General features: G+C 70.3%; 50 protein-coding genes, 2 tRNA genes and 1 pseudogene (2 of these 53 only partly in view). 35 read left to right on the top strand and 18 right to left on the bottom strand.

Annotated features, from left to right (window positions below):
* Both ACFWQG_RS04975 and ACFWQG_RS04980 read right to left on the bottom strand, forming a co-directional pair.
* Positions 1–758 carry the 5' portion of a nitronate monooxygenase gene (locus tag ACFWQG_RS04975; protein WP_378506483.1) on the bottom strand. Its footprint begins 376 nt before the window's first position, so only the first 758 of its 1,134 coding nucleotides appear in the window; the start codon lies at positions 756–758; its stop codon lies beyond the left edge, outside the window.
* A gap of 128 nt (positions 759–886) precedes the next feature.
* Positions 887–960 (bottom strand) — tRNA-Gly (locus tag ACFWQG_RS04980).
* A gap of 154 nt (positions 961–1,114) precedes the next feature.
* On the opposite strand from ACFWQG_RS04980, the gene ACFWQG_RS04985 reads away from it, so the two are divergent.
* The 7 genes from ACFWQG_RS04985 to ACFWQG_RS05015 all read left to right on the top strand — a co-directional run bounded on the left by ACFWQG_RS04985 (position 1,115) and on the right by ACFWQG_RS05015 (position 7,522).
* A tRNA-Pro gene (locus ACFWQG_RS04985) sits at positions 1,115–1,191 on the top strand.
* A gap of 78 nt (positions 1,192–1,269) precedes the next feature.
* The gene (gene tig, locus ACFWQG_RS04990; protein WP_378506484.1) at positions 1,270–2,622 is read left to right on the top strand and encodes a trigger factor; all 1,353 of its coding nucleotides are present in this window, start codon (positions 1,270–1,272) and stop codon (positions 2,620–2,622) included.
* A 196-nt stretch (positions 2,623–2,818) separates the two neighbouring features.
* Positions 2,819–3,409 carry an ATP-dependent Clp protease proteolytic subunit gene (locus ACFWQG_RS04995; RefSeq protein ID WP_378506737.1) on the top strand — a complete coding sequence of 197 codons (591 nt, stop codon included), beginning with the start codon at positions 2,819–2,821 and terminating at the stop codon, positions 3,407–3,409.
* Positions 3,410–3,458: 49 nt separating this feature from the next.
* Positions 3,459–4,121 carry an ATP-dependent Clp protease proteolytic subunit gene (locus ACFWQG_RS05000; protein ID WP_378506485.1) on the top strand — a complete coding sequence of 221 codons (663 nt, stop codon included), beginning with the start codon at positions 3,459–3,461 and terminating at the stop codon, positions 4,119–4,121.
* A 245-nt stretch (positions 4,122–4,366) separates the two neighbouring features.
* Positions 4,367–5,644 (top strand): ATP-dependent Clp protease ATP-binding subunit ClpX, encoded by a 1,278-nt coding sequence (clpX, locus tag ACFWQG_RS05005; protein WP_378506486.1) that lies wholly within the window; start codon positions 4,367–4,369, stop codon positions 5,642–5,644.
* Between the two features lie 139 nt (positions 5,645–5,783).
* The gene (locus tag ACFWQG_RS05010) at positions 5,784–6,869 is read left to right on the top strand and encodes an S-(hydroxymethyl)mycothiol dehydrogenase (protein ID WP_378506487.1); all 1,086 of its coding nucleotides are present in this window, start codon (positions 5,784–5,786) and stop codon (positions 6,867–6,869) included.
* Between the two features lie 38 nt (positions 6,870–6,907).
* Positions 6,908–7,522 (top strand): MBL fold metallo-hydrolase, encoded by a 615-nt coding sequence (locus ACFWQG_RS05015; protein WP_378506488.1) that lies wholly within the window; start codon positions 6,908–6,910, stop codon positions 7,520–7,522.
* Between the two features lie 25 nt (positions 7,523–7,547).
* Here ACFWQG_RS05015 and ACFWQG_RS05020 read toward each other — a convergent pair whose 3' ends face one another.
* Positions 7,548–8,171: a class I SAM-dependent methyltransferase gene (locus ACFWQG_RS05020; protein WP_378506489.1), complete on the bottom strand. Its 624-nt coding sequence runs from the start codon at positions 8,169–8,171 to the stop codon at positions 7,548–7,550.
* A gap of 139 nt (positions 8,172–8,310) precedes the next feature.
* Between ACFWQG_RS05020 and ACFWQG_RS05025 the strand changes: the two genes are divergently transcribed.
* Positions 8,311–10,272: a hypothetical protein gene (locus ACFWQG_RS05025; protein ID WP_378506490.1), complete on the top strand. Its 1,962-nt coding sequence runs from the start codon at positions 8,311–8,313 to the stop codon at positions 10,270–10,272.
* Between the two features lie 80 nt (positions 10,273–10,352).
* Here ACFWQG_RS05025 and fdhD read toward each other — a convergent pair whose 3' ends face one another.
* Positions 10,353–11,177: a formate dehydrogenase accessory sulfurtransferase FdhD gene (gene fdhD / locus ACFWQG_RS05030; RefSeq protein WP_378506491.1), complete on the bottom strand. Its 825-nt coding sequence runs from the start codon at positions 11,175–11,177 to the stop codon at positions 10,353–10,355.
* On the bottom strand, positions 11,177–13,483 hold the full coding sequence (locus tag ACFWQG_RS05035) for an FdhF/YdeP family oxidoreductase (RefSeq protein WP_378506492.1): 2,307 nt from the start codon (positions 13,481–13,483) through the stop codon (positions 11,177–11,179). The genes fdhD and ACFWQG_RS05035 overlap by 1 nt, the downstream gene beginning before the upstream one ends.
* A 92-nt stretch (positions 13,484–13,575) precedes the next feature.
* On the opposite strand from ACFWQG_RS05035, the gene ACFWQG_RS05040 reads away from it, so the two are divergent.
* The 3 genes from ACFWQG_RS05040 to ACFWQG_RS05050 all read left to right on the top strand — a co-directional run bounded on the left by ACFWQG_RS05040 (position 13,576) and on the right by ACFWQG_RS05050 (position 16,351).
* Complete coding sequence (locus ACFWQG_RS05040) at positions 13,576–14,580, top strand: iron-siderophore ABC transporter substrate-binding protein (RefSeq protein ID WP_378506738.1); 1,005 nt, start codon at positions 13,576–13,578, stop codon at positions 14,578–14,580.
* Positions 14,581–14,602: 22 nt separating this feature from the next.
* On the top strand, positions 14,603–15,274 hold the full coding sequence (locus ACFWQG_RS05045) for an AIM24 family protein (protein ID WP_378506493.1): 672 nt from the start codon (positions 14,603–14,605) through the stop codon (positions 15,272–15,274).
* A gap of 270 nt (positions 15,275–15,544) precedes the next feature.
* Complete coding sequence (locus ACFWQG_RS05050) at positions 15,545–16,351, top strand: SDR family oxidoreductase (RefSeq protein WP_378506494.1); 807 nt, start codon at positions 15,545–15,547, stop codon at positions 16,349–16,351.
* Positions 16,352–16,354: 3 nt separating this feature from the next.
* On the opposite strand, the gene ACFWQG_RS05055 is transcribed toward ACFWQG_RS05050, so the two are convergent.
* From ACFWQG_RS05055 to ACFWQG_RS05065, 3 genes are read right to left on the bottom strand one after another with little or no spacing between them, the layout of a single operon-like run.
* The gene (locus ACFWQG_RS05055) at positions 16,355–17,794 is read right to left on the bottom strand and encodes an amidase (RefSeq protein ID WP_378506495.1); all 1,440 of its coding nucleotides are present in this window, start codon (positions 17,792–17,794) and stop codon (positions 16,355–16,357) included.
* Between the two features lie 7 nt (positions 17,795–17,801).
* Positions 17,802–18,320 carry a hypothetical protein gene (locus ACFWQG_RS05060; protein ID WP_378506496.1) on the bottom strand — a complete coding sequence of 173 codons (519 nt, stop codon included), beginning with the start codon at positions 18,318–18,320 and terminating at the stop codon, positions 17,802–17,804.
* A complete protein-coding gene (locus ACFWQG_RS05065) occupies positions 18,317–19,126 on the bottom strand; it encodes a class I SAM-dependent methyltransferase (protein ID WP_378506497.1) in 810 nt (269 codons plus the stop codon). Before ACFWQG_RS05065 ends, ACFWQG_RS05060 begins: the two co-directional genes overlap by 4 nt.
* Positions 19,127–19,222: 96 nt before the next feature.
* On the opposite strand from ACFWQG_RS05065, the gene ACFWQG_RS05070 reads away from it, so the two are divergent.
* The 10 genes from ACFWQG_RS05070 to proB all read left to right on the top strand — a co-directional run bounded on the left by ACFWQG_RS05070 (position 19,223) and on the right by proB (position 31,749).
* The gene (locus ACFWQG_RS05070) at positions 19,223–19,825 is read left to right on the top strand and encodes a GNAT family N-acetyltransferase (RefSeq protein WP_378506498.1); all 603 of its coding nucleotides are present in this window, start codon (positions 19,223–19,225) and stop codon (positions 19,823–19,825) included.
* A 24-nt stretch (positions 19,826–19,849) separates the two neighbouring features.
* A complete protein-coding gene (locus ACFWQG_RS05075) occupies positions 19,850–22,513 on the top strand; it encodes a valine--tRNA ligase (protein WP_378506499.1) in 2,664 nt (887 codons plus the stop codon).
* Positions 22,510–23,925 carry a bifunctional folylpolyglutamate synthase/dihydrofolate synthase gene (locus ACFWQG_RS05080; protein ID WP_378506500.1) on the top strand — a complete coding sequence of 472 codons (1,416 nt, stop codon included), beginning with the start codon at positions 22,510–22,512 and terminating at the stop codon, positions 23,923–23,925. Before ACFWQG_RS05075 ends, ACFWQG_RS05080 begins: the two co-directional genes overlap by 4 nt.
* Positions 23,922–24,323: a DUF4233 domain-containing protein gene (locus ACFWQG_RS05085; RefSeq protein ID WP_378506501.1), complete on the top strand. Its 402-nt coding sequence runs from the start codon at positions 23,922–23,924 to the stop codon at positions 24,321–24,323. The genes ACFWQG_RS05080 and ACFWQG_RS05085 overlap by 4 nt, the downstream gene beginning before the upstream one ends.
* A 19-nt stretch (positions 24,324–24,342) precedes the next feature.
* Complete coding sequence (ndk, locus tag ACFWQG_RS05090) at positions 24,343–24,762, top strand: nucleoside-diphosphate kinase (protein WP_378506502.1); 420 nt, start codon at positions 24,343–24,345, stop codon at positions 24,760–24,762.
* A 441-nt stretch (positions 24,763–25,203) separates the two neighbouring features.
* Complete coding sequence (locus ACFWQG_RS05095; protein WP_378506503.1) at positions 25,204–28,254, top strand: translation initiation factor IF-2 N-terminal domain-containing protein; 3,051 nt, start codon at positions 25,204–25,206, stop codon at positions 28,252–28,254.
* Positions 28,255–28,467: 213 nt separating this feature from the next.
* Positions 28,468–28,779, top strand: a complete 312-nt coding sequence (rplU, locus tag ACFWQG_RS05100; protein ID WP_378506504.1) for a 50S ribosomal protein L21 — start codon at positions 28,468–28,470, stop codon at positions 28,777–28,779.
* A gap of 40 nt (positions 28,780–28,819) precedes the next feature.
* Positions 28,820–29,083 (top strand): 50S ribosomal protein L27, encoded by a 264-nt coding sequence (gene rpmA, locus ACFWQG_RS05105; protein WP_378506505.1) that lies wholly within the window; start codon positions 28,820–28,822, stop codon positions 29,081–29,083.
* 102 nt (positions 29,084–29,185) lie between these two features.
* On the top strand, positions 29,186–30,643 hold the full coding sequence (gene obgE / locus ACFWQG_RS05110; protein WP_378506506.1) for a GTPase ObgE: 1,458 nt from the start codon (positions 29,186–29,188) through the stop codon (positions 30,641–30,643).
* A gap of 5 nt (positions 30,644–30,648) precedes the next feature.
* Positions 30,649–31,749, top strand: a complete 1,101-nt coding sequence (gene proB, locus ACFWQG_RS05115; RefSeq protein ID WP_378506739.1) for a glutamate 5-kinase — start codon at positions 30,649–30,651, stop codon at positions 31,747–31,749.
* 143 nt (positions 31,750–31,892) lie between these two features.
* On the opposite strand, the gene ACFWQG_RS05120 is transcribed toward proB, so the two are convergent.
* The 5 genes and pseudogenes from ACFWQG_RS05120 to ACFWQG_RS05140 form a co-directional block, all read right to left on the bottom strand.
* Positions 31,893–32,723, bottom strand: coding sequence for an NAD-dependent protein deacetylase (locus ACFWQG_RS05120; RefSeq protein WP_378506507.1), 831 nt, complete (start codon positions 32,721–32,723; stop codon positions 31,893–31,895).
* Between the two features lie 209 nt (positions 32,724–32,932).
* Positions 32,933–33,328, bottom strand: a pseudogene (locus ACFWQG_RS05125) (ectoine synthase); the annotation flags it as partial.
* Position 33,329: 1 nt separating this feature from the next.
* Positions 33,330–34,592 (bottom strand): diaminobutyrate--2-oxoglutarate transaminase, encoded by a 1,263-nt coding sequence (gene ectB / locus ACFWQG_RS05130; protein ID WP_378506508.1) that lies wholly within the window; start codon positions 34,590–34,592, stop codon positions 33,330–33,332.
* Positions 34,593–35,162 carry a diaminobutyrate acetyltransferase gene (gene ectA, locus ACFWQG_RS05135; protein WP_378506509.1) on the bottom strand — a complete coding sequence of 190 codons (570 nt, stop codon included), beginning with the start codon at positions 35,160–35,162 and terminating at the stop codon, positions 34,593–34,595.
* 167 nt (positions 35,163–35,329) lie between these two features.
* The gene (locus tag ACFWQG_RS05140) at positions 35,330–37,426 is read right to left on the bottom strand and encodes a RecQ family ATP-dependent DNA helicase (protein ID WP_378506510.1); all 2,097 of its coding nucleotides are present in this window, start codon (positions 37,424–37,426) and stop codon (positions 35,330–35,332) included.
* 107 nt (positions 37,427–37,533) lie between these two features.
* Between ACFWQG_RS05140 and ACFWQG_RS05145 the strand changes: the two genes are divergently transcribed.
* Positions 37,534–38,760 (top strand): amidohydrolase, encoded by a 1,227-nt coding sequence (locus ACFWQG_RS05145; RefSeq protein WP_378506511.1) that lies wholly within the window; start codon positions 37,534–37,536, stop codon positions 38,758–38,760.
* Positions 38,761–38,769: 9 nt separating this feature from the next.
* Here the strand turns inward: ACFWQG_RS05145 and ACFWQG_RS05150 are convergent, their stop codons facing one another.
* The 3 genes from ACFWQG_RS05150 to ACFWQG_RS05160 all read right to left on the bottom strand — a co-directional run bounded on the left by ACFWQG_RS05150 (position 38,770) and on the right by ACFWQG_RS05160 (position 43,047).
* Positions 38,770–40,560: an AMP-dependent synthetase/ligase gene (locus ACFWQG_RS05150; protein WP_378506512.1), complete on the bottom strand. Its 1,791-nt coding sequence runs from the start codon at positions 40,558–40,560 to the stop codon at positions 38,770–38,772.
* A 75-nt stretch (positions 40,561–40,635) separates the two neighbouring features.
* Positions 40,636–41,526, bottom strand: coding sequence for a ribokinase (locus ACFWQG_RS05155; protein WP_378506513.1), 891 nt, complete (start codon positions 41,524–41,526; stop codon positions 40,636–40,638).
* A gap of 45 nt (positions 41,527–41,571) precedes the next feature.
* Entirely contained in the window at positions 41,572–43,047 is a 1,476-nt protein-coding gene (locus ACFWQG_RS05160) for an MFS transporter (protein WP_378506514.1), read from the bottom strand.
* 326 nt (positions 43,048–43,373) lie between these two features.
* Between ACFWQG_RS05160 and ACFWQG_RS05165 the strand changes: the two genes are divergently transcribed.
* The 11 genes from ACFWQG_RS05165 to ACFWQG_RS05215 all read left to right on the top strand — a co-directional run bounded on the left by ACFWQG_RS05165 (position 43,374) and on the right by ACFWQG_RS05215 (position 54,538).
* On the top strand, positions 43,374–44,648 hold the full coding sequence (locus tag ACFWQG_RS05165) for a glutamate-5-semialdehyde dehydrogenase (protein WP_378506515.1): 1,275 nt from the start codon (positions 43,374–43,376) through the stop codon (positions 44,646–44,648).
* 23 nt (positions 44,649–44,671) lie between these two features.
* Positions 44,672–45,553: an AAA family ATPase gene (locus ACFWQG_RS05170; protein ID WP_378506516.1), complete on the top strand. Its 882-nt coding sequence runs from the start codon at positions 44,672–44,674 to the stop codon at positions 45,551–45,553.
* A 9-nt stretch (positions 45,554–45,562) separates the two neighbouring features.
* Entirely contained in the window at positions 45,563–46,996 is a 1,434-nt protein-coding gene (locus tag ACFWQG_RS05175) for a VWA domain-containing protein (RefSeq protein ID WP_378506517.1), read from the top strand.
* Positions 46,997–47,027: 31 nt separating this feature from the next.
* Positions 47,028–47,747 carry a nicotinate-nucleotide adenylyltransferase gene (nadD, locus tag ACFWQG_RS05180; RefSeq protein WP_378506518.1) on the top strand — a complete coding sequence of 240 codons (720 nt, stop codon included), beginning with the start codon at positions 47,028–47,030 and terminating at the stop codon, positions 47,745–47,747.
* Positions 47,748–48,197: a ribosome silencing factor gene (gene rsfS / locus ACFWQG_RS05185; RefSeq protein ID WP_378506519.1), complete on the top strand. Its 450-nt coding sequence runs from the start codon at positions 47,748–47,750 to the stop codon at positions 48,195–48,197. It abuts the gene before it with no gap.
* An 89-nt stretch (positions 48,198–48,286) separates the two neighbouring features.
* Positions 48,287–48,877 carry a histidine phosphatase family protein gene (locus tag ACFWQG_RS05190; protein WP_378506740.1) on the top strand — a complete coding sequence of 197 codons (591 nt, stop codon included), beginning with the start codon at positions 48,287–48,289 and terminating at the stop codon, positions 48,875–48,877.
* Positions 48,867–49,622 carry a diglucosylglycerate octanoyltransferase gene (octT, locus tag ACFWQG_RS05195; RefSeq protein WP_378506520.1) on the top strand — a complete coding sequence of 252 codons (756 nt, stop codon included), beginning with the start codon at positions 48,867–48,869 and terminating at the stop codon, positions 49,620–49,622. Before ACFWQG_RS05190 ends, octT begins: the two co-directional genes overlap by 11 nt.
* A 4-nt stretch (positions 49,623–49,626) precedes the next feature.
* Positions 49,627–50,502, top strand: a complete 876-nt coding sequence (locus ACFWQG_RS05200; protein WP_378506521.1) for a DegV family protein — start codon at positions 49,627–49,629, stop codon at positions 50,500–50,502.
* 87 nt (positions 50,503–50,589) lie between these two features.
* A complete protein-coding gene (locus ACFWQG_RS05205; protein ID WP_378506522.1) occupies positions 50,590–51,423 on the top strand; it encodes a helix-hairpin-helix domain-containing protein in 834 nt (277 codons plus the stop codon).
* Complete coding sequence (locus ACFWQG_RS05210) at positions 51,420–53,738, top strand: ComEC/Rec2 family competence protein (RefSeq protein ID WP_378506523.1); 2,319 nt, start codon at positions 51,420–51,422, stop codon at positions 53,736–53,738. The genes ACFWQG_RS05205 and ACFWQG_RS05210 overlap by 4 nt, the downstream gene beginning before the upstream one ends.
* Before the next feature lie 50 nt (positions 53,739–53,788).
* On the top strand, positions 53,789–54,538 hold the full coding sequence (locus tag ACFWQG_RS05215; RefSeq protein WP_378506524.1) for a TetR/AcrR family transcriptional regulator: 750 nt from the start codon (positions 53,789–53,791) through the stop codon (positions 54,536–54,538).
* Positions 54,539–54,542: 4 nt separating this feature from the next.
* On the opposite strand, the gene ACFWQG_RS05220 is transcribed toward ACFWQG_RS05215, so the two are convergent.
* Positions 54,543–55,541: a diiron oxygenase gene (locus ACFWQG_RS05220; protein WP_378506525.1), complete on the bottom strand. Its 999-nt coding sequence runs from the start codon at positions 55,539–55,541 to the stop codon at positions 54,543–54,545.
* Positions 55,542–55,716: 175 nt separating this feature from the next.
* On the opposite strand from ACFWQG_RS05220, the gene holA reads away from it, so the two are divergent.
* Positions 55,717–56,691, top strand: coding sequence for a DNA polymerase III subunit delta (gene holA / locus ACFWQG_RS05225; protein WP_378506526.1), 975 nt, complete (start codon positions 55,717–55,719; stop codon positions 56,689–56,691).
* Between the two features lie 104 nt (positions 56,692–56,795).
* On the opposite strand, the gene rpsT is transcribed toward holA, so the two are convergent.
* A complete protein-coding gene (rpsT, locus tag ACFWQG_RS05230; protein WP_378506527.1) occupies positions 56,796–57,056 on the bottom strand; it encodes a 30S ribosomal protein S20 in 261 nt (86 codons plus the stop codon).
* A gap of 263 nt (positions 57,057–57,319) precedes the next feature.
* Between rpsT and ACFWQG_RS05235 the strand changes: the two genes are divergently transcribed.
* Positions 57,320–57,399, top strand: partial view of an aquaporin gene (locus ACFWQG_RS05235; RefSeq protein ID WP_378506528.1) — the 5' portion only. The gene runs 688 nt beyond the window's last position; only the first 80 of its 768 coding nucleotides appear in the window; its start codon is at positions 57,320–57,322; its stop codon lies beyond the right edge, outside the window.

Here is a 57,399-nt window from a genome sequence, read left to right on the forward strand (position 1 = left end):
ATCAGCCACTGCGAGCCCGACCAGGCGCCCTGCGCGCCGAGCGCGAGTGCCGCCGCGATCTGCTGGCCGCTGCCGATACCGCCCGCCGCGAGCACCGGCACCGGCGCGACCTCCCTGACGACCTGCGGCCACAGCACGATCGAGCCGACCTCGCCGCAGTGGCCGCCGCCCTCGCCGCCCTGCGCAATGATGATGTCGACGCCTGCGTCAGCGTGCTTGCGGGCCTGATAGGGCGAGCCGCACAGCGCGGCAACCTTGCGGCCCGCGTCGTGGATGTGCTTGATCATCTCGACCGGCGGGGTCCCGAGCGCGTTGGCGATCAGGGTGACCTTCGGGTGCTGCAGCGCGACCTCGACCTGCGGGGTGGCGGTGGCCTCCGTCCAGCCGAGAAGCTGCAACGCGTTATCGCTGCCATCATCGGGCAGGGGGACGCCGTGGTCGGTGAGGATCTTGCGCCCGAACTCGAGCGTCTCCTTCGGCACCATGTTCTGCAGCATGGTGGTGAGCTCGTCCGCGGACAGGTTCGAGTCCATGCCCTCGTACTTGTTCGGGATGACGATGTCGACACCGTAGGGGTGGTCGCCGATGTGCTCGTCGATCCAGTTCAGCTCGATCTCGAGCTCCTCGGGGGTGAACCCGACCGCGCCGAGCACTCCGAAGCCGCCCGCCTTGCTGACCGCGACGACGACGTCGCGGCAGTGGGTGAACGCGAAGATGGGGAACTCGATGCCGAGGTCATCGCAGAGCGGGGTGTGCATGCGCGGTTCCTTCACTGATTCGGTGGCAAACCTGTAACAGGTTGCACCTTAGATCGGTGCGCGGCGCTGCGGGGCGGTCCAGGGAAACGAAAAAGCCCGCCACCGAATGGTGGCGGGCTTTGCCCTGCTGGAGGGGATGACGGGAATCGAACCCGCGTAGCTAGTTTGGAAGACTAGGGCTCTACCATTGAGCTACATCCCCGACGCATACGACAACTTGGGATCGCCATGACTGCCGTCTGCGTTGGAGACTGTACATAACCTCGCTTTGGATTCGCCAATCGGGTGGTCGTAGGATTCCCACTCGGTGCGGGCGCCGCGGTTTCGATTCGCGGGGTCGGTACTTCGCGAACGGACGGGGTGTGGCGCAGCTTGGTAGCGCATCCGCTTTGGGAGCGGAGGGTCGCAGGTTCGAATCCTGTCACCCCGACCAGGGACAACACGAAACAGACGCGGGCATCCGAAGATCGGGTGCCCGCACACCGGATAGACCACACGAAGGAGCATGTCCGTGAAGAGCACCGTCGAGCAGCTGAGCCCGACGCGGGTCCGTATCAACGTCGAGGTGCCCTTCGAGGAGCTCAAGCCCGACTTCGACAAGGCGTACAAGGCCCTCGCGCAGCAGATCCGTCTCCCCGGCTTCCGCCCGGGCAAGGCCCCGGCGAAGCTGCTCGAGGCGCGTGTCGGTCGCGGCGCGGTGCTTGAGCAGGTCGTCAACGACGCGCTGCCGGGCCGCTACCAGGAGGCGGTCGTCGCCGGCGAGGTCAAGGTGATCGGCCAGCCCGAGATCGAGATCACCAAGATCGAGGACGGCCAGGAGCTCGCGTTCACCGCCGAGGTCGACGTGCGCCCCGAGATCACCCTGCCCGACTTTGCGGCGCTGGCCGTCGAGGTCGACCCGATCGAGATCACCGACGAGGCCGTCGACGAGCAGCTGCTGTCGCTGCGTCAGCGCTTCGGCACCCTGGTCGGCGTCGACCGGGCCGCCGAGGAAGGCGACTTCGTCTCCATCGACCTGTCCGCGACCGTCGACGGCGAGGACGTCCCGGAGGCCTCCACCACCGGCCTGTCCCACGAGGTCGGGTCCGGCCAGCTGATCGAGGGCCTCGACGAGGCGATCATCGGTCTGAAGGCCGGTGAGTCGAAGGAGTTCACCACCAAGCTGGTCGCGGGCGAGCACGCCGACAAGGAGTCGGTTGTCACCGTCAAGGTCGACACCGTCAAGAAGCGTGAGCTGCCCGAGGCCGACGACGAGTTCGCCCAGATGGCCAGCGAGTTCGACACCCTCGACGAGCTGAACGCCGACCTGCGTGAGCGCGTTGCGCGCGTCAAGAAGGTCGAGCAGGCGGGCCAGATCCGGGACAAGGTCCTCGCGACCCTGCTCGAGACCGTCGAGGTCCCGCTGCCCGAGGCCGTCGTCAAGGCCGAGGTCGACGCCGCCATCCACGACGCGGTCCACGGCCTCGACCACGACGAGGCGAAGCTCGCCGAGCTGCTCGAGTCGCAGGGCTCCTCGCGTGAGGAGTTCGAGGCCGACGCCAAGACGTCCGCCGAGAAGTCGGTCAAGACGCAGCTGCTGCTCGACGCGATCGCCGAGGCCGAGGGCACCAATGTCGGCCAGCAGGAGCTGACCGAGCGGATCCTGTTCCAGGCGCAGCAGTACGGCATGGCGCCGGACCAGTTCATCCAGCAGATCCAGCAGGCGGGCCAGCTCGGTGCGGTCTTCGCCGACGTGCGTCGCGGCAAGGCGCTCGCCGGAGTGGTCGAGAAGTTCACGGTCACCGACACCACCGGTGCCACCGTCGACACCAAGGAACTGTTCGGCAGCCCGGACGACGAGGCCGAGGCGGCGGACGAGAGCTAGTTTTCACGCCATCAGCGAACAGGGGCGGCACCGGGACTCCGGGGCCGCCCCTGTTCGTTAGTGTCTGTGTCAGGACACAACGTTCCCCGCTCGCGACTCGTGCGTGGTCGGGCAACCCAGTGATCGAGAACATTCAGCGATCGAGAAGGCAGGTACCGTGACTTCACAGAACCCGGCGGCGTCGCAGGGCACCGTCATGACTTCGGCCACGTCAGGTCTGAACCTCAGCGACTCGGTGTACGAGCGACTGCTGCGCGAGCGCATCATCTTCCTCGGTACCCAGGTCGACGACGACATCGCCAACAAGCTGTGCGCGCAGATTCTGCTGCTGTCGGCGGAGGATCCGACCCGCGACATCTCGCTGTACATCAACTCGCCCGGCGGTTCGGTGACGGCGGGCATGGCCATCTTCGACACCATGCAGTTCGCCGAGTGCGACATCGCGACCTTCGGCATGGGCCTTGCCGCGTCGATGGGTCAGTTCCTGCTCTCCGCGGGCACCCGGGGCAAGCGGTACGCGCTGCCGCACGCGCGGATCATGATGCACCAGCCGTCCGCCGGCATCGGTGGCACCGCCGCCGACATCGCGATCATGGCCGAGCAGTTCGCGCAGACCAAGCGTGAGATGGCCGAGCTGATCGCCGAGCACACCGGTCAGACCGTCGAGCAGATCACGATCGACTCGGATCGCGACCGCTGGTTCACCGCGACCCAGGCCCTCGAGTACGGCTTCGTCGACCACGTCATCTCCCGCGCGCGGCAGGCCGGCGGCACCGGAAACAACTAGGCAGCACGGCACGTCCGCCCCGACGCCCCCTACCTTCCTGGAGAAGCAGATGACCAACCTCTACACCCCGCGCGCGCTCTCGGGCACCGCCCCGGCCGGACCGTCGGCCCGCTACATCCTGCCGCAGTTCACCGAGCAGACCAGCTACGGCGTCAAGACCTCCGACCCGTACAACAAGCTGTTCGAGGAGCGAATCATCTTCCTGGGCAACCAGGTCGACGACGTCTCCGCGAACGACCTGATGGCGCAGCTGCTGGTGCTGGAGTCGCAGGACCCCGACCGCGACATCACGATGTACATCAACTCGCCCGGCGGCTCGTTCACCGCGCTGATGGCGATCTACGACACCATGCAGTACGTGCGTGCCGACATCACGACCGTGTGCCTCGGGCAGGCGGCGTCGGCGGCCGCCGTGCTGCTCGCGGCGGGCACCCCGGGCAAGCGTCTCGCGCTGCCGAACGCGCGGGTGCTGATCCATCAGCCCGCGACCGGCGGCATCCAGGGGCAGGTCTCCGACCTGGAGATCCAGGCCGCCGAGATCGAGCGGATGCGCAGGCTGATGGAAGAGACCCTCGGTCGGCACACCGGCAAGGATCCGCAGGTGATCCGCAAGGACACCGACCGGGACAAGATCCTGACGGCCGAGGAGGCCAAGGACTACGGGATCATCGACAACGTCCTCGAGTACCGGAAGCTCTCCGCGCAGAAGTGACGCGCCCCGTGCGCTTGTGACGTCTGGGTGTCGACCCGCCCGACCTGTAACGGTCCGGGCGGGTCGGCGCGAAACACGGTCAACAAGTCGACCCCGTTCCGGCTGGGCGGGTACGGTCACAGTCAGGGGTTACGCCCGTCGGGCGCGGCCCATGCGACATCGGCCCAACAGCAACCCAACCGGCCGGACCGGAACGGTCAGCACCCGTAGCGAGTGCAGCTGAGAAGGAAGTAGGACCTGACGAGATGGCACGCATCGGTGACGGCGGAGACCTGCTGAAATGCTCGTTCTGCGGTAAGAGTCAGAAGCAGGTGAAGAAGCTCATCGCGGGCCCCGGCGTCTACATCTGCGACGAGTGCATCGACCTGTGCAACGAGATCATCGAGGAAGAGCTCGCCGAGTCCAGCGACGTCAAGCTCGACGAGCTGCCGAAGCCGGCCGAGATCCGCGACTTCCTCGAGAACTACGTGATCGGCCAGGACGCGGCCAAGCGGACCCTCGCGGTCGCGGTCTACAACCACTACAAGCGCATCCAGGCCGGCGACAAGGGCCGGGACGTGCGCGGTGAGACCGTCGAACTGGCGAAGTCGAACATCCTGATGCTCGGCCCGACGGGCTGCGGCAAGACCTACCTGGCGCAGACCCTCGCGAAGATGCTCAACGTGCCGTTCGCGATCGCCGACGCGACGGCGCTCACCGAGGCCGGGTACGTCGGCGAGGATGTCGAGAACATCCTGCTCAAGCTGATCCAGGCCGCCGACTACGACGTCAAGCGCGCCGAGACCGGCATCATCTACATCGACGAGGTCGACAAGATCGCCCGCAAGTCGGAGAACCCGTCGATCACCCGCGACGTGTCCGGTGAGGGCGTGCAGCAGGCGCTGCTGAAGATCCTGGAGGGCACGCAGGCGAGCGTGCCGCCGCAGGGCGGGCGCAAGCATCCGCACCAGGAGTTCATCCAGATCGACACCACCAACGTGCTGTTCATCGTCGCCGGTGCGTTCGCCGGCCTGGAGAAGATCGTCGCCGACCGGGTCGGCAAGCGCGGGCTCGGGTTCGGTGCGGAGGTCCGGTCGAAGGCGGAAATCGACACCCAGGACCACTTCGCCGAGGTCATGCCGGAGGATCTGATCAAGTTCGGGCTGATCCCCGAGTTCATCGGGCGCCTCCCGATGGTTGCGTCGGTGACGAACCTGGACAAGGAGTCCCTGGTCCAGATTCTCTCGGAGCCGAAGAACGCCCTAGTCAAGCAGTACACCCGGTTGTTCGAGATGGACGGGGTGGAACTCGAGTTCACCACGGACGCGCTCGAGGCGGTCGCCGACCAGGCGATCCTGCGCGGCACCGGCGCCCGCGGCCTGCGCGCCATCATGGAAGAGGTTCTGCTGCCGGTGATGTACGACATCCCGAGCCGCGACGACGTCGCCAAGGTGGTCGTGACGGGGGAGACCGTCAACGACAACGTGCTGCCGACGATCGTGCCGCGCAAGCCGGACCGCGAGCGCCGCGACAAGTCGGCGTAGCAGCTTCAGCGGACCACGGCGCCCCCACCGACCGGTGGGGGCGCCGTGCTCTGCTCGTCCATCCCGCGCGTCGGGGTTACGGTCGACAGCGCGGGTATCGCAACGGTGCGCCCGCCGGACATGTGAGGAGATCAGGCAAATGCCGCAGCAGGTACGAGGTGTGATCGCGCGCTCGAAGGGCGCCCCGGTGGAGATCGTCCCGATCACCGTCCCCGACCCCGGCCCCGGCGAGGTCGTCGTCGCCGTCGCCGCATGCGGCGTCTGCCACACCGACCTCACCTACCGGGACGGCGGCATCAACGACGAGTACCCGTTCCTGCTCGGCCACGAGGCGGCGGGTGTCGTCGAAAGCGTGGGCGAGGGTGTCGATTCCGTCGCCGTCGGCGACTTCGTCGTGCTGAACTGGCGGGCCGTGTGCGGGCAGTGCCGTGCCTGCAAGCGGGGCCGCCCGCAGTATTGCTTCGACACGTTCAACGCGACGCAGAAGATGACCCTCGAGGACGGCACCGAGCTGACCCCGGCGTTGGGGATCGGTGCCTTCGCCGACAAGACGCTCGTGCACGCAGGCCAGTGCACCAAGGTGGATCCCGCCGCCGACCCCGCCGTCGTTGGCCTCCTCGGCTGCGGCGTCATGGCGGGCATGGGCGCGGCGATGAACACCGGCAATGTCGGCCGCGGCGACTCGGTCGCCGTCATCGGCTGCGGCGGCGTCGGTGACGCCGCGATCATGGGCGCGCGGCTCGCGGGCGCGAACACGATCATCGCGATCGACCGCGACGCCAAGAAGCTGGAGTGGGCGCGGGACCTCGGCGCCACCCACACGCTGAACGCGACCGAGTTCGACGTCGTCGAGGCCGTGCAGGACCTCACCGGCGGATTCGGTGCGGACGTGGTCATCGACGCCGTCGGCCGCCCGGAGACGTGGAAGCAGGCGTTCTACGCGCGGGACCTGGCAGGCACCGTGGTTCTCGTCGGGGTCCCGACCCCGGACATGACCCTGGAGATGCCGCTGGTGGACTTCTTCTCCCGCGGCGGCGCGCTGAAGTCGTCGTGGTACGGCGACTGCCTGCCCGAGCGGGACTTCCCGATGCTCGTCGACCTGTACCGGCAGGGACGACTGCCGCTGGAGAAGTTCGTCACCGAACGGATCGCGCTCGACGAGGTCGAGGCGGCGTTCGAGTCGATGCACCGCGGTGAGGTGCTGCGTTCGGTGGTCGTGCTGTGACGCGCGAGGCCAGCGTAGCGACGGGGAACGGGTTCCGGGTGGACCGCGTCGTCACGTCGGGGACGTTCGAACTCGACGGCGGCAGCTGGGATGTGGACAACAACATCTGGCTGATCGGGGACGACTCCGAGGTCGTGATCGTGGACGCCGCGCACACCGCCCAGCCGATCGTCGATGCGGTCGCGGGCCGGAAGGTCGTCGCGATCGTGTGTACACACGGGCACAACGATCACATCACCGTCGCCCCCGAACTGTCCGAGCGGCTGGACGCACCGATCCTCCTGAGCCCCGCCGACAACATGCTGTGGGAGATGACGCACCCCGGCGTCGCGCACGGGACGCTGGAGGGCAGCCAGCGGATCACGGTGGCGGGCACCGACATCCAGGCCATCGCGACGCCCGGTCACTCGCCGGGGTCGACGTGCCTGTACCTGCCGGAGGCGGGGGAGTTGTTCACCGGCGACACCCTGTTCGCGGGCGGTCCCGGTGCGACGGGGCGCTCGTACTCGGATTTCCCGACGATCATCGGGTCGATCCGCGACAGGCTGTTCGCGCTGCCGCCGGAGACGCGGGTGCACACCGGGCACGGGGACGGCACGACCCTCGGCGCCGAGTCGCCGCACCTGGAGGAGTGGATCCGGCGCGGCAACTGACCCGGTCCGCCGCCGTCCGGGGTGGTTACGGGCGGCGGCGGGCGACGAGGTGGACGTCCGGGAACCGGTGCAGCACATCCGGTCGGCTCGTCATCCGCCACTCCTCGTCGAAGCCCGCGTCGGCCAGTGCCCGGGCCAGCGCATCCGGGTGCCACCGCCAGGCCCGGCGGACGACGTGATCGAACTCGACGATCTCGCCCGGAGTATCGGTGCTCTGACCGGCGACCGCGACGAGTGCGCCGGGACCCGTCAGTGCGGCCCATCGAGCCAGCACCGCCGGAATGTCCGCCGGTGGGACGTGAATCAGGCTGTACCGTGCGAGAATCGCGCGGACCGGCCTGCCGCCGAAGTCCACCGATCCGAGTAACGCGTCGTCGCAGGCGAACTCGAGGTGCGGGTGGTCGCGGCGGGCAATGTCGAGCATGCCGCGGCTCGGGTCGACGCCGATCACCTCGAGACCGCGTGCGGTGAGGTCGGCGGTGATGCCACCGAGTCCGCACCCCACATCCACCACGACACCCTCCGCGGGCCCGTCGCCGACGAGTTCGGCGAAGGCCGCGATCGTGTGCCGCTCGAGGGCCGTCTGATAGGCGGACGGAAACGTTTCGGAGTACAGATCGGCGAGCGCGTCGTAGCCCGGTTGAGTCACGCCCCGAGTGTCGCAGATCGTCAGGTGGGGTGCGCACACGGGTAATCGACCGTGCACACCCGTCTTCTGTGTCGATTGGCCCTGTGCGTGCAGGGCAACCCCTGTGCACCTGAGTTTTGGCGGGCCGGGTCTGTGTGGGGTGGACCGTTCGAACGACAGCGCTGCGTTACCTGGCCGGAGGGGGGCGCTCCTGTGTCAGAATCCGCGTGCAGCAGCGGCTCTGGATCAGCTCGAAGGGAACACGATGTCCACACCGAAGGTTGTTTTTCTCCACGGCGTCGGTGACGGTGACCCGGACCGGGCATGGCTGACGGCACTGAACACCGGGCTGTACCACCGTGGATTCGGCTCGCTCGACCACGGCGATGTGGTGGCGCCGAGGTACGACGACCTGCTGATGGACAAGGGCAGCAACGAGTCGCTGCCCGGGGTCACCTATAAGTCGAAGGACGACAGTCAGTGTCGCCGTCGCTACGAGCAGCGTCAGGCCTGGATTCAGCGGCAGCTGCAGAAGGATCCGACGATGGGTACATACGGGTTCGGCAAGGTGGCCGACCCGGTGGCGAAGGGCGGAGCCGCTGGCGTTGTCAAGGTCGCCCCGGGTCCATTGAAGGCCGTTCAGAACTACGTGGAGCGCGACGGTGTCCGCGGCGCCGTTATGACGCGGATCCTCAAGGACCTCGACGGACTGCATGGTGACGTGGTGCTCGTCGCGCACAGCCTCGGCAGTGTGATCGCGCTCGACCTTCTCGATCATTTGCCGGATCGTGTTCACGTGCGGCGCTTCGTCACGATCGGTAGTCCCGCGCATTCCAGGGCATTGCACAAGGGTGCCGAGCGGCTCCTCAAGAAGTTCCCGTACTCGCGCGTCGATGACTGGTCAAACTTCTTCTGCCCCTGGGATCCGGTCACGATGGGGCGCGGCCTCGCCTGGCTCTTCCCCGCCGCGCAGGACTTCCTGGTCCGTCTCGACGATCTCGGCCCGGCCAAGGTCGTCGCGGCGGGCGCCCATGACAGTGTGAGATACCTTCGGCACGAATCGATCGCAGGATTGATCGGCCAGGCCGTGTGGCCAACGCCCGACCCGACCTACCGTGGCGATTCGGCGGTAGCCGCTCATCTCGGTGACGGCGACGCGCTACGACTGCTGGTAATGCAGTTCAACCGTCAGGTGGCGCTGAAGATCGCCGACCCAGAGGTCAAGCAGCGATTCGGCGATGCGGCCCAGCTTCTTCGCGATGCTGACGTCGCGGTGGCCCGCCAGATGATCGAGGACCGCCGTCCGGTGCCCGCGGAATGGCTGACCCTGGCCGAGGGGCGGATGCCGTCCATTCCGCTGCGGTGGTCCGAGGCCGAGTCCGTGCGGCACATGGCCGTGCTTGCAACGGCGAACAGCACGGCACCGTACGAAATTGATTGCGGTGACGCGCCGCTCGATGCGCTGCCGAACATTGCCATGGACCTCGGACTGAACAGTCACTTCGGTGTCGTCGTGCGGAAAGCGATTGTCGAGGTTCGGCGCAGTGCACTGGAACCGAAGAGCCTCCGAAACAAGTTCGCCGATGCGACCAAGAGTCGGTGGCTTATCGCGGCGGCGGGACTCGCACTCGTGGCCGCCGCCCCGATCGGCCTGATGGTGGCCGCTCCGGTCGGAGTCGCGGGCGGTGCGGCGATCGTTGGAGCGCTCGCCGGTTTCGGCCCGGGCGGCATGGTGGGCGGGATTGCGGCAGTCGGGGGGTTGGCATCCACCGGTGCCATGATGGCGACGGTGGCGGCGACGGTTGGCTCGACGAACCAGGCGGAGGACGATCCGCGGACCCTGGTCGCGCAGGTCGCAGCCGAGTACGCGCTGACGCAGCTGAATCTCCCGCACGACGAGGCGCTGTGGGTCCGCATCACGGACCGGGACAACCAGATCAACGCCGAGATCCGCAGGCTGGAGCCCTTCTCGGACGAGAAGTCGTCGCGGCTGACGCAGTTGCGGAATGGTCACGAGCTGCTTGAGCGGCTGATCGCCTTTATGTCCGCGAACGGACTCGGGCCGAAGGCGATCCCGTCGTCCGACGACGACCTGGACGCCCAGCTGGAATTGACCATGTGATCGCGTCGAACGGGCGGTTACTGGACACGCCTCTTGGGCGATGGTCCGGCAACCGCCCGTTCGGTGACCGGCGGGGCGCCCTACGGCACGGCGATCCGCTGCGCCCCGGCGTAGACGTTCATTGTCTCGCCGCGGAGGAACCCCACCAGCGTGAGACCGGACTCGGCGGCGAGGTCGACCGCCAGGGACGACGGCGCGGAGACCGCGGCGAGCATCGGTACCCCGGCCACCACGGCCTTCTGCACCAGCTCGAACGAGGCGCGGCCGCTGACCGCGAGGATCGTCCCCGACAGCGGCACCCGACCCTCGGTGACTGCCCAGCCGAGGACCTTGTCGACGGCATTGTGTCGGCCAACATCCTCCCGCAGCGCGAGCAGGGCGCCGTCGGCGGTGAACAGCCCGGCCGCGTGCAGGCCGCCGGTGGAGTCGAACACCCGCTGCCGGGCGCGCATCGTGTCCGGGAGGGTGGCGAGCACCGTCGCGGGCACCGTCAGCGTCGACGCGGTGAGGTCGTACGGCGCCCGCACCCGGACCGCATCGAGCGACGCCTTCCCGCACACCCCGCAGGCCGAGGTGCTCAGGAAGTTTCGCTGGGCAACAACAGGTTCCGGCGCTCCGGCGGCCAGTGCGACGTCGAGGACGTTGTACGTATTCGCGCCGTCGGAGTCGACCCCGTCGCAGTACCGGATCACCGTGACGTCGTCGGCGGACCGAATGATCCCCTCGCCGAGCAGGAATCCATGCACCAGGTCGACGTCGTGTCCGGGGGTGCGCATGGTGACGGTCAGCGATCGGCCGCCCATCCGGATCTCCAGGGGCTCCTCGACGGCGAGGCTGTCCGGGCGCCGGACGGTGCCGGACGGTCCGATCCGCAGCACCGGCCGCCTCGCGGTGACCCGACCCATCAGCCGACCGGCTCCAACCGCACCACCACGGCCTTCGAGACCGGCGTGTTCGACTTGGCGGCAACGTGATCGAGCGGGATCAGCGGATTGGTCTCCGGGTAGTAGGCGGCGGCGTTGCCCTTCGGTGTGGAGTACTCGACCACCCGGAAGTCCGACACCCGCCGCTCCTCGACGGTGCCGTCGGCTGCCGTCCACTCCGAGACGATGTCCACCCGGGATCCGTCGATCAGCCCCAACTCGACCAGGTCCGCGGCGGACACGAAGATCACCCGGCGCCCACCCTTGACGCCGCGATACCGGTCGTCGAGGCCGTAGATCGTGGTGTTGTACTGGTCGTGGCTGCGCAGCGTCTGCAGGATCAGCCGGCCGGGGGGTGTCGGCACCCACTGCAGCTCGCCGGTGACGAAGTTCGCCTTCCCGGTGGTGGTGGGGAACTCGCGCCGATCCCGCGGCGGATGCGGCAGCTGGAAGCCGTCCGGGCGGCGGACCCGCTCGTTGTAGTTCTCGCACCCGGGCACCACCCGGGAGATGGCGTCCCGGATCCGGTCGTAGTCGGCGGACAGCGCCAGCCAGGGCACGCTGTGTTCGGCGCCGAGCAGTTCGCGTGCCAGGTCGCAGATGATCGCCACCTCGCTGCGCAGGTGCTCGCTGACCGGCGTCAGGCTGCCGCGGGACAGATGCACCATCGACATCGAATCCTCTACGGACACCAGCTGTTTGCCGCCTGCCTGGATGTCCTTGTCGGTGCGGCCCAGGGTCGGCAGGATCAGCGCGGTGGCGCCGGTGACCACGTGCGAGCGGTTCAGCTTCGTGGACACCTGCACCGTCAATCGGCAGCGGCGCAGCGCATCCTCGGTGGCGGCCGTGTCCGGGGTGGCGCGAAGGAAGTTGCCGCCCATCGCCATGAACACCCGGGCGTGGTCGTCCCGCATCGCGCGGATCGCGTCGACGGTGTCGAGGCCGTGCTTGCGGGGGCTGGTGATGCCGAACTCGCGGTCGAGCGCGTCGAGGAAGCTGTCGGGCATCCGCTCCCAGATGCCCATCGTCCGGTCGCCCTGCACGTTCGAGTGCCCGCGGACCGGGCAGACACCGGCGCCCGGCTTGCCCATCATGCCGCGCATCAGCAGCAGGTTCGTGATCTCCTGGATCGTTGCGACGCCGTGCGTCTGCTGGGTCAGCCCCATCGCCCAGCACGCGATCGTCCGCCGGGACCGGATCAACGCGTCCGCCGTGTTCCGCAGCTGGGTGCTGGTCAGTCCGGTCGCGTCGAGGACGGTGTCGAGATCGACGGTGCGGGCCGCTCGCTCGTACTCCTCGAATCCCGCGCAGTGCTCGGCTATGAAGTCCCGATCCAGGACCGTGCCCGGCGCGGCGTCGTCCGCCTCGAACAGCAGCCGCGCCAATCCGCGGAATAGCGCCATGTCGCCACCGAGTCGGATCTGCAGGAACTCGTCCGCGATCTCGACGCCCTTGCCGATCACGCCGCCGACCTTCTGCGGATCCTTGAACCCCAGCAGTCCGGCCTCGGGCAGTGGGTTGATCGCGATGATCTTCGCGCCGTTGCCCTTTGCCGCTTCCAGCGTCGACAGCATGCGCGGATGATTGGTGCCCGGGTTCTGGCCCGCGATCAGGATCAGGTCCGCGTACTCGAGGTCGGGGACGGTCACCGAGCCCTTGCCGATGCCGATCGACTCGGTCAGCGCACTGCCCGACGACTCGTGGCACATGTTCGAGCAGTCCGGCATGTTGTTGGTGCCGAAGCTGCGGATCATCAACTGGTACAGGAACGCGGCCTCGTTGCTGGTGCGGCCCGAGGTGTAGAAGACGGCCTCATCCGGCGTGGCGAGCGAGGTCAACGTGTCGGCGATCAGCCGGTAGGCCTCGTCCCAGTCGATCGGGGTGTAGTGGCTCGCCCCCTCCCGCAGCACCATCGGATGGGTGATCCGGCCCTGTTGACCCAGCCAGTAGTCGGTCTTCTCCGCTAGTTCGGCCAGCGGGTGCGCGGCGAAGAACTCCGGGGTGACGGTCCGCAGCGTCGCCTCCTCCGCGACCGCCTTCGCACCGTTCTCGCAGAACTCGGCTGGCTTGCGGTGCCCGGGCGTCTCCGGCCACGCGCAGCCGGGGCAGTCGAAGCCGTGCCGCTGGTTCAGCCGGGTCAACGTCTGGGCGGTGCGCGCCACCCCCATCTGCTCGACGGCTCGCTCCATGGACACCACGACGGCCTTGACCCCCGCGGCGTGGTCCTTCGGGGGGCTGACCGCGACCTGGGATTCGTCGATGTCCTGTGCCGGGGCTTTGCGAGTCATGTGTCCATAGTGGCGCGATCGGGAGCGGACCGATAGGCAACACCGCACACGGGTGTCGCAAATTGGGATAGCCTCACCTTCTTTCCGTGAGCATGAGGGTGGAGAACATGGATCGTCTGACCCGTCGCGGGTTCCTGATCGGGGCCTCCGGCGTCGCGCTGGCCGTCGCCACCGGATGCGGCAGCGGAGACGCCCAGCCGAGTGGCTCGACGGGCGCCACCCTCGGCGACAAGTATGGCCGGGTGGTCGTCGGCGATGACCCGCGGCGGGTGGTCAGCGTCGGCTACAACGACCACGACGCGATCCTTGCGCTCGGGGTCGTCCCGGTCGGGGTGTTCGACTGGTACGGCAACCAGCCCGACGCCACCTGGCCGTGGGCGCATGACCGCCTCGGCGGCGCGCACCCGGCCGTGATCGGCACCGCGGGCACCGGGCTGGACATCGAGGCGGTGGCGGCCACCGACCCGGACCTGGTCCTCGGCACCTATTCCGGGCTGACACAGAACGAGCACGACACGCTGTCCGCCCTCGCACCGACCGTCGGGCAGCCTGCGGAGTTCGCCGACTTCGGGGTGCCTTGGCAGATCCAAACCCGGACCATCGGCAAGGCCCTCGGCAGGTCGGCGCAGGCCGACGACCTCGTCAACGCCGTGCAGCAGCAGTTCACCGACGTCGCGGCCGCGCACCCGGAGTTTGCGGGCAGGACGGTGATCGTCGGTGCGCTGAAGGGGCCCGGCCAGTTCGGGGTCTACGGCCCCGAGGACCCGAAGGTGCGGTTCTTCACCGAACTCGGTTTCGTGAATCCTCCTGTCACCCAGCAGATCACCGGCACCAACTTCGCCCCGATCAGTACCGAACAGTTGACCCTCGCCGACACGGACCTGCTCGTCTGGTATGCCGGCGGCGGCTTCGGCGACAAGCTCCGCGCCGAGCTCGCGGCGACACCCGTCTACGCGGGCCTGCCCGTCGTCGAGGGGGGCCGCGTCATCATCCTCGACGACGCGGCCGCCGAGGCGATGACGTGGAGCACGGTGCTGTCGCTGCCCTACGCTCTGAACGACATTCCGCCGCGCATCGCTCCGCTGCTCGGCGGCTGACCACCCGAACGGAAGGACCCTTGTGCGCAGCGATCTGTTCACCAACACCGAACGCAGCGGGACGCCAGGCACATTCATGCTGCAGAACAAGCGGATGCTCAAGGTGGACCTGCGGGGCACCGGCGGGCACTTCCTGGCCAGGCAGGGGTCGATGGTGGCCTACCAGGGTGAGGTGGACTTCGCGTACCAGGGCAGCGGCGGCATCGGGAAGTTCTTCAAGAAGGCACTCACCGGCGAGGGCATGTCGCTGATGCAGGTGTCCGGCAGCGGCGACGTGTTTCTCGCGGCCGACGCCGACGAGATCTTCCTGTTCGAACTCGAGGGCGAGTCGGTGACCGTCAACGGCGGCAACGTCCTCGCGTTCGAGTCCACCCTCGGCTGGGACATCAACCGTGTCGAGGGCGCGTCGATGCTCAGCGGCGGACTGTTCAACACCACGTTCAGCGGTCACGGGGTCCTCGCGATCACCGCCTACGGCACCCCGGTGGTGCTGAACGTCGACGTGCCGACCCACGTCGACATGCAGAGCGCGGTGATGTGGTCGACCGGGCTGCAGTCCACCATCCGCAAGACCGCGAAGCTCGGCGCCGTCGTGGGACGCGGGTCGGGGGAGGCGTACCAGCTCGGGCTCACCGGCAGCGGGTTCGTCGTGGTGCAGGCGTCCGAGGGACATCCGGCGATCCCGAAGCAGTAGTCACCGGCGGGGGCACTCGCCGGGGTGCAGCACCTGCTGCAGCCCGGCGAGCCCGGCCTCGTCGTTGCGCTGCTGCAGGACCCCGGATCGACAACCCGGACGACACCGTGCACCGGTGCGGTCGGACCCTCGGCCATTGCCACCAGCACCTGTATCCACGATGTCACGGACACATGCTCCCGCGTCCGTGGCGTCGGCGGCGTGACTCGCCCGCGGTGCGCGTGTCGTGCACTACGGTCGTCGAGGAATTACGTCGAGGGAGGGTGCGGCATGGGCGGGTCGGGTGCACGGACGGCACTGGTGACGGGCGCGTCGTCGGGGATCGGGGCGGCGGTCGCGCGGGCCCTCGCCGGACGCGGGTGGACGGTGTACGGCACCAGCCGCAACCCGGATGCGATCACGAACCCAGTCCCCGGCGTCCGGTACCTGCCGCTCGACCTCACCGACGAGGCGTCCATCGCCGCCTGCGCCGCCGCGGCGGGCGCCGTCGACGTTCTCGTCAACAATGCGGGGGAGAGCCAGAGCGGCCCGCTCGAGGAACTGCCGATGGACGCGATCGAACGGCTGTTCCGCACCAACGTGTTTGGCGCGGTGCGGCTGACCCAGCTGCTGCTGCCCGGCATGCGGGCCCGCCGCTCCGGCCGGGTCGTGATGGTCGGGTCGATGCTCGCGAGTTTCCCACTCGCACACCGATCCTCGTACGTCGCGACGAAGGCCGCGATCAAGGGCTTCGCGACCGCCGCACGCCGCGAGGTGTCCCCGTTCGGGGTCGCGATCACCACCGTCGAGCCCGGCTCGATCGCCACCGGCATCGGCGAACGGCGCACCCACTATCTCGCCGACGACTCGCCGTACACCGCCGACTACCGCACGATGATCGAGCATCTCGACGCCAACGAACGGTCCGGGATCAGCGCGGACACGGTCGCGCGGACCGTGCTGACGGCGATCGACGCCAAGCGGCCGCGACCGCTGTATGCCGTCGGCTCCAACGCCCCGATGGTGTTCGCGCTGCGCCGGATCGCGCCGCGCGGGCTGGTCGAGCGGATCGTCGCCCGCAGGCACGGCCTGCGCTGACCTCTAGCGGTCCGCGGACAGCGGCGGGACCCGGTCACGCCACGGCACCGCCTGCTCAAGCTGGGCGGCGACGGCAAGTAGCAGGTCCTCGCGGCCGGGTGCGGCGACGAGCTGCACCCCGATCGGCAGCCCCTCCCGGCTCTGCGCCAGCGGCAGGCTGATCGCCGGATTGCCGGACACGTTGTAGGCGGCCGTGAACGGGCCGAACTCGAGGATCCGCCGAATCCACGACCGGACGGTGTGCCCCGCGGCGTCGTAGTCGAGGGTGCCGTGCGGCGGCGGCAACTGTGCCACCGTTGGCGTCACCAGCAGATCGTGGCGAGCGAAGAAGTCCCCGACCGCGCGGGTGACGCGGCCCTGGGCGTCGATCGCGGCGGCGACGTCCGGCATCCGCGCGGCCGCGGCCTCCTGCAGAACCACCCGCGACACCGACTCCAGCAGATCGGGATTCGGTCGGATCGGGGCCCGCAGCATCGCCGCACCCGTCGAGTACGCGGTGAGCAGGCACGCCTCCACGACGTCGTCCTCGCATACCGCGGGCGCTGCCTCGGTGATGTCGTGCCCGATCCACTCGAGGACGCGCGCCGCGGTGATTGCGGCGTCCGCGACCTGCGCGTCGACCGGCACGCCGGCCAGGGTGGACACCGCGACCCGCAGCCGACCGGGATCGGTCGACAGCGACGTCGGATACGGCACGGCCGGGGGAGCGGCGGCGTACTTCTCCCCGATGATCGGCCCGCTGACCGCGTCCAGTAGGGCCGCGCAGTCCCGGACCGTGCGGGTCAGGCCGAACTCGTACACCTGGCCGAACCCCACCTCCCCGGTCACCCCACCACCCGAGGATCCGCTCGAACCGGACGGCCCGACCGGCACCCGGCCCCGGCTCGGTTTGAGCCCGACCAGCCCGCAGCACGACGCGGGGACCCGCAGCGACCCGGCGCCGTCGTTGCCGTGCCCGATCGGCACCGCGCCCGCCGCGACCAACGCCGCGGACCCGCCGCTCGACCCGCCGACCCCGCGATCGAGGTTCCACGGGTTGCGGGTCGCCCCGTAGCGTCGGGATTCCGTCGCGAAGTTCAGTCCCAGCTCCGGTGCCGTGCTCTGACCGAGCGCGACCAACCCGGCGGCCCGGAACCGGCGCATCACCTCCAGATCGCAGCCAGCGACGGCGCCGCGGAGGGCGCGGCTGCCAAGGGTGAACGGGATCCCCCGGACGACGGGGCCGCTGTCCTTGACGACCATCGGCACCCCGGCCAGCGGCCCCGACGGGTCGGCGTCGGGTGCCGGGTCGAACACCGGCAGGGTCAGCGCGTTCAGGTCCGGGTTCACCGCGTCCAGCGCGCGCCGCGCCGCGGCCTCGACCTCGGCCGCCGTCACGTCCCATTGCCGGATCAGTGTGGCCAGGCCGACCGCATCGTGGGCGGCGTACTCGTACACGTGCATGCCGCCATCACACCCCGACCGTGCCCCTGCCGGCCACCGGGTTTTTGGTGTACCAGAGGTGTCCCACCGCAGGTTCCACCAGTAGCTGTGCACCCCCGGCCACGCCAGTCGCGGCGGTGGCGGTCGGATCGCCGGTCCCGATCCACACGGCAACGGCGCCGGCCACGCAGATCGCCGGGCGCAGCAACGTCATCGGCCCCAACACGACCGCCATCGCCAGATACCTGGTCCGCCACGGCAGGACGCACCAGGTCGCGATGGCGACGAGTGTGACCAGGGCGAACGGTGTCAGGGCCGCCGCCAGCGCCTCGGCCGCGGTCCGGCGGACCTCCCGCGGGACAACGAGCAGACCGATCGCCAGGGGGCCAGCCGCCAGGGCCGCCCATACCGCGACACCCCTCGCCTGCGCCAGGGTGTCGCGCCGCAGGGTGGCGAGTCGACCCGTCCGGCCCTGCGCCGCCCGATAGCCCGCGAACGCGCCGTCGAGCAGGGCGATCGTCAGGACCGTCAGCGCCGCGACGTTCACCCGTCCGCCCCGCGCACCCCGATCAGCGGGCGCCACACTCCGTGCAGGCTCTGCCCACCGCGGCAGGAGACGTCGAACGACGGCGCGGCCGCCGTGGCAGCGCCCAGCAGGAAGTCGGTCGGGTGCGCCCGCCGCATCGACAGATTGCCGTCGTGCCGGGAGATGGGTTCGCGCATCCGGCTGCGGTGGAAGACCCAGGAACCCAGGTTGGTCAGCCACCCTGGCTCCGGGTCGTAGTGGAGGAAGCCGACGATTGTGGGGGTCTCGTGACGGGCCAGGAACTCGCGGACCTGCGCGCGGTCGAGGTGGTGCAGGAAGCCGGTCGAGATCACCACGGTCGGCACGCCGTCCGTCGCCAGGTCGAGTGCGTCGGCTACCTCGAAGCGGACGGCGCAGTCGTCGAGGCGGGCGAGCGTGCGTCCCCTGTCGACGAGGTCGGCATTGAAGTCGGTGGCGACCAGTTCCACACCGGGGAGGGCGCCGGAACGGGCGAGGCCGCGCAGGATGTACCCGGTGCCGCAGCCGACGTCGACGATCCGCCGCACCGTGTGCCGCGGGGTGATGAGCCTGATCTCGTCGGCCACCCGGCGCGGCACCTGCAACTCCTCGCCCAACCGTTGGAGTTCGGCATGGATCCGGAGCAGCACTCGTCGGCAGTGGTCGGCATCGAGCACGCCGTCCACCGCGGGAAGCGCCTCGACCAGGCGGGCCGCCCGCTCCTGACCCGACGCCCGCAACCGGGTCGCGGCGTCGTCCCGTCGCACCGGTGCAACCGCGATCAGGTCGGTGATCTCCAGCGGCTCCATGGCGACATGGTGGCAGTCGGTGCAGGCAGAGGCAATGACATTGCGATCGGCGGAGTAGGGGCAACCGAATGATCCGGTTCCGGGATAGCCTCGGGCATGGCCACCGTGCACCCCGCCACCCGGTCCGACGTTCCCGAACTCGCCCGCGTCCTCGGTCGGGCGTTCGATGACGACCCGGTGATGCAGTGGATGTGGCCCGACCCGCTGGACCGGCGGCGCGGGCTGCCGCGGATGTTCGCCGCCTTCACCCGGCACCACCATCTGGCCCACGGCGGCGTTGAGGTGGCCGCGGCCGACGGCCGCGCCGTCGGGGCGGCGCTGTGGGATCCGCCCGATCGGTGGCGGCAGTCGCGGTGGACCCAACTGGTGATGGCCCCGTCCATCCTGCGGGCCTTCGGGCGCCGGGCCGGGGTCGCCGCCGCGGTCGGCGCGACGATGGAGGCCGCACACCCGGACGGGCCGCACTGGTATCTCGGCACCATCGGCACCGACCCGACCGCCCGCGGTGGCGGGCACGGGCAGGCCCTGATGCGGTCCCGTCTCGACCGGTGCGACCTCGACCGCGCGCCCGCGTACCTGGAGTCGAGCAAGGAGTCGAACGTCCCGTACTACCAGCGGTTCGGCTTCGAGGTGACCCGGGAAATCGTGATCCCCGACGGCGGACCCACGCTGTGGGCCATGTGGCGGGAACCACGGTAGGGGACGTTCTCTAGAATTGCGCAGGTGACCAGTGCCGCGCCGCAGAACCCCGAGAACCCCGCAGACGCCCTCCCGAAGAGCTGGGACCCCAGCGCCGTCGAGGAGCAGTTGTACGAGGGCTGGGTGGCGGCCGGCTACTTCCAGGCCGACGCCGCCAGCGACAAGCCCGGCTACTCCATCGTGCTGCCGCCGCCGAACGTCACCGGCAGCCTGCACATGGGGCACGCGCTCGACCACACCCTGATGGATGCGCTGACCCGCCGCAAGCGGATGCAGGGCTTCGAGGTGCTGTGGCTGCCCGGCATGGACCACGCGGGCATCGCGACGCAGACCATCGTCGAGAAGCAGCTCGCCGCCGCGGGCACCAAGAAGGAGGACCTCGGCCGCGAGGCCTTCATCGAGAAGGTGTGGGACTGGAAGGGTGAATCCGGGGGCACCATCCAGGGCCAGATGCGTCGCATCGGGGACGGCGTCGACTGGTCCCGCGACCGCTTCACGATGGACGAGGGCCTGTCCCGCGCCGTGCAGACCATCTTCAAGCGGATGTACGACGACGGCCTGATCTACCGCGCCGAGCGGCTCGTCAACTGGTCGCCGGTGCTGCAGACCGCGATCTCCGACATCGAGGTCAAGTTCGAGGAGGTCGAGGGCGAACTCGTCTCGCTGCGCTACGGCTCCCTCGACGACACCGAGCCGCACGTCATCGTCGCCACCACCCGCGTCGAGACGATGCTCGGCGACACCGCCGTCGCCGTGCACCCCGACGACGAGCGCTACCGGCACCTCGTCGGCACCACCCTTGAGCACCCGTTCACCGGCCGCGCGATCCCGATCATCGCCGACGACTACGTCGACCCCGAGTTCGGCACCGGCGCCGTCAAGATCACCCCCGCACACGATCCCAACGACTTCGAGATGGGTCTGCGGCACAACCTGCCGATGCCGACCATCATGGACAAGGCGGGTCGGATCGCGGACACCGGAACGCAATTCGACGGCATGGACCGGTTCGAGGCGCGCGTCAAGGTGCGCGAGGCCCTCGCCGAGCAGGGCCGCGTCGTCGCCGAGAAGCGTCCGTACCTGCACAGCGTCGGGCACTCCGAGCGCTCCGGCGAGACCATCGAACCCCGCCTGTCGATGCAGTGGTGGGTCAAGGTGGACGCGCTCGCGAAGGCCGCAGGCGATGCCGTCCGCGACGGCGCGACCACCATCCACCCGGCCAGTCAGGAGCCGCGCTGGTTCGCGTGGGTCGACAACATGCACGACTGGTGCATCTCCCGGCAGTTGTGGTGGGGCCACCGGATCCCGATCTGGTACGGCCCGGACGGCGAGGTGGCGTGCTTCGGCCCCGACGAGACCGCCCCCGCCGGGTGGGAGCAGGATCCGGACGTCCTCGACACCTGGTTCTCGTCCGGGCTGTGGCCGTTCTCCACGATGGGCTGGCCGGAGCAGACCCCCGAGCTCGAGAAGTTCTATCCCACCAGCGTTCTCGTCACCGGCTACGACATCCTGTTCTTCTGGGTGGCCCGGATGATGATGTTCGGCACCTACGTCTCCGGTGACGATGCAGTCCAAGGCGGCAAGGTTCCGTTCACCGACCTGTTCCTGCACGGCCTGGTGCGTGACCAGTTCGGCAAGAAGATGTCGAAGTCCCGCGGCAACGGCATCGACCCGCTGGACTGGGTGGACCGGTTCGGCGCGGACGCGCTGCGTTTCACGCTGGCCCGCGGCGCCAACCCGGGCAGCGACCTCGCGGTCGGTGAGGACCATGCGCAGTCGTCCCGCAACTTCGCGAACAAGCTGTTCAACGCCACCAAGTTCGCGCTGATGAACGGCGCGGTCGTCGCCGACTTGCCCGCCCGCGAGCAGCTCACCGACGCCGACCGCTGGATCCTGGACCGGCTCGAGCAGGTCCGCGCCGAGGTCGACGAGGCGTTCGACAAGTTCGAGTTCTCCAAGGCCTGCGAGGCGCTGTACCACTTCGCGTGGGACGAGGTGTGCGACTGGTACCTCGAACTCGCGAAGGTGCAGGTCGCGGACGGTTCTGCGCACGCAGACGGCACCAAGGCCGTGCTCGGCAACGTCCTCGACACGCTGCTGCGGATGCTGCACCCGGTGATTCCGTTCGTCACCGAGACGCTGTGGAAGGTGCTCACCGGCGGCGAGTCGGTCGTCGTCGCGTCCTGGCCCGCCGCGACCGGCACCCCGACCGACGCGGATTCCGCCCGCCGGATCGCCGACCTGCAGAAGCTCGTCACCGAGATCCGCCGGTTCCGCAGCGACCAGGGACTCAAGCCGTCGCAGAAGGTCGCGGCCCGGCTGTCCGGAGCCGCGGACGCCGACATCGAGGACCAGCTCGCGTCGGTGTCGTCGCTCGCGAAGCTCACCGAGCCGTCGGACGGCTTCGCCGCGACCGCGTCGGTCGAGGTGCGGCTGAGCCGCGCCACCGTCACCGTCGAACTCGATACCTCCGGTGCCGTCGACCTCGGCGCCGAACGCAAGCGGCTCGAGAAGGACCTCGCGGCGGCCGAGAAGGAGCTCGCCGGGACCGCGGCGAAGCTCGGCAACGAGGCCTTCCTCGCGAAGGCCCCGGACGCGGTCGTCGACAAGATCAAGGGACGTCAGCAGGTGGCGCAGGAGGAGATCACCCGCATCACCGCGCGGCTCGAGGAGTTGGGTCGGGCGTGAGCGACGAGCAGGGGACCCCGTCCCCGGTGGATCTCGCGGAACTGGCGCTGGTCGAGGCCGAGCTCGACCAGCGTTGGCCCGAAACGAAGATCGAGCCGTCGCTGACCCGGATCGCCGCGCTGATGGATCTGCTCGGGTCCCCGCAGCAGGCGTACCCGGCGATCCACGTCGCGGGCACCAACGGCAAGACGTCGGTGACCCGGATGATCGACGCCCTGCTCACTCGGCTGCACCGCCGTGTCGGCCGCACCACCAGCCCGCACCTGCAGCTGGCGACCGAGCGGATCAGCATCGACGGCGCGCCGGTCTCGCCGCGCACCTACGTCGACACCTACCGCGAGCTCGCGCCGTACATCGAGATGGTCGACACCCAGTCGCGGGCAGCCGGGGGTCCGGCGATGAGCAAGTTCGAGGTGCTCACCGCGATGGCGTTCGCCGCGTTCGCGGAGGCGCCCGTCGACGTCGGGGTCATCGAGGTGGGGCTCGGGGGCCGCTGGGACGCAACGAATGTCGTCGACGGCCAGGTCGCGGTGATCACCCCGATCAGCCTCGACCACGCCGACTATCTGGGCACCGACCTGGCCGGCATCGCCGCCGAGAAGGCCGGGATCATCAAGAAGGCGCCGGACTCGCTGGTGCCGCGGGACACCGTCGCGATCCTCGCGCAGCAGGAACCCGAGGTGATGGACGTGCTGCTGCGCCGCGCGGTGGAGGCGGACGCCGCCGTCGCCCGCGAGGGATCGGAGTTCACCGTCCTTGCGCGGCAGATCGCGGTCGGCGGGCAGCAACTCGAACTGCAGGGGCTTGGCGGGGTGTACACCGACATCTTCCTGCCGATGCACGGCGAACATCAGGCCCGCAACGCCGCGCTCGCCCTCGCCGCGGTCGAGGCGTTCTTCGGGGCGGGTCCCGACCGGCAGCTCGACGCCGACGCGATCCGGGAAGCCTTTGCGTCGCTGACGAACCCGGGCAGGCTTGAGCGGGTCCGCAACGCGCCGACCGTCTTTCTCGATGCCGCGCACAATCCGGACGGGGCCCGCGCCCTCGCGTCGGCGCTGTCGGCCGAGTTCGACTTCCGCAAACTCGTCGGCGTCGTCGCGGTATTGGGGGATAAGGACGCCGACGGCATCCTCACCGCGCTGGAACCGGTCTTCGACGAGATTGTGGTCACCCGCAACGGTTCCCCTCGTGCGATGGACGTCGAGCACCTCGCCGACCTGGCGGTCGCCCGGTTCGGGGACGAGCGGGTGGTCGTTGCCCCGACCCTGCCGGATGCGATCGAAACGGCGATCGGGCTTGCCGAGGAGGTCGCCGAACCCGGCGAGGCCATCTCCGGCGCCGGTGTCGTCGTCACCGGATCCGTCGTCACCGCGGGCGAGGCCCGCACCCTGTTCGGAAAGGACCCGGCGTGAGCACCCCCGATCAACCTGCCCAGTTCAATCCCCCGACCACCGACCCGTGGAAGGGATTCCGCGGGGTCTGCTCCGGCACCCTGATCCTCGAGGCAATCGTGGTCTTCCTCGGGATCCCCGCGGTCGCGAAGCTCGGCACCGGCATCAGCACCGGAGCGGTCGTGTACCTCACCGTGCTCGGCGTCCTGATGATCCTCGCGTGCGGGGTGCAGTCCCGGCGCTGGGGTTTGCGTCTGGACCTCGGCCTGCAGGTCGGCCTGATCGCGGGCTGGTTCATTCACCCGGCGATCGGCGTGATGGGTCTGATCTTCGCCGCGGTGTGGGCGTACCTGCTGTACCTGCGCAAGGACATCGAGGCGCGGATCGAGCGGGGACTGCTGGCAGGGCAGCGGGACTGACCCACTATTCTGTCCTTTCGTGACTGAGCGCACCCTGGTACTGATCAAGCCCGATGGCGTTGCCCGCAACCTGATCGGCGACATTCTCGCGCGCGTCGAACGCAAGGGTCTGTCCGTCGCCGCGCTGGAGATGCGCACCGCAGACGCGGATGTGGCGGGCAAGCACTACGCCGAGCATGTCGAGCGGCCGTTCTACCCGGGTCTGCTCGAGTTCATCACCTCCGGCCCGCTGGTCGCGGCCGTCGTCGAGGGACACCGGGCGATCGCCGCGTTCCGCCAGATCGCGGGTGGCACCGATCCCGTCGAGAAGGCCGCTCCCGGCACGATCCGCGGCGACCACGCCCTCGACGGTCAGCAGAATCTCGTGCACGGATCCGATTCGGTCGAGTCCGCCGAGCGGGAGATCGCGCTCTGGTTCCCGCGGCTCGCTCGAGCCTGACCGCCCCATTTCCGCAGCCCCGGCTCAGGTTGCCCGATCCGATCGGGGACCTGAGCCGGTTTCGTTCGCCCGCACGGTGCGGCGTCGGTCGGGGCACCGTGGACGTGTGGGATACTGACAGCGGTTGACCCGCACACGTTTCGTCACCGTCGAGAGCTGCGTGCGGTCCAACCGGTGACACCACGGCTCGATGCCCGCATCGCTGCCGCCATGGACGAGGAAATCCCTCCCCGGCGGCACGCTGGATGATCAGGCGCACGGGACGCGGAGTTCAGCCCGCCAGGCTCCGCGCGAATTGGACGTGACCGTTTCGATCACCGACAAGCCGCGCGGAGCGAGACCAGACGAACTCACACCCCGGTGTGAGGACCAGACAGCGCCCCCGAGTGGCCGCGCACATCCGACAGGGATGGACGCGCCCGGGGGCTCGAGGAGACTTACGTGGCCGACCAAGCGCCGCCCGAGAATTCACAGCCCACCGATCCGGTGTTCCCGGAGAAGATGCGCGTTCACGCCCTCGCCAAGATGCTCGGCGTGACCAGCAAGCAGGTGCTCGCCCAGGTCGCGGAGTTCGGGACGGAACTGCGCAGCGCCCAGTCCAGCATCGACCGCGCGCTCGCCGAGCGCGTGCACGCGGCGATGGCCGCACCGACGGCACCGGCCGCCGAGCAGGCCGCCGAACCCACTCCGGCCGCCGACCCGGTGCTGCGCGCCGCCCCCGACCTGATCGCCGACGCGCACATCCCGCAGCAGCCCGGCCTGTTCACCGACACCGACACCGAGGCGGCGCCCGCCGCGGCCACCGAGCCGCCGCTGTTCCAGGCCCCGCTGTTCCTGCAGCCGGAGACGGCCCCCGAACCCGCACCGCGTCGTCGCCGGGCGCGCCGGGAAGCGGCCGCCCCCGACGAGGCTGCCCCGATCGAGGTCACCACCGGAACCTCCGCGGCCGCGGAGGTTGAGGAGCCGACGGCGGGCGGACAGCAGGCGGATGGTTCTGCCGCGGAGGCCACGACCTCCGAGGAGGCCGGAGCGGCCGGCGCGGAGCACGCCGACGACGAGTCCGCGGAGGGCCAGGGCCGGCGCCGCCGCCGCGGGCGCCGAGGCCGCGGCCGGGGTCGCGGTGAGCAGGGCGCGGAGACTGACACCGCCGACGAGACCGAGACCGCTCCCGCGGAGGACGGGACAGCGGCCGACGCATCGGCGGACGCGGATACCGAGGCGGCGGAGGCCGAGACGGTCGACACCGAGTCGGGTGCGGAGGAGTCCGAGGACGGCACGAGCAGGCGTCGTCGGCGTCGTCGCCGTCGCAAGGGCAGCGGCGACGGCGACGCCACCGAGGACGACGGTGTCACGACGGTCGTGCACGAGCGTGAACCCCGCACCAAGGCCCGCGCCAAGGACGAGGTGCAGGGCATCTCCGGATCCACCCGGCTCGAGGCCAAGCGTCAGCGCCGCCGCGACGGTCGGGACGCGGGCAGGCGCAGGCCGCCGATCCTCACCGAGTCCGAGTTCCTGGCCCGTCGTGAGGCCGTCGACCGGGTGATGGTGGTCCGGGAGAAGAGCGGTGCCGCGCACCCCGACGGCCTGACCCAGGTCGCGGTCCTCGAGGACGACGTCCTCGTCGAGCACTTCGTCACCACGTCGGCGTCCGCGTCGATGGTCGGCAACGTCTACCTCGGACGGGTGCAGAACGTGTTGCCGTCGATGGAGGCGGCCTTCATCGACATCGGTCGCGGACGCAACGGCGTCCTCTACGCCGGTGAGGTCAACTGGGAGGCCGCCGGTCTCGGCGGCAACAGCCGCAAGATCGAGCAGGCGCTCAGGCCGGGCGACCAGGTGCTCGTTCAGGTCTCCAAGGACCCGGTCGGGCACAAGGGTGCCCGCCTGACCACCCAGATTTCGCTGGCGGGACGGTTCCTCGTTTACGTGCCCGGCGGCACGTCCACCGGGATCAGCCGCAAGCTGCCCGACACCGAACGCAAGCGGCTCAAGGAGGTCCTGCGGGAGGTGGTTCCGCCGGAGGCGGGCGTCATCATCCGCACCGCCGCGGAGGGCGTCAGCGAGGAGGAACTCGCCCGCGACGTGCAGCGGCTGCAGTCGCAGTGGTCGGACATCGAGAAGGAGGCCGAGGCCGCGGACAAGGGTAAGTCGGGTAACCCGAAGGCCCTGTACGAGGAGCCGGACCTGCTGGTCAAGGTCGTGCGCGACCTGTTCAACGAGGACTTCTCCAAGATCGTCATCGAGGGCGAGAAGTCCTGGTCGACGGTGGAGAACTACATCCGGACCGTCGCACCCGACCTGTTGCCGCGGGTGGAGCGGTACGAGCCTGCGGCGGGCGGACCGGACATCTTCGCGGTCCGGCGCATCGACGAGCAGCTGGCGAAGGCGCTCGACCGGAAGGTGTGGCTGCCGTCGGGCGGCACCCTGGTGATCGACCGCACCGAGGCGATGACCGTGGTCGACGTCAACACCGGCAAGTTCACCGGCGCCGGCGGCAACCTCGAAGAGACCGTCACCCGGAACAACCTGGAGGCCGCCGAGGAGATCGTGCGGCAGATGCGGCTGCGGGACATCGGCGGCATGATCGTCGTCGACTTCATCGACATGGTGCTCGAGTCGAACCGGGATCTCGTGCTGCGTCGGCTCACCGAGTCGCTCGGACGCGACCGGACCCGGCACCAGGTGTCCGAGGTCACCTCGCTCGGCCTGGTTCAGATGACCCGTAAGAAGCTGGGCACCGGCCTGGTCGAGGCGTTCTCGACCACCTGCGAGCACTGCCACGGCCGCGGCATCGTCGTGCACGCCGATCCGGTCGAGGTCCGCTCCGGTGACGACTCCGGCTCCCGCAACCAGGGCAAGGGCGAATCGGGCGGCGGACGCCGCAAGCGGGGCCGGGACAAGGCGCAGGCCGCCGAGCCAGCACCGGAGAAGGACGGGCACGGCGCGGAGGCCGACGCGTCCGTCAAGCGGGCGCACCCGGTGGCGTTGGCGATGGCCGCACACCTGCACCCCGAGGACGAGCATCCGGACACGGCGGACGCTGCAGCCGCGGCGGCCGAGGTCGTCGTCACGGAGACGGCGGACGTCGTCGCGGACCCTGCCGTCGAGACGCCGGTCGTCGAGGCGGATGCCGCGCCCGAACCCGCCGCCGAGCCTGCACCCGAACCCGTCTCCGAGCCTGCACCGGAACCCGCCAGCGAGCCCACGGCAGCGGCGCGCCCGCGCCGCCGGTCGCGCCGGGCCTCCCGCGCGGCCGCGGCACCCGTGGCTGGCGTCGACGAGGGGACCGTGCTGACGCTTCCCGCGCACCCGGACCCGGTGCCTGCGGAACCCGCGGTCGTGGTCGAGCCGGTCGTCGAGCCGGCCGCCGCCGTCGAGGCCACGCCGGTGTCCGGCGCGGCGGAGGCGGCGGCAGCTGAGCCCGCCGCACCGAAGCGGCGTGCGCGTCGGCGCGCCGCCGGGCGTCCCGCCGGACCACCGACGGAATCGTGATCGGCCGACCGCTCGAGGTCACGGGCAACGGCGGCGGGTGGGGCGGTTTGACCCTGCCGATCGCCATCCCGTAACCTTGAGCGGTCGCTACTCGGTGACACCGCTCTGCTGCGCCCGTCCGGGTGCCGGGGTGTCCGGGGAAGCAAGTACACAGACCAGTCGCGCGGCGGTAGTCGCGTGAGCACGTTCGAATTAGCAAGGGGTAGCCGTCCGATGGCAACGTACGCGATCGTCAAGACCGGCGGAAAGCAGTACAAGGTCGCTGTTGGTGACCTCGTCAAGGTCGAGAAGATCGAGGGTGAGCCCGGCGCTGCTGTCTCGCTGACCCCGGTCCTCCTCGTCGACGGAGCCGAGCTGACCACCGACGCCGACAAGCTGGCGAAGGTCACGGTCACCGGTGAGGTCGTCGAGCAGACCAAGGGCCCGAAGATCCGGATCCACAAGTTCAAGAACAAGACCGGCTACCACAAGCGTCAGGGCCACCGGCAGAAGCTGACGGTCCTCAAGGTCACCGGCATCAAGTAACTCGGGCTCCGAGTCTTCTTCCAACCCAGGAGGGTCTGTCATGGCACATAAGAAGGGTGCATCCAGCTCGCGCAACGGTCGCGATTCGAATGCCCAGCGACTCGGCGTGAAGCGGTTCGGCGGCCAGTCCGTCAGCGCAGGCGAGATCCTGGTGCGTCAGCGTGGCACGCACTTCCACCCCGGCGTCAACGTCGCTCGTGGCGGCGACGACACCCTGTTCGCCCTTGCCGCCGGTGCCGTCGAGTTCGGCACCAAGCGTGGACGCAAGACCGTGAACATCGTTCCGGCCGAGGCACAGGCCTGAGTCTGCTGCTTCGAGCAACGCTTCCAGGAGGGGCGGGCCAGGGTCACACACCCGGCCCGCCCCTCCTGCTTTTCACCGACTGAAGGGAAGGATCCGGCAGTCATGTCCCGATTCATCGACCGCGTGACGCTGCACGTCAGCGCAGGCAAGGGCGGCAACGGGTGTGCCTCGGTGCACCGCGAGAAGTTCAAGCCGCTCGGCGGACCGGACGGCGGCAATGGCGGTCGGGGCGGTGACGTGATCCTCGTCGTCGACTCGAACGTACACACGCTGCTGGATTTCCACTTCCATCCCCGCGCCAAGGCAACCAACGGCCGCCAGGGTGAGGGCGGAAACCGAGAGGGCGGCAACGGCTCCGACCTCGTCCTCAAGGTCCCCGACGGCACGGTCGTGCTGGACCGGGACGGCCGCATCCTCGCCGACCTGATCGGCACCGGAACCCGGTTCGTCGCCGCGCAGGGTGGGCGCGGCGGGCTCGGCAACGCTGCGCTGTCGTCGAAGGCGCGCAAGGCGCCCGGCTTCGCGCTCCTCGGCGAGGAGGGCGTCGAACGCGACCTGGTGCTCGAACTGAAGTCGGTCGCCGACGTCGGCCTCGTCGGATTCCCGTCGGCGGGCAAGTCGTCGCTGGTGTCGGTGCTGTCCGCGGCCAAGCCGAAGATCGCCGACTACCCGTTCACCACGCTGCAGCCGAACCTGGGCGTCGTGTCCAGCGGTGACACCACGTTCACCGTCGCGGACGTGCCCGGCCTGATTCCGGGCGCCAGCGACGGCCGCGGACTCGGCCTCGACTTCCTGCGGCACCTCGAACGGTGCGCGGTGCTCGCGCACGTCGTCGACTGCGCGACCCTCGAACCCGGTCGCGACCCGGTGTCCGACGTCGACGCACTCGAAGCGGAGCTGGCCGCGTACACCCCGGCGCTGTCCGGCGACGCGGGACTCGGTGACCTCGCCGACCGGCCCCGCATCGTGATCCTGAACAAGGCCGACGTGCCGGATGCGGCGGAGCTCGCCGAGATGGTGACCCCCGAGTTCGAGGCACGCGGTTGGCCCGTGTTCACCATCTCCGCGGTGAGCAGGGACGGCCTGCGCCCGCTGACCTTCGCGCTGGCGAAGATGGTCGAGGACTACCGCATCGCGCACCCGCCCGCCGCACCCAAGCGGCAGGTGATCCGCCCGATCGCCGTCGATGAGACCGGGTTCAGCATCATCGCCGACCCCGAGACGCCCGGCGGTTTCATCGTCCGCGGTACCCGACCCGAGCGGTGGATCCGGCAGACCGCATTCGACAACGACGAGGCCGTCGGTTACCTCGCGGACCGGCTTGCCCGTCTCGGTGTCGAGGACCGGTTGATCAAGATGGGTGCCGAGCCCGGCTGTTCGGTGACGATCGGCGACGTCAGCTTCGACTGGGAGCCGCAGACCGCGGCCGGTGTCGACATCACCCGCACCGGTCGCGGCACCGACGCCCGCCTCGACCAGGATGAGCGGATCGGTGCCGCCGAACGCAAGCACGCGCGTCGCATCCGCCGCGGACTGGACTCCGACGGCGACGGCAAGTGACCGGGGTGTCCGACACCCGCACCCAGATCGCCACCGCCCGGAGTGTCGTGGTCAAGATCGGCTCGTCGGCGTTGACCAGTCTCGAATCCGGGTTGGACAGAAGGAAACTCGACGCGCTCGCCGACGCCGTCGAGGCCCGCATGCGCGCGGGCTCCGACGTGGTCGTGGTGTCGTCGGGCGCGGTCGGTGCGGGCATCGCGCCGCTGGGCCTGTCGAAACGCCCCCGGGACCTCGCGACCAAGCAGGCGGCGGCGAGTGTCGGTCAACTCGCGCTCGCCCATGCGTGGGGCACCTCGTTCCACCGGTACGGCCGGACGGTCGGGCAGGTGCTGCTCACCGCCGACGACATCGCCCGTCGCACCCAGCACCGCAACGCGCAGCGGACGCTGGACCGGTTGCGGGCGCTGCACGCGGTCGCGGTGGTCAACGAGAACGACACCGTCGCGACCACCGAACTGCGGTTCGGCGACAATGATCGGCTCGCGGCGATGGTCGCGCACCTGGTCAGCGCCGACGCGCTGGTGCTGCTGTCGGACGTCGACGGTCTCTACGACGGGGACCCCCGTAAGGGCGGAGCCATCCTGATCCCCGAGGTGACGAGCCCCGAGGACCTGGACGGTGTGGTCGCCGGCTCCGGGGGGGCGCTGGGCACCGGCGGGATGGCCTCGAAGCTGTCCGCGGCACGCCTGGCCGCCGACTCCGGTGTCCCGGTGCTGCTGGCCGCCGCCACCGACGCGGCGGAGGCTTTGTCGACGGCGAGCGTCGGTACCGCGTTCGCGGCCCGTCCGGCGCGCATGTCGGCGCGCAAGTTCTGGGTCCGGCACGCCGCCGACACCCAGGGTGAGCTGCACCTCGACGCGGGCGCCGTCCGTGCGGTCGTCGACAAGCGGCGCTCCCTGCTCCCGGCGGGCATCACCGCGACCGGCGGCCGATTCCACGGCGGCGACGTGGTCTCGCTGCTCGGCCCCGACGGCCTGCCGGTGGCGCGGGGTGTGGTGGCGTACGACGCCGCGGAACTCGAGGAGATGCTCGGCCGGTCCACGATGGAGTTGCCGTCCGACATGCAGCGGCCCGTCGTCCACGCCGACGACCTCGTCCGACTCTGACCGTCCGCTCAGGCTGACCGAATGTGGGATTTGGTCAGTCAGGCTGACCGAATCCCACATTCGGTCAACCCGGGGGTGGCAGCCGGGGGGTGGCAGCCGGGGGGAAGGTCGACGCGGGGTCGGGTGGCGTGTCGGGGGAGGGTTCAGGTGACGAGAGTGGTGAGGGTCTCCGCGCAGCCTGCGTCGAGTTTCAGGGTGGCGAGGTCGTCGCCGCGGGTGGCGCCGCGGTTGACGATCGCGATCGGCATGCCGAGCTTCGCGGCCCGGCGGACGAAGCGCAGCCCTGACATCACCGTCAGCGACGAACCCAGCACCAGCAGCAGATCGGCGGACTCGACCATCGCGAACGCGGCGTCGACGCGGTCGCGGGGGACAGACTCGCCGAAGTAGACGATGTCCGGCTTGAGGACGCCGCAGCAGCGCGCGCAGTCCACGACGCGGAAGTGCGCGGTCTCCTCGAGTACGGCGTCGGCGTCCGGCGCGATCTCCACACCGGACGCGGCGGCAACGGATTCGGCGAAGCCGGGGTTGGCGGCGTCCAGTCGTTCGGCCAGCGACATGCGGGAGATCCGGTGCCCGCACCGCGTGCATCGCACCTGCGCGTAGCTGCCGTGCAGGTCGATCACCGACCGGCTACCCGCCTTCGTGTGCAGCAGGTCCACATTCTGGGTGATCACCCCGCGCACCGTGCCGGTCCGTTCCAGTGCGGCCAGCGCACGGTGACCCGAGTTGGGTCGGGCCCCGTCCATGTACCGCCAGCCCAAGTGGTTGCGGGCCCAGTAGTGCCGCCGGAACGCCGCGTCGCCCATGAACTGCTGATAGGTCATCGGGGTCCGGGGAGGCGCGTCGGGTCCGCGGTAGTCGGGGATGCCGGAGTCGGTGGACATGCCCGCACCGGTCAACGCGACGACGCTGCGGCCCCGGATGAGCTCCAACAGATCCACCGTCGTCCGAGGCGCGGTGGATGCGGTCATGGAGTCCAGGCTAGCGCGACCCGTCCCGGCGCGACCCCGGTCCGTCCTCGTCGTCGACCACCGGCGGGCCGTCGGGGTGCGGCGCGCCACCCTCGTTGACCCAGTCGGCGATCTCGGCGGCATCCTCCCGCGTGACGGGACGGCGCCGATGGAACAGGGATCTGACCTTGGTGCCGATCTTCGACATGGCTCGATGCTACCCACCGGCGGGCGGGTGTCTCGATCAGTGGGTAGACGCCGTTCTCGTCGTGCACCTCCCGCCCGGTGACCGGGGGATTGAACACGCACAGCATCCGCATCCGGGTGACCGGTTCGACCCGGTGCCGCTCGTTGCCGTCGAGCAGGTACATGGTGCCCGGCCGTAGTTCGTACACCTCGTTGGTGTCGAGGTCGGTGAGGATGCCGTCGCCCTCGATCAGCCAGACCGCCTCGATGTGGTTGGCGTAGTGGAACTCGTTGACCGATCCGGCGGCGATGGTGGTCTCGTGGAAGGAGAATCCGACGCCGTCGCCGGCGAGGACGATCCGCTTCGAGCGCCAGTTGCCGTCCGCGCTGGTGATGTCGCGGTCGGTGTCGGTGATCTCGTCGGTGGTACGCACGATCATGTCAGGCACACACCTTCGCGGTCGCCTCGGCGAGAATGCTCAGGCCGTGATTGAGTTCCTCGCTCGTGATCGTCAGCGGCGGAAGGAGTTTCACGACCTCGTCCGACGGACCGGAGGTCTCGGCGAGCAGTCCCTCGTCGTAGGCGAGACCACAGACCTTGACCGCCTTGCCGGGATCGTCGAATACCAGGCCCTGCACCATGCCGCGCCCGCGGGTGCTGACCCCGTCGAACGAATCCGCGAGGTTGGCGAAGATCTCACCGATCCGCTTGCCCTTCGACGCGGTCGACAGGCTGAGCAGGTCGTCGGCCCAGTACTGCTCGAGGGCGGCGGTGGCGGTGACGAAGGCGGGGTTGTTGCCGCGGAAGGTGCCGTTGTGTTCGCCGGGGGACCAGACGTCGAGTTCGGGTTTGAAGAGGGTGAGGGCCATCGGGAGGCCGTAGCCGCCGATGGACTTGGAGAGGGTGACGATGTCGGGGGTGATGCCCGCGACCTCGAAGGAGAAGAAGGGTCCGGTGCGGCCGCAGCCCATTTGGACATCGTCGACGATGAGGAGGATGCCGCGGGTGGAGCAGAGGTCGGCGAGGGCGCGGAGCCATTCGGGGCGGGCGATGTTGACGCCGCCTTCGCCCTGGACGGTTTCGACGATGACGGCGGCGGGGCGGTTGAGTCCGCTGCCGCTGTCGTCGAGGACGCGTTCGAACCAGTGGAAGTCGGGGGTTTCGCCGTCGAAGTAGTTGTCGAAGGGCATGGGGGTGGAGTGGACGAGGGGGATGCCGGCGCCTGCGCGTTTCATGGAGTTGCCGGTGACGGAGAGTGATCCGAGGGTCATGCCGTGGAAGGCGTTGGTGAAGTTGACGATCGATTCTCGGCCGGTGACCTTGCGGGCGAGTTTGAGGGCGGCTTCGACGGCGTTGGTGCCGGTGGGTCCGGGGAATTGGACTTTGTAGTCGAGTCGGCGGGGGGTGAGGATGAGGTCGTCGAAGGTTTCGAGGAAGCGTCGCTTTGCGGTGGTGTGCATGTCGAGTCCGTGGGTGATGCCGTCGGATTCGAGGTAGTCGATGAGGGCGCGTTTGAGGACGGGGTTGTTGTGTCCGTAGTTGAGTGCGCCTGCGCCTGCGAAGAAATCGAGGTACTCGCGGCCGTCCTCGGCCCGCAGCCATGCTCCGCGGGCGGACTCGAACACGGTCGGCCAGGACCGGCTGTAGCTGCGGACCTCGGACTCGAGGGTGGTGAAAATGCTGGTGTTGATTGCGGTGGTCATCTATCGCGCTCCTTCGGTGCTCTCGTCCCCGACGACGTAGAGCTCTTCGGAATCATGCGTATCGGGAAAGTGACTGGGGGTGAACAGTTCTCGCTTCGTGATCGAGGTGTAGCGGTTGCGGGCCAACGCCGTGAACAACGCGATGGACGCGAAATTGTCCGGACTGATGGTCGTTTCGAGGCGGGTGACGCCCTGGTGGGCGAGGTGATCGAGGAGATTGCCGAGCATCGCGGCGGCGACCCCTCGTCCGCGGGCGTTCTCGTCGACGGCGACCTGCCACACGTACACGGTCTGCGGGTCGTCCGGTCGGACGAATCCGGTGACGAATCCGGCGACGTCACCGTCGACTTCGGCGATGGTGGAAGTGTCGTGGAAGTCCCGACACCACATGAGGTACGCATAGCTGGAGTTGAGGTCGAGCACGCGCGAGTCGCGGGCGATCTCCCACATCCTGGTTCCGTCCGCGATCGTCGGCCTGCGGCAGGCGACCGTCTCGTGCCTCGGGACGTCCATCGGTGTCGGCGGCTGAGGTGACAGGGTTGGGGTACTGCTCTCCGTTGCTGGGCTCATATGCAATCCGAACGTAACAACGGGAGCGTGACGGTTTCACCTCCTTCGTTCGAGACCGGTTGCGACACGACTGTTTCGATGCAGGTGAGACAGTGGTTGTGAGGTGTGTCACATTGCTGTATCGCCGGGGCGGTTTCCGGCGATATCCATTGCCCGCGAACGCGGATTCAGCTCACGCTCGCGAGTGCGAACGGGAGGACCCCGTCGGCCCCGGCGGACCGCAGTTCCCGTGCCGCAACCGTCAGGGTCCACCCCGTGTCGGTGACATCAGAGACCAGGAGGATCGGCCCCTCCACCGCGGCCAGGTCCGGCGCGGTCCATCCGCCCACCAGCCCGGCGACCCGATACGCCGAGTTCGCCGCCGACACCGGCGGGTGGCCGGGGGTGCGGTGCAGGACGCCCAGGTCGGTCAACCGGCCGACCTCGGCGAGCCGGGACGTGAGCGACGCCACCAGCTGCGGCCGGGTCTCGGACTCGAGCGCGACCACCGACGCCGGACGCACCTCCCAGTCCCAGGCGGCGAGGACCCGGATCGCGGCGTCGACGACGGCGTCCGGGATCGGGCCGTCGGGCGCGTCGAGCAGCGAACGCAACCGCGGGCCCCAGCCGAGGTCGGAGAGCCTGCCAATCACCCGCCCGGTCTCCGGTCCGTCGGTGATCTTCCCGGACAACGAGATTCCCAGTTTCGACAGACCGGTGGGCCACTGCTTGCGGGGCGCGAGGTCGACTCCGGGTCGGTCGAGACGGGCCCGCGTCCGGGTGACCGCGTCGTCATCCACGCTGGTGTCGACGGTGGCCCCGGTGCACGTGTCGCAGCGTCCGCACGGCGCGGGTGCGTCGGTGAGCAGCGGGTCGTCGAGTTGGCGGCGCAGAAACTCCATCCGACACATCGAGGTGCTCTGGTAGTCGATCATCGCCTGCTGCTCGGCCGTCCTGGCCTGCTCGAGCCGCTCGTAGCGCGGGGCGTCGTACTCCCACGGCTGGCCGGTGCCGATCCAGCCGCCGCGCACCCGGCGTACCGCCCCGTCGACGTCGAGGACCTTGAGCACCATCTCCAGCCGGGACCGGTTCAGCTCGACCAATGGCTCGAGCGCCTGCGTCGACTGCGGACGTTCCGGGTCGAGGACCGCAAGCACCCGGCGCACCACCGGCTCGCGAGGGAAGGCCACGGACGCAAAGTAGCTCCAGATCTGCCGGTCCTCATGTCCGGGCAACAGCACGACCTCGGCTCGGTCGGTGGACCGGCCTGCGCGGCCGACCTGCTGGTAGTACGAGATCGGCGACGAGGGAGCGCCGAGATGCACGACGAACCCGAGGTCCGGCTTGTCGAAGCCCATCCCGAGTGCCGACGTCGCGACCAGTGCCTTGACCCGGTTGCCGAGCAGGTCCGATTCGAGCTGCTCGCGTTCCGCGGTTTCGGTTTGCCCGGTGTATGCCGCGACCGCGTGCCCCTGCTCGGTAAGCAGCTCGGCGAGCTCCCGCGCCGCCGACACCGTGAGGGTGTAGATGATCCCGGAGCCGGGCAGCGAACTCAGGCGCTGCCCCAGCCATGCCGCACGCTTCGTCGCCTCGTCGATGCGAACCACCGACAGCGACAGCGACTCCCGCTCAAGGCCGCCGCGCAGCACCAGTGTCTCGGTGCCGCCGACACCGAGCTGCGCCGACACATCCGCGACCACCCGGTCGTTCGCGGTCGCGGTGGTGGCGAGCACCGGAATCCCGTCACCGAGTTCGGCGATCAGGGTGCGGATGCGGCGATAGTCCGGCCGGAAGTCGTGGCCCCAGTCGGAGACGCAGTGGGCCTCGTCGACGACCACCAGGCCCGCGTCCGCGGCGAGCGAGGGCAGCACCTGATCCCGGAAATCCGGGTTGTTCAGCCGCTCCGGGCTGACCAGCAGCACGTCCACCTCGCGGTCCGCGATGCGCTGGTGGATTTCGTCCCACTCGGTCATGTTCCCGGAGTTGATGGTCGCCGCGCGCACCCCGGCGCGCTGCGCCGAGTCGACCTGGTTGCGCATCAGCGCGAGCAGCGGCGACACGATCACCGTCGGGCCGTGACCCCTGGCCCGGAGCAGTTTCGCGGAGATGAAGTACACCGCGGACTTGCCCCAGCCGGTGCGCTGCACGACGAGGGCGCGCCGCCGGTGCACGACCAGCGCCTCGATGGCCAGCCACTGGTCGTCCCGCAGCCGGGCGGCGGGGCCCGCGAGTTCCCGCAGCAGGGCTTCGGCGTCGGCACGGAGATCGGTGGTCGCTGAGGTCATGCCGTCCATCGTGCCGGACGGGACCGACACGCTCGACCGGGCGAACCGGCTGGGGAATCGGCGGCGAGATCCGCGCGAACGCGGAACCGGCATGGTACGCCTGGACGATGAACCTGACCGCGCATCCCGTCCTCGCCGGATTCGACGCCATCGCCGACGATCTCGCCGACCTGTATCGGCACCTGCACGCGCACCCCGAACTGTCGCACGCCGAGCACCGCACCGCGGCCCTCGTCGCGGAGCGTCTCGCGGCGTCGGGCTATCAGGTGACCGGCGGCATCGGCGGAACCGGCGTGGTCGGGGTCCTGCGGCGCGGGGACGGCCCGGTGGTGCTGCTGCGTGCGGACATGGACGCCCTGCCCGTTCGGGAGGACACCGGCCTGGACTATGCGTCCACGGCGTCCGCGGTGACCGCGGCGGGGGAGACGGTGCCGGTGATGCACGCCTGCGGGCACGACATGCACGTCGCCTGCCTGCTCGGTGCCGCCGACCTCCTCGCCCGCGGGGGCGAACACTGGTCGGGGACGCTGATCGCGCTGTTCCAGCCTGCGGAGGAGCTCGGCGACGGTGCCCGCGCGATGATCGACGGCGGGCTGTACTCGGTGATCCCGGCGCCGTCGGTGGTGCTCGGACAGCACGTGATGCCCGGCCCGGTCGGCACCGTATTCGCCAGCCCGGGCACCGCGATGGCGGCCGCCAGCAGCGTGCAGATCAGGATGTTCGGACGCGGTGGGCACGGGTCGATGCCCGACCAGGCCATTGATCCGGTGGTGATGGGTGCGTCGACGGTGCTGCGGCTGCAAACCCTGGTCTCGCGGGAGGTGTCGCCCACCGACCCCGCCGTGGTCACCGTCGGGTCGTTCCAGTCCGGCACCAAGGAAAACGTCATCCCGGACGAGGCGGTGCTCAAGGTCAACACCCGCGCGTTCGAGACCCGTGTCGCCGAGCAGCTCACCGCCGGGATCACCCGGATCGCGAACGCCGAGGCGGACGCGTCCGGCGCACCGAAGCGGCCGGAGATCACCGAGTTGAACAGCTTTCCGCTCACCGTGAACGACCCCGACGCGACCGGCCGAACGCTCGGGGCGCTGCGCGGGCTGCTCGGCGACGACAAGGTGTTCGAGATCGGCCCGGTCGCGGGCAGCGAGGATGTCGGCGACCTGGCCACCGAACTCGGGATTCCGCTCGCCTACTGGTTCATCGGCGGATTCGAGACAACCGATGGAACGCCGCTGCCGTCCAACCACTCCCCGCGGTTCGCCCCGGTGATCCGCCCCACCCTGGACACCGGGGTTGCGGCGCTGGTGGCGGCCGCGCTGGAGTGGCTGGACTGACCTCGCGCCTCAGTCCGCGTACATCGCCTCGAACTCGGCGGCGAAGTTCGCGCAGACCACCGTCCGTTTGATCTTCAGCGTCGGGGTCAGCTCGCCGGTCTCCTGGGACAGGTCGCGGCGGGCGATGGTGAACTTCTTGACCTGTTCGGGGGGTGCGAGTGCCGCGTTCGCGGCGTCCACCGCCTGCCGGACGAGGTCGACGACGGACGGATGCTGCGCGAGGGCGGCGATCGTGTCCGGCAGGCCCTGTGCCTGCGCCCATGGCAGCACCGTTTCCGGGTCCAGGGTCACCAGCACCACCGGGTAGGGGCGGCGGTCGCCGTACATCACGGCCTGACTGATCCACGGCGACCGTTTGAGGTCGTTCTCCAGGTTCGCCGGGGTCAGGTTCTTGCCGCCGGAGGTGACGATGATGTCCTTCTTGCGGCCGATGATCGAGACGTAGCCGTCCCCGTCGATCGACGCGAGGTCGCCGGTGTGCAGCCATCCGTCGACGATCGCGCCGAACGACGCGTCCGCCATCTTGTAGTAGCCCTGGAAGATGTTCGCGCCCTTGAGGAGCAGTTCGCCGTCGTCGGCGATCCGCGCCTCGACGCCGGGCAGCGTGCGGCCGACGGTGCCGAACCGGTGGTGTCGGGTGGTGTTCACCGTTGCACCGGTGGAGGTCTCGGTCATCCCGAAGCCCTCCATCAGCGGGACGCCGCAGCCGTAGAAGAACTCCAGGATGTCCTTCGAGATCGGGGCCGCACCGGTGATCGCCAGGTCGAGGTTCCCGCCGAACAGCGCCCGCACGCCCTGGAATAGGGCGGACTCGGCGGCGTCGAACCCGGCCCGGAGATCGTCGGGGACCGGTTCGCCGGCCTGCTCCAGGTCGCGGACCCGGACGCCGAGCGCCGCGGCGGCGAGGATGCGGTCCCGTTCCTCGGCAGGCTTGGAACCGACCGCGAGGGTGTACACCTTCTCGAACACGCGTGGCACCGAGGGCAGGTGGGTGGGCCGGGTCTGCATCACCTCGGCGACGATCCGGGTGGTGTCACCGCCCCAATAGGCGATGATGCCGCCGCGGTCGAACGTGAGGAGCTGGAACAGCAGGGCGAACGCGTGCGCGAGCGGCAGGAACAGGTACAGGACCATGTCCTTGTCGGAGGTGTCACCCTCGAGTTCGTCGAGGGTGAGGTTCGCGGTCATGATCGCGCGGTAGTTGCCGTGCGTGAGCACGCAGCCCTTCGGCGGGCCGGTCGTCCCGGAGGTGTACATGAACACGTAGGGATCCGCAGGCTCGACGGCGGCCGCGCGGCGGCGGAGTTTCTCGGCGCCGGCGGCCCGGCCGCGGCGGCGGATCTCGTCGGCCCCGGTTGCGCCCTCCGCCGCACCGTCGAGGATCACGATCCACTCCAGTGCGGGAAGCCGGTCTCGGACGGCGGTGATCTGTGCGACCTGGTCGGCGTTCTCGCACACGATGCCGCGGGCCTCCGAGTTGCCCACCACCCACGCACACTCCTCGGCGGAGTTGGTGGGGTACACCGACACGTGGACGCCGCCTGCCGCGACGATCCCCAGGTGGGCGATCGACCAGTCGGGGCGGGTCGTGGCCAGGACCGCGACCCGGTCGCCAGCGTCGAGGCCGCGGTCGATCAGGCCCGCGCCGAAATCCGTCACCCGGTCGGCGAGGTCGCGGTAGCTGAACTGGTCCCACCGGTCCGGCGCGTCCTGCCATTGCGCGGCGGGTCGGTCGCCGTACGCGTCGGCGGCGCGGAACGCGAGGTCCGCGAGGGTGGGGCCCGCAACTGTTCGGTTCATCCGTGCTCCGTCCCGATCGGCGACCTGTGATCTGGCTCACTCGGGCCGCGGTGGGGCGATGCTATGCCACGCGAACTACTGGCGCGCCGGATTGGGGCCGGGGTGTCGCGCGAGCAGGTCGTCCACCTCGGCGGCGGTGGGGGAGGACGCGGCCGCGCCGGGGCGGGTGGTCGCCAGCGCGCCTGCCGCGACGGCGCGGCGCAGGGCCGTCGCGGGCCCGAGGTGCCAACAGGCCGCGAGCGTGCCCGCGAACGCGTCGCCCGCGCCGGTCGTGTCGGCGACGGCGACGGCGGGCGCTGCGGCGGGCACGGCGGCGCCGTCCGGTCCGCGCCAGCGGGCGCCGTGACCACCGAGGGTGGTGATCAGGTGCGGCACCCGGGCCAGGGCGGCGTCACCCAGCTGGACGGCCTCGGTCTCGTTGACGATCAGGACGTCGACGTTGTCGAGTAGGGCAGCCGGAAGCTGCTGCGCCGGTGACGGATTCAGAAACACGGTGACTCCTGCGGCATGGGCGTTGGCGGCGCCGGCGGTGACCGTCGGCAGCGGGATCTCCAACTGGCACAGCAGCACGTCCGAGCCCGCGATCCGGTCGAGTTCCTCGTCGGTCAGCGCCTCCATGGCGGCGTTGGCGCCGGGAACGACGACGATCGAATTCTCACCCCCGGCGTCGACGGTGATCGCGGCGACGCCGCTCGGGCCCGACGCCTCCCGGAGCAGCGTCACATCGACCCCGCCCGCCTCAAGCGCGTCGCGGAGTTGCGGGGCGAAGGCATCGGTGCCCACCGCGCCGAGGAAGGCGACCCGTGCGCCTGCGCGCGCCGCGGCGATTGCCTGGTTGCCGCCCTTGCCGCCGGGGCCGGTCGTGAAGCCGGTGCCGAGCACCGTCTCGCCGCCCGCCGGGCGGGTCGGGGTGGTGGTGACGAGATCGATGTTGACGCTGCCGAGGACGGTCACACGCGGGGACATCGGCCCAGGGTAGGTCCCTGGCCGGTGCCTCCGCGCGGCGATCGCTCAGGTGTGGTCGGCCGGCACCGCACGGCGCGGCAGTCCGGACGTTGCCCGTGCGGTTCGTGTGCGGATGCGGCGCAGGATGATTCGCGCCTCGGACTCGGTCTCCACGGCGGGTGCGCAGCCCTCGAGTGGGCGGCGGGCGGTTTCCGGGATGAGGAGGACCGCCACCCCGCCGATCAGTGCAGCACCCATCATGTAGATCGGCGCAACCAGATTGCTCCCGGTCGCGCCCTCGAGCGCGGTGATCGCGAGCGGGGTGGTGCCGCCGAACAGCGACACCGCGAGGTTGTACGCGATCGCGAGCGCGCCGTACCGGACCCCGGTGGGAAATAGTGCGGGCAGGACCGACGGGAACACGCCGACGAACAGCAGCAGCAGCGCACCGAGCGTCGCGAGTCCGACGATCACCGGCAGGTAGCCACCCTGACCGATCAGCAGATAGGCGGGTAGTGACAGGGTGAAGAACCCGATGAAACCGATGAGCAGCAGCGGCTTTCGGCCCACCCGGTCGGAGAGGGCGCCGACCCGGGTGATCACGGCCATCATCGCGACCATCACCACGATCATCAGCAGCAGACCGTGTGTCTCGTCGTACCCGAGCGTGCTCGACAGGTAGGTCGGCATGTAGGTGAGCAGGCCGTAGTGCGCGATGTTGTAGGTCGCGACGAGCACGATGCACAGCACCATCGGGCGCCAACTGCCGGTCACGATCTCCCGCAGTTTCGCGAGCGCACTCACCTGCTCCGGCCGGTCGGTGGTGTCCGCGCGCGATTCCTCGAAGGCCCGGAAGGCGGGTGTCTCCTCCAGGCGCAGGCGCAGGTACAGCCCGATCAGGCCGAGCGGGCCCGCGATCAGGAACGGGATCCGCCACGCCCAGTCGACCAGCGCGTCGTCCGTGGTGAGCGCCTGGATCAGCGTCACCAGGGTGGCAGCGGCGACGTAGCCGACGAGGGTGCCGAGTTCGAGGAAGCTGGCGAAGTAGCCGCGCCGACGATCGGGCGCGTACTCGGCGACGAAGGTGCTGGCGCCGCCGTACTCGCCGCCGGTCGAAAAGCCCTGCAGCAGCCGGAACAGGACCAGCAGCACCGGGGCCGCGACGCCGATGGACGCATGGCTCGGGATCAACCCGATCGCGAACGTGCTGGCCGCCATCATGATGATCGTGGTCGCGAGCACCCGTTTGCGGCCGATCCGGTCCCCGAGTGGCCCGAAGAACAGGCCGCCGAGCGGTCGCACGATGAAGGCGGCGGCGAAGATCGCGAACGTGGACAGCAGCTGGGTGATGCCCCCGGCCTCCGGGAAGAACACCTTGCCGAGGGTGGCGGCGAGGTAGGCGTAGACGCCGAAGTCGAACCACTCCATGGCGTTGCCGAGCATCGTTGCCTTGACGGCCCGCTTGACGGCGGTCTCGTCGACGACGGTGACCTCGGTCGATGCGGCGATCTCGCTGCTGCTGATCTGGGCTTGTCGGGTCATGTGTGTGCGCTCCTCGGCGCAGGTGCCGCACCAGCGGGGCACGCACCTGATGCACGCATCTTTTCGTCGCCCGCTCGGCGGCGGCGCTGGTCGGGTGTCGGCGGCGCGCGGCCCTGTGGCTCACTCCGACCCCCGTCGGATGGCTCTGGCTCGCGGCACTGCTCCGAAACCGTTTCCGGTGCACCGTATGTCGGACGGGCGCATGGTTCGGAGCCACCAGCGCGGAACGAAGCAACGCTAACAATCGATCGTGCTGGTGTCGAACTCCGCGGTCTCCGGGCACGCCGCCGCCGACCCCGGCATCGGGCGATCGTTACCCTGTACCCATGACGGCCGTGAACGAGACTGCGCAGGTGACCGACGACATCCGGGAGGCGGTGCATGCGGCCGCGCGTCGGGCGCGCGTCGCGTCCCGCGCGTTGGCACTGCTGACCACGGCGCAGAAGGACGCGGCCCTGCATGCCGCCGCCGACGCCGTGCTCGCCGCCACCGACACCGTGCTCGTCGCGAACGCCGCCGATGTCGAGAACGCGCGCGCCGCGGGCACCGAGGAGTCCCTGATCGACCGGCTCCGGCTGACCGCCGACCGGATCGACGGCATCGCGTCCGGGCTCCGTCAGGTCGCGGGCCTCGCCGACCCGGTGGGGGAGGTCGTGCGCGGCAGCACCCTCCCCAACGGACTCGAGATCCGGCAGCTGCGGGTGCCGCTCGGCGTGGTCGGCATGGTCTACGAGGCCCGGCCCAACGTCACCGTCGACGCGTTCGGGCTGGCCCTCAAGTCCGGCAACGCGGCGCTGCTGCGCGGGTCGTCGTCGGCGAAGAATTCCAACGCCGCGCTGGTCGAGGTGCTCCGCGACGCGCTGACGGCCCAGGGTTTGCCCGCCGACGCCGTGCAGCTGCTGCCGAGTGAGGACCGCTCCTCGGTCACCCACCTGATCCAGGCCCGCGGTCTCGTCGACGTCGTCATCCCACGCGGCGGCGCCGGCCTGATCGGCGCCGTCGTCCGGGACGCCACCGTGCCCACCATCGAGACCGGTGTCGGCAACTGCCACGTCTACCTGCACGCGGCCGCGGACCTCGAGATGGCCGAGCGGATCGTCATCAACGCCAAGACGCGGCGGCCCAGCGTCTGCAACACCGCCGAGACGATCCTCGTCGACGCGGCGATCGCCGACGTCGCGGTCCCGCGGCTGCTGCAGGTGCTGCAGAGCAACAGCGTCACCGTGCACGGGGACCTGCCGGGCCTCGTCCCAGCCACCGACGCCGACTGGTCCGAGGAGTACCTGACCCTCGATGTCGCGCTCGCCGTCGTCGACGACCTGGACGCGGCCGTCGAGCACATCGACCGCTACGGCACCGGCCACACCGAGGCCATCGTCACCGCCGATCTGGCCGCGGCACGCGAGTTCACCGCCCGCGTCGACGCCGCAGCGGTGATGGTCAACGCGTCCACCGCGTTCACCGACGGCGAGCAGTTCGGGTTCGGGGCCGAGATCGGGATCTCCACCCAGAAGCTGCACGCCCGCGGACCGATGGGGTTGCCCGAACTCACCTCGACCAAGTGGGTGGTGTGGGGCGACGGCCACACCCGCCCCGCCTGACCTCTGCACGAAAGGCTCCCACCGTGGATCGAGCGCTCCCAGCAACCCCTCCCGTGTTCAGCAGCGTCGACGACGTCATCGCCCGCCTCGCCGAGACCGGGTATCTCGCCGACAGGGGCACCGCGACCGCGGTGTTCCTCGCCGACCGGCTGGGTAAGCCGCTGCTCATCGAGGGCCCGGCCGGTGTCGGGAAGACCGAACTGTCGCGGGCGGTGGCGCAGACCTCCGGCGCCGAACTGGTCCGCTTGCAGTGCTACGAGGGTGTCGACGAGGCGAGGGCGCTCTACGAGTGGAACCACGCCAAGCAGATTCTGCGGATCCAGTCCAGCGCGGAACACAGTTGGGAGGACACCCGGCAGGACGTGTTCGCGGAGGAGTTCCTGCTGTCCCGCCCGCTGCTCACCGCGATCCGGCGCGAGGACCCGACCGTGCTGCTGATCGACGAGGTCGACAAGGCCGACGTCGAGATCGAGGGCCTACTGCTCGAGGTGCTCAGCGACTTCGCGGTCACCGTCCCCGAACTGGGCACGATCACCGCCACCCGCAAGCCGTTCACCGTCCTCACCTCGAACGGCACCCGGGAGCTGTCCGAGGCGCTCAAGCGGCGCTGCCTGTTCCTGCACCTCGACTTCCCGGACGCCGACCTCGAACGGCGGATCCTCGCCAGCCGGGTCCCCGAACTGCCGGAGGCGGTCGCCGACCAGTTGGTGCGGACCATCCGCGTCCTGCGCGGCATGCAACTCAAGAAGCTGCCGTCCGTCGCGGAGACCATCGACTGGGGGCGTACCCTGCTCGCCCTCGGCATGGACACCCTCGACGACGACGCGATCCGCACCACGATGGGTGTCATCCTCAAACATCAGTCGGACCAGCAGCGGGCCGCGGCCGAGCTGCGGCTCAACTAGGCACCCCCGATGTCCGCCGCACCCGGACACCACCCGGCAGCGCCGTACGGGCTGCCCGGGCATCTCGTCGACTTCGTTGAGGCGCTGCGCACGCGCGGTATCGCCGTCGGCCCCTCGGAGACGGTCGACGCGGGCCGGGTGATGGCGGTGCTCGATCTCCTCGACCGGGAGGCGCTGCGGGAGGGTCTCGCCTGCGCGCTACTGCGCAGGCCCACCCACCGCGCGACCTACGATGCGCTGTTCGACCTGTGGTTCCCGGCGGGGCTCGGCGTTCGCACCAGCGGGGTGGATATCGACATTCCCCGCGGCGACAGCGGCGAGGTCGACTTCGAGGCGCTGCGGGAACTGATCGCGGGTCTGCTCGTCGACGGCTCGCCGGAGGCGCTCGCCCGGATCGAACTGCTCACCGCGCGGCTCGTCGAGCAACTCGGGCAGTACCAGTCCGCGAAGGGCCCGTCCTTCTCCGCCTACCAGGCGCTGCGGGACGTGGCGCCCGAGACGCTGGTCTCGCGGATCCTCGACGGGCTGCTCGGCAACGCCGACCGGTCCGAACGTGAGGCCGGCGACTACGCCACCGAGATCGCCCGCCGGACCGCGGCCCAGCGGGTCGCGGACTTCCGGAAGATGGTCGAGGTGGAAACGCGGCGCCGCTCCGCCGAACAACTCGGCAAGGAGCGGGTCGCGACCTACGGGGTGCCGAAACTCGCGGAGGAGGTCGACTTCCTGCGCGCGTCGGACACCGAGATGGTCACCCTGCGGCGCACCGTCACCCCGTTGGCCCGCAAGCTTGCCAGCCGGCTCGCCGCCCGCCGCAAACGGGCCCGCGCCGGCGCGATCGACCTGCGCAGGACGCTGCGGAAGTCGATGTCGACCGGCGGCGTCCCGATCGAGCTGGTGCTGCGCAAGCCGCGTCCTGCCCGCCCGGAACTGGTGGTCCTGTGCGATGTCTCCGGATCCGTCGCCGGGTTCTCGAACTTCACCCTGCTGTTGGTGCACGCGCTGCGGGAACAGTTCTCCCGGGTGCGGGTGTTCGCGTTCATCGACACCACCGACGAGGTCACCCGCTTCTTCGACGCGGGCGCCGATCTCGGCTCGTCGATGTCCCGGATGATCCGGGAGGCCGACCTGATCGCCTACGACGGGCACTCCGACTACGGCAACGCGATCGGCGTGTTCGCCGAACGCTACGCGCACACGCTGACCGGCAGGACGTCGCTGCTGATCCTCGGCGACGCCCGCAACAACTACCGGGACACCAACGTGGCCGCGCTCGGTCACCTGGCGACCGTCGCGAAACACACCCACTGGCTGAATCCCGAGCCGAGGGGGCAGTGGGGGCACGGCGACTCGGCGGCGCCGGTGTACGCCGACGTCGTTCCGATGCACGAATGCCGCAACGCGCAGCAACTCGCCGCGGTCGTGTCGGGACTGCTGCCGGTCTGACCTCCCCGGCTGCGAAGTAAGCTCGATTCCCGTGCGGAACGCTGACAATGCAGGCTCCCCTCGCCGTCGACTGGGGGTGATGGGTGGCACCTTCGATCCCATCCACCACGGGCATCTCGTCGCGGCGAGTGAGGTCGCCGACCGGTTCGGTCTCGACGAGGTGATCTTCGTCCCCACCGGCGACCCCTGGCAGAAGGCGGGCAAGGACGTCAGCGCCGCGGAGGACCGCTACCTGATGACGGTCATCGCGACCGCGTCCAACCCGAGCTTCTCGGTCAGCCGGGTGGACGTGGACCGGCACAAGGCCACCTACACCGTCGACACCCTCCGCGACCTGCGCGAGCAGCATCCCGACGCGGACCTCTACTTCATCACCGGCGCCGATGCGCTCGAGACGATCCTGTCCTGGCAGAATTGGGAGGAGATGTTCGAGCTGGCCAAGTTCGTCGGGGTCAGCAGGCCGGGCTACGAGCTCGGCGACGACCATCTCGCCGAACACCTCGCCGACCGCCCCGACGCGCTGACGCTCGTCGAGATCCCCGCGATGGCGATCTCGTCGACCGACTGTCGTCGGCGGGCGAGTGAGAACCGGCCCGTCTGGTACCTGGTACCGGACGGGGTGGTGCAGTACATCTCCAAGCGCAACCTGTATCGACCCCGGAACGCCCAACGCCTCGACGGCGCGGTCACCGTGTCGGGGCCGGCACCACACCAGAACACCAGCGACACCCAGAATCGGGAGAACACCTAAGTGAGCGCATCCGCCGAAGCCCTCGAGATGTCGCGGATCGCCGCGCTGGCCGCCGACGAGAAGCTGGCCAACGACGTGGTGGTGCTCGACGTGTCCGAGCAGCTCGTCATCACCGACTGCTTTGTCATCGCCTCCGCCTCCAACGAACGCCAGGTCAACTCGGTCGTGGAGAACATCGAGGACAAGCTGCGCGAGGCCGGGCACAAGCCGGTCCGCAAGGAGGGCACCAGGGAGGGCCGCTGGGCGCTGCTCGACTACGTCGACCTGGTGGTGCACGTCCAGCACGACGACGAGCGCAACTTCTACGGGCTCGAACGGCTGTGGAAGGACTGCCCGGTCGTGCCCGTCGACGGCATCGAGCCGCGGACGTCCGAGTGGGGCGCGGACTCCGACGGCGCCGTCGCGGACGAGTACGCCGCCGAGCTCGGCGAGCCGGAGTCCGGGAAGTGACCCAGGCGCCGACCCGGAATCCGGCCGCGGCCGCGCGGCAACTGATTCTGGTGCGGCACGGTCAGACCGAGTACAACGCGGGCGACCGGATGCAGGGGCAGCTGGACACCGACCTGTCCGAACGGGGTCGGGTGCAGGCCAAGGTCGCCGCCCGCGCGCTGGCCGACCGGCGCCCCACCGAGATCATCAGCTCCGATCTGCGTCGGGCGCTCGACACCGCGACCGCGCTCGGGGAGCACGCCGGTCTGCCGGTCGCGACCGATCCGCGGCTGCGGGAGACGCATCTCGGCGAGTGGCAGGGCCTGACCCATTCCCAGGTCGACGAGCGCGACCCCGGTGCCCGCGCCGCATGGCGGGTCGACGCCACCTGGGCACCGCCGGGCGGCGAGAGCCGCATCGACGTGGCCGACCGTGCGGTGCCGGTGGTCGAGGAGCTGCTCGCCACCCGCGCCGACTGGGCCGAGCGGCCGGTGGTGCTCGTCGCCCACGGCGGCCTGATCGCCGCACTCACCGCGGCCCTGCTGGATCTGCCGGTGGAGCGGTGGCCGGTGCTCGGTGGCCTCGGCAACACCGGCTGGGTGCAGCTCAGCGGTCACGGCGAACCCGACGCGGTGTCGTGGCGGCTGGACGTGTGGAACGCCTCGGCCGAGAACGCTGCGGTGGCCGGCGATGTCCTCTGACCTCGCCGCGGCGGCGGGCAGGCCGACGCTGCTGGTGATCGCGGACTCGCTGTCCTATTTCGGCCCCAAGGGCGGCCTTGCCGCCGATCACCCGCGAATCTGGCCGAACCTGGTCGCCGCCGAACTCGGGTGGGACGTCGAGCTCGTTGCGCGGATCGGCTGGACCAGTCGTGACGCCTACTGGGCACTGACCCAGGATCCCCGCGTGTGGGCGACCGTGCCGAGGGCAGGCGCCGTGGTGTTTGCGGTCGGTGGCATGGACTCGTTGCCGTCACCGCTGCCGACCGCACTGCGCGAGCAGCTGAGGTACGTGCGGCCACCCGCGCTGCGCCGCCGGGTCCGTACTGCCTATCAGTGGTTGCAGCCGCGGCTGTCGCCGCTCGGCTGGCCGGTCGCGCTGCCGCCGCGACTGAGCGTCGAGTACCTGGAGGAATGCCGCACCTCGCTGGAGTACATGCGGCCGGAGCTGCCGGTGATCGGGTGCCTGCCGTCGGTGCACCTGTGTGAGGCGTACGGGAAGGTGCACGCGGGCAGGCCCGCCGCGGTCCGGGCGCTGCAGGCGTGGGGCGCGGACACCGGCGTGCCGCTGGTCGACCTGGCGCAGGCGGTGCGGCCGAACATCTTCTCCGACGCCGCGAATCCCGATGGGATCCATTGGGGTTGGGACGGTCACCGCGCGGTGGCGGACGCGATGCTGCCGACGATCCGGGCCGCCGTCGCCGCGGCGTCCGTCGCCACCCGGTAGCGGCATGCCCGTCGTCGTCGTCACCGACTCCTCGGCCTGTCTGGCCCCGGATGTCGCCGCGGAACTGGGGATTCGGGTGGTTCCGCTGCACGTGCTCGTCGACGGCCAGGATCTCCGTGAGGGCGTCGACCCGATGCCGGACGACCTGTTCGTCGGCGCGGGGGTCACCACGTCCGGCGCGTCGCCGGGGGAATTGACCGAGGCGTACGGGCGGGCGCTCGCCGACAGCGGTGGCGATGGCGTCGTCGCCCTGCACATCTCGCGCCAGCTGTCCGGAACCTGGGAGGCGGGCAGGCAGGCGGCGCAGCAGCTGGGGGAGCGGGTTCGCATCGTCGATTCCCAATCCACCGCAATGGCATTGGGTTACGCGGTGCTGGCGGCGGCCCGGCTGGCAGCGACGGGGGCCGGGCTGCGCGCGGTGTACGAGCGGGCCGTCGAGGTCGCCGACCGGGGTCGGGTGCTGATCATGGTCGACCGGCTCGACCACCTGCGCCGCGGCGGTCGGATCGGGACGGCAGCGGCACTGCTCGGCACCGCCCTCGCGATGAAGCCGGTGCTGCATCTCGTCGACGGCAAGCTGGTGCTGCGGGAGAAGACCCGCACGGCTACGAAGGCGCTCGGCAAGCTTGTCGACGGTGCCGTCGACCTCGCCGAGGACGGCGACGTGGCGGTCGCGGTGCACCACGTCGGCGCCGCCGACCGTGCCGCCGAGGTCGCGGCGTCGCTGCGGTCGCGGCTGCCTGCGGCGAGCGAGTTCGCGGTCTCCGAACTGGGGCCGGTGGTCGCCAGCCATCTCGGTCCGGGCGCCGTCGGTGTCCTCGTGGTGCCCGGCGGGGCGGGGCTGATCCGCGACGGCGCCGAGCCCGACCCGGCCGAGTAGTCCACAGGCCTCGAATTCATCCACAGGACGCCCGTTCTCGGTGCCGGATCGGTCGGGTCACGGGGCGGGCGCTCCTATGGTCGGGCCATGGGCAGCGCCGACGACACACGTGAGCGGATCCGGAGACGACTCGACGTCCTCGCCGGGCGGGAGCCGGCCGCCGAACCCGACCCGGACGCCGGGACGGGTGTGGGGGCGGGCGAGCGGCCGGGCTGGCTGGATGACGAGCGGGAACCGGGCGGCGAACGGTGGCGGTTCGCGCCGGGCAGGCGCGGGGTGGTGGCGTTGGCGGTCGTCGCTCTGGCCGCCGCCGGGATCGGCGGGGTCGTGGTGGTCCGGGACCGCCCGGTGGCCGAGGTCGTTGCGCCGCTGCCACCCGACGACGGTGCCGGTGCCCCGGCCGCCGCGGGGGCAGCGCCTGGCCCGTCGTCCACCGGTGCGCCGGCGCCGACCACCGAGATCGTGGTCAGCGTCGTCGGTCTCGTGCACAACTCCGGGTTGGTGCATCTGCCGGAGGGGGCCAGGGTCGCGGACGCCTTGACCGCCGCGGGGGGTGCGCGTGACGGCGCCGACCTGTTGGGGCTGAACCTGGCGCAGCGGCTCGCCGACGGTGAACAGATTCTTGTCGGCCTCGCCCCGCCGCCGGGCGCCGCGCCGGTGGCGGGCAGCGCGACCGTCGGTGCCGGTGCCGGTGCCGGTGCCGGTGCCGCGGTCGGCGGTGCGGCGGCACCGGTGAACCTCAACACCGCCACCGAACAGCAGCTCGACGAGCTGCCCGGCGTCGGCCCGGTGACGGCGGCCGCGATCATCTCCTGGCGCACCACCAACGGGCGCTTCACCGACGTCGAGCAGCTCGGCGAGGTGGACGGCATCGGCCCCGCCCGCCTGGAGAAGCTGCGCGAGCTCGTGACGGCGAGATGACCGATCCGCGGCCGCGGCCGATCGACCTGCGGCTGCTCCCCTCCGCCGCGGCGTGCTGGGCGGCGACCGCGACGGGAATCGTCGGCGGCTGGCAGGCGGCGATGTGGCTCGCGATCGCGGCGCTGCTCGCGGTCGGGGCGGTGACGGTGGCCGCCCGCGGCCGGTGCACCCCGGTCGCCGGTGCCCTCATCGCGGCCCTGACCGTGTGCGCCGGGTTCGCCGCCGCCACCGCGCTGCGCGCCCATGCCGTCGCCACCCACCCGCTCGCCGACCGCGCCGGGTACGTCACCGTGACCGCCGACCTGGTTGATGACCCGAAACCGGTCCGCTCCGGGCGCGGGGACACCGTGATGGTGCGTGCGACGCTCCGGAGCATCGGGCCGGGCCGCGACGCGATGTCCGTCGGCGGTGCCGCCGTCGTGTTCGCGCCCGCGGACCGTTGGCGGGACCTGCTGCCCGGCCAGCGGGTCCGGCTGCGGGGCACCGTCGACGCGCCGGACCGCTCCGACCTGACCGTCGCGGTGATCCGGGCGATCGGGCCGCCGCGATTGATCGGCGACCCGTCCCCGGCGCAGCGCGCGGCCGGGCAGGTGCGGGACAGGTTCGCGGCCGCGGCGGCCCGCGCACTGCCCCCGGACGCGGCGGGGCTGCTGCCCGGCCTCGTCGTCGGCGACACCACCGCGCTGACGCAGTGGGTGCGCGACGATTTCACGGCCGCGGGCCTGAGCCACCTCACGGCGGTCTCCGGCGCCAACGTGTCGATCATCCTGGGCGCGGTGCTCCTGCTGACTGCCGCGCTGGCGCTTGGCCCGCGCACGTCGGCGGTGCTCGCCGGGATCGCCCTTGTTGGCTTCGTGATACTCGCGCGACCGTCGCCCAGCGTGCTGCGAGCGGCGGCGATGGGCGCGGTGGTGCTGCTCGCGATGATCGTCGGTCGCCGTCGGCAGGCGATGCCCGCGCTCGGGGGTGCCGTCATCGTGCTGCTCGCGCTGTACCCCCAGCTGGCCGTCAGCGCAGGTTTCGCGCTGTCCGTCGCGGCGACCGCCGCACTGGTGCTGATCGCTCCGCGGTGGGCGCGATGGTTGCAGCGTCGGGGCTGGCCACCGCGGCCAGCGGCGGCGGTCGCGGTCGCGGCCGCCGCGCACGTCGCGACGATGCCGATCGTCGCCGCGATGACGGGCACCGTCGGCACGGTGGCGGTCGCGGCGAACCTCCTTGTTGCGCCGGTGATCGCGCCGATCACGGTGATCGGCGCCGTCGCGGCCGCGGCGGCGACCGCCTGGGTGCCGCTCGGGGCGGCGGTCGCGTCCCTCACCGCACCGCTGCTGTGGTGGCTGCTGTGGGTGGCGCGCACCGCGGCCGACCTCCCCGGCGCCGTGCTCTCCGTGCCGTCCGGGGCAGCCGGATTCGTTGCCGCCGCGAGCGGTGCGGCTGCGTTCGTCGTCGCGGTCACGGTGCGGCGCCTGCGGGTGGTGCTCGCCGCCGCCGTGCTCGGGGTCGCCGCGGTGTGGCTGCCGGTCCGGCTGGTGTGGCCCGGGTGGCCACCGGCCGGGTGGGTGGTGGTCGCGTGTGACGTCGGGCAGGGGGACGCGCTCGTCCTCGATGCGGGCGGCGGGTCCGTCGTTGTCGTCGACGCGGGCCCGGAGGCCCGCCTCGTCGACGACTGCCTGCACCGGCTCGGCGTCCGCTCGGTTGCGGCGGTGATCCTGACGCATCTGCATGCCGATCACATCGACGGGCTGCCCGGGGTCCTGCGGGGGCGGACGGTGGGACAGCTGGTGACCGGTCCGATGAGATTGCCGGAGAACGGTTTCCGGCAGGTGCAGCGTGCGGCGTCGGCAGCCGGTGTGCCCGTTGCTGCTGCCCGGGCGGGGCAGACGCTGACCGCGGGGACCCTGACCCTCCGGATTCTCGGCCCGACGCTGCCCGCGCCGCGCGATCCCGCGGACGGTGACGATGCCGCCAACGACCAGTCGCTGGTGTTGTCCGTCGACACCACCGCGGGCCGGATCCTGCTCACCGGGGACGTCGAGGCGGACGGGCAGCGGGACCTGCTGCGGGACCGGGTTCCGGTCGCCGCGGACATCGTCAAGGTCCCGCACCACGGTTCGCGCACCACCGCCGCCGAGTTCCTCCGCGCGGTGGGGGCGGGCCTGGCGATCGTGTCGGTCGGCGCCGACAACACCTTCGGGCATCCGAACCCGGCCATCCTGCGCGTCCTCGACGAGATGGGTGCGGTGACGGTGCGCACCGATCGGGGCGGGGACGCCGCGGTCCTGCGCGCGGGCGACGCGGTCGCGGTGGCCCGGCCCTGACCTGGTCCGACCCGGCCGGTGGTCGGGGCAGGCATGGCTAGACTCGACCCATGCCGACGAATCCCGCACCGCGACCGGGTGACGCGGACGCGCCTGCGGAGCGGACGGGGAGCGGGCACGAGGCCCGCTGGGAACGGCACAACCGGGAGCGGCAGACCCGGATCCTGCGGGCGGCGGTCGAGTTGCTCGAGGAAGCGCCCCCCGGGGCCGACATCCCGGTGAAACTGATCGCGCAGCGCGCCGGGCTGGCGAAGTCGGTGGTCTACCGCCAGTTCAGCGGCCGCGACGACCTCGACTGCCGGATCCGCGCACACATGATCGACGAGTTCATCCGCACCCTCGAGGCGCGGCTGGACATCTCCAGCGGGTCGGTCGCGCAGATCCTCGAGCGGACCATCCGGGCTGCGGTGGACTGGATGAGCGATCACCCCCGGCTCAACGAGTTCGCGCGCACCGGGCCGGTGGACCGGGCCGCAGGTGTCGACGCGGTCAGCACCCTCACGGCGCGGATGGCGGCGCGGTCCCACGACCTCATCGCGTCGATCGCCGCGGCGATCGGCGTCGACGATGGGGCGTTCGCGACGGTCCCGTTCGCGGTCGTGACCATGGTCGAGGGCACCCTCACCCAGTGGGTGCGTGACCCGGCGCCGACCCGGGACCGGGACCAGATCGTCGCCGACCTCGCTGGCTACGCCTGGTTCGTGCTGGATGGTGTCGCCCGGTCGGTCGGTGTGGTGCTCGATCCCTCGGCCGAACTGCGGGAGGTCATCGCCCGGTTGGCCGTCGGCGCCGCGCGGTGACCGCTCAGCCAGCCCGGCGGGCGCGCCGGTCGGGTTCGCTGCGGTAGCGAGCGGGCGGGCCGTCGATGTGCAGCCTGCGCCACAGCTGCCGCGCGACGGGCGTCATCAGTCCTAGTTCCGCGGCAAGGGCCCGCATCTCGCCGAAGTAGCCAGCGAGGATCGCCCGCGAGTGGGCGCCACGCCAGAACGCCTCCTTCATGACCTCGCGCGGGATGTCGAACTCCTTGGCGAAGGCGCGGGGCGGCGCCATGATCTCACCGGCCAGCCACCGCATCGCGAGCGGGAAGGTGACCGCACACACCGCGCGCGAGGGCGCACCCATCCCGGCGACATGGGCCTTGAGGAACTCGCCAGCGAACGAGATGTGCCTGGCCTCCTCGGCGATGTGGATCTCCATGGTGCGCAGGACCGCGGGCGGAACGTCCACGCCCTGCCGGATCAGCGCCTTCTGGTAGTGGTCGATCGGTTCCTCGCCGCCGAGGATTCCGATGAACAGGATCACGTGTGCATAGCCGCCGGCCACCCCGATGAACGGGGACAGCGCCCGAAACGGTTTCCGCATCCCCGGCACGTCGACGCCGATCCGGTTCACCAGTTCCTGGAACATCTGGATGTGGTTGCACTCCTCGGTCATCTCGTGGAGGCAGTAGCGGAACTCCGGCGACTGGTTCGGGAGTTTCATGATGTACTGCATCATTCCGCGGATCAGGATGCTCTCGAATGCGGCGCCGACCTTGATCGAGTTGGCCTGCCGCCACCGCCCGATCGCGATCTGACGCTCCAGCGGCTGGTCGCGGTACCACTGCGTCGCGCCGAGCGGATCGATCTCGGCGGAGAGGACCCAGCGGGGATCGTCGGGGTCGATCGCCAGTTCCGGTGCATCCCAGTCGATGTCGAGGTAGGGATCGAAGCGTCGCTGCACGGACCCCTCGGACAGGGTGTGCAGCCAGGCGCGGTAGTCCGGGCTGAGCAACTCGGCCGGTGCCGATGCCGACGGTGTCATCGTGAACCTCCATCGTCTGGGCGACGCCGGGTGACCGATGTCGCGGCGCGCGGTCAGGTGATGGTGCCTCAATTTACTGAGACTCGGAGTCCCACGCAAGGGTGCGATGGCGCCGATTCCCGGCCCGGGCTCGGCGGCGGCGCGGGCTGTCGGGTCACCGTGGGACGATGCACGGGTGACTCCGTCCCCTCCCGCGCCGGCCCCGCTGCACCTCGTCCTCGGCGACGAGGAACTCCTCGTCGAACGCGCCGTCGCCGCGGTCGTTGCCGCGGTCCGGGCCTCCTCCGACACCCCGGCCGACATTCCGGTCAGCAGGCTGCGCACGGGCGACACCAGCCCCTCCGAACTGGCCGAACTCCTCAGCCCGTCGCTGTTCGCGGAGGACAAGGTGATCGTGCTCGAATCGGCAGCCGAGGCGGGGAAGGACGCCGTCGCGCTGGTGCTCGACGCGGCGGCGGCACCACCGGATGGGTGCACGCTCGTGGTGCTGCACTCCGGCGGCGGACGGGCGAAGGCGATGGTCGCCGCACTGCAGAAGGAGGGGGCGCAGGTCCACGAGTGCGCGAAGATCACCAAGGCGGGGGAGCGCGCCGACTTCGTCCGCTCCGAGTTCCGCGCGGCCGGGGTGCGGGCGTCGCCCGAGGTGATCGAGACGGTGATCGACGCGGTCGGATCGGACCTGCGGGAGCTGGCGGCCGCGTGCTCGCAGCTCGCCGCGGACACTGGCGGCCGGATCGACGCGGCCGCGGTGGCTCGGTACTACTCCGGCAAGGCCGAGGTGTCCGGATTCGACGTCGCGGAACGCGCGGTCGCCGGGGACCGGTCGGGTGCGATGGAGGCGCTGCGGTGGGCGATGTTGCGGGGAGTCCCGCATGTCCTGCTCGCCGACGCCCTCGCGGACGCCGTGCACACCATTGCTCGCGTCGACTCCGCAGGCCGGGGCGATCCGTTCCGAATGGCATCGGGGCTGGGGATGGCGCCGTGGAAGGTGAAGAAGGCGCAGGGGCAGGCGCGGGGGTGGCGCCCGGAGACGCTCGGCGCTGCGCTCGAGGTGGTCGCGCAGCTCAACGCCGACGTCAAGGGCGCGGCCGCGGACCCCGACCATGCGGTGGAGTACGCCGTCCGCCGCGTCGCCGACCTGCACGGCTAATCCGCAGGCCTGCCGAGGCCCGACACGCGAAAGACCGCCCGGTCGAGGACCGGGCGGTCTCCAGCGATGACAGCGGTGACGGCAATGCCGTCACGAAGGTGTCGTCAGAGCTTGTTCGCGGCCAGCGCGAGCGCCGACTTCTTGTTGGCGGCCTGGTTGGCGTGGATGACGCCCTTGCTTGCTGCCTTGTCGAGCTTGCGGCTCGCGGTGACGAGGAGCTCGTTGGCCTTGTCCTTGTCGCCCGCGGCGGCTGCCTCGCGGAAGGAGCGGATTGCGGTGCGCAGCGAGGACTTCACCGACTGGTTGCGCAGTCGCTGACGCTCGTTGGTGCGGATCCGCTTCACCTGGGACTTGATGTTGGCCACGCGTAAAATCCTGTCGTCTTCGCTGGTTTTCTTCTGGTTGAGAAAGCTTCGGGTGCGTCCACGCACCGACCGGCCACGTTACCAGCCCTGCCCGGTCCAGCCCAAACCCGGTCATCGGGGCGGGTGCCGCTCGGCTCACCGCGGGCCGGTGCGCGGACTCCCGCCCGACTCGCCCGCGAGGTCGTTGTCGATGACAATGACCTCACGTAACGTCCGAATTCAGGCATCTCCCCATCGTGATCGACGTCGAGTAAAGGTGGCACATGTCTCTCACAGTCCAGGAGCAGACCGAGACCCGGGTGATCTCGGATGCAAAGAAGTATCTCGCGGAGGGGATCGGCAC

It is taken from the genome of Rhodococcus sp. NPDC058532 (assembly GCF_042719255.1).
GTDB lineage: Bacteria > Actinomycetota > Actinomycetes > Mycobacteriales > Mycobacteriaceae > Rhodococcus_G.

Bases quoted from the DNA above. Each gene is read 5' to 3' on its own strand.
- ACFWQG_RS04995 (WP_378506737.1), top strand. From the start codon at position 2,819: ATGACTTCGGCCACGTCAGGTCTGAACCTCAGCGACTCGGTGTACGAG.
- ACFWQG_RS05000 (WP_378506485.1), top strand. From the start codon at position 3,459: ATGACCAACCTCTACACCCCGCGCGCGCTCTCGGGCACCGCCCCGGCC.
- clpX (WP_378506486.1), top strand. From the start codon at position 4,367: ATGGCACGCATCGGTGACGGCGGAGACCTGCTGAAATGCTCGTTCTGC.
- ACFWQG_RS05010 (WP_378506487.1), top strand. From the start codon at position 5,784: ATGCCGCAGCAGGTACGAGGTGTGATCGCGCGCTCGAAGGGCGCCCCG.
- fdhD (WP_378506491.1), bottom strand. From the start codon at position 11,177: ATGGGTCGGGTCACCGCGAGGCGGCCGGTGCTGCGGATCGGACCGTCC.
- ACFWQG_RS05035 (WP_378506492.1), bottom strand. From the start codon at position 13,483: ATGACTCGCAAAGCCCCGGCACAGGACATCGACGAATCCCAGGTCGCG.
- ACFWQG_RS05040 (WP_378506738.1), top strand. From the start codon at position 13,576: ATGAGGGTGGAGAACATGGATCGTCTGACCCGTCGCGGGTTCCTGATC.
- ACFWQG_RS05050 (WP_378506494.1), top strand. From the start codon at position 15,545: ATGGGCGGGTCGGGTGCACGGACGGCACTGGTGACGGGCGCGTCGTCG.
- ACFWQG_RS05055 (WP_378506495.1), bottom strand. From the start codon at position 17,794: ATGCACGTGTACGAGTACGCCGCCCACGATGCGGTCGGCCTGGCCACA.
- ACFWQG_RS05065 (WP_378506497.1), bottom strand. From the start codon at position 19,126: ATGGAGCCGCTGGAGATCACCGACCTGATCGCGGTTGCACCGGTGCGA.
- ACFWQG_RS05070 (WP_378506498.1), top strand. From the start codon at position 19,223: ATGGCCACCGTGCACCCCGCCACCCGGTCCGACGTTCCCGAACTCGCC.
- rplU (WP_378506504.1), top strand. From the start codon at position 28,468: ATGGCAACGTACGCGATCGTCAAGACCGGCGGAAAGCAGTACAAGGTC.
- rpmA (WP_378506505.1), top strand. From the start codon at position 28,820: ATGGCACATAAGAAGGGTGCATCCAGCTCGCGCAACGGTCGCGATTCG.
- obgE (WP_378506506.1), top strand. From the start codon at position 29,186: ATGTCCCGATTCATCGACCGCGTGACGCTGCACGTCAGCGCAGGCAAG.
- ACFWQG_RS05120 (WP_378506507.1), bottom strand. From the start codon at position 32,723: ATGACCGCATCCACCGCGCCTCGGACGACGGTGGATCTGTTGGAGCTC.
- ectB (WP_378506508.1), bottom strand. From the start codon at position 34,592: ATGACCACCGCAATCAACACCAGCATTTTCACCACCCTCGAGTCCGAG.
- ectA (WP_378506509.1), bottom strand. From the start codon at position 35,162: ATGAGCCCAGCAACGGAGAGCAGTACCCCAACCCTGTCACCTCAGCCG.
- ACFWQG_RS05140 (WP_378506510.1), bottom strand. From the start codon at position 37,426: ATGACCTCAGCGACCACCGATCTCCGTGCCGACGCCGAAGCCCTGCTG.
- ACFWQG_RS05145 (WP_378506511.1), top strand. From the start codon at position 37,534: ATGAACCTGACCGCGCATCCCGTCCTCGCCGGATTCGACGCCATCGCC.
- ACFWQG_RS05150 (WP_378506512.1), bottom strand. From the start codon at position 40,560: ATGAACCGAACAGTTGCGGGCCCCACCCTCGCGGACCTCGCGTTCCGC.
- ACFWQG_RS05155 (WP_378506513.1), bottom strand. From the start codon at position 41,526: ATGTCCCCGCGTGTGACCGTCCTCGGCAGCGTCAACATCGATCTCGTC.
- ACFWQG_RS05160 (WP_378506514.1), bottom strand. From the start codon at position 43,047: ATGACCCGACAAGCCCAGATCAGCAGCAGCGAGATCGCCGCATCGACC.
- ACFWQG_RS05165 (WP_378506515.1), top strand. From the start codon at position 43,374: ATGACGGCCGTGAACGAGACTGCGCAGGTGACCGACGACATCCGGGAG.
- ACFWQG_RS05175 (WP_378506517.1), top strand. From the start codon at position 45,563: ATGTCCGCCGCACCCGGACACCACCCGGCAGCGCCGTACGGGCTGCCC.
- ACFWQG_RS05190 (WP_378506740.1), top strand. From the start codon at position 48,287: ATGCAGGGGCAGCTGGACACCGACCTGTCCGAACGGGGTCGGGTGCAG.
- octT (WP_378506520.1), top strand. From the start codon at position 48,867: ATGTCCTCTGACCTCGCCGCGGCGGCGGGCAGGCCGACGCTGCTGGTG.
- ACFWQG_RS05200 (WP_378506521.1), top strand. From the start codon at position 49,627: ATGCCCGTCGTCGTCGTCACCGACTCCTCGGCCTGTCTGGCCCCGGAT.
- ACFWQG_RS05205 (WP_378506522.1), top strand. From the start codon at position 50,590: ATGGGCAGCGCCGACGACACACGTGAGCGGATCCGGAGACGACTCGAC.
- ACFWQG_RS05210 (WP_378506523.1), top strand. From the start codon at position 51,420: ATGACCGATCCGCGGCCGCGGCCGATCGACCTGCGGCTGCTCCCCTCC.
- ACFWQG_RS05215 (WP_378506524.1), top strand. From the start codon at position 53,789: ATGCCGACGAATCCCGCACCGCGACCGGGTGACGCGGACGCGCCTGCG.
- ACFWQG_RS05220 (WP_378506525.1), bottom strand. From the start codon at position 55,541: ATGACACCGTCGGCATCGGCACCGGCCGAGTTGCTCAGCCCGGACTAC.